General features: G+C 58.7%; 58 protein-coding genes (2 of these 58 only partly in view). 21 read left to right on the top strand and 37 right to left on the bottom strand.

Annotated elements, in window-relative coordinates; genetic code table 11:
- The 3 genes in view from PYR65_RS06750 to PYR65_RS06740 are tightly spaced (at most 4 nt apart) and all read right to left on the bottom strand, a layout consistent with a single transcriptional unit that may run on beyond the window.
- On the bottom strand, positions 1–168 hold the 5' end (the start) of the coding sequence (locus PYR65_RS06750) for an HlyC/CorC family transporter (protein WP_060639463.1). Its footprint begins 1,167 nt before the window's first position; the window shows 168 of its 1,335 coding nt (coding positions 1–168); the start codon lies at positions 166–168; the stop codon falls past the left edge of the window.
- Complete coding sequence (gene aroB, locus PYR65_RS06745; protein ID WP_276120415.1) at positions 165–1,298, bottom strand: 3-dehydroquinate synthase; 1,134 nt, start codon at positions 1,296–1,298, stop codon at positions 165–167. Before aroB ends, PYR65_RS06750 begins: the two co-directional genes overlap by 4 nt.
- 4 nt (positions 1,299–1,302) lie before the next feature.
- The gene (locus PYR65_RS06740; RefSeq protein ID WP_276120414.1) at positions 1,303–1,881 is read right to left on the bottom strand and encodes a shikimate kinase; all 579 of its coding nucleotides are present in this window, start codon (positions 1,879–1,881) and stop codon (positions 1,303–1,305) included.
- Positions 1,882–2,097: 216 nt separating this feature from the next.
- Between PYR65_RS06740 and PYR65_RS06735 the strand changes: the two genes are divergently transcribed.
- The 7 genes from PYR65_RS06735 (at position 2,098) to PYR65_RS06705 (ending at position 8,091) form a co-directional block, all read left to right on the top strand.
- Positions 2,098–2,247, top strand: coding sequence for a hypothetical protein (locus tag PYR65_RS06735; protein ID WP_156383228.1), 150 nt, complete (start codon positions 2,098–2,100; stop codon positions 2,245–2,247).
- Positions 2,244–3,200 carry a site-specific tyrosine recombinase XerD gene (gene xerD, locus PYR65_RS06730; protein ID WP_276120413.1) on the top strand — a complete coding sequence of 319 codons (957 nt, stop codon included), beginning with the start codon at positions 2,244–2,246 and terminating at the stop codon, positions 3,198–3,200. Before PYR65_RS06735 ends, xerD begins: the two co-directional genes overlap by 4 nt.
- Before the next feature lie 79 nt (positions 3,201–3,279).
- Positions 3,280–4,233, top strand: coding sequence for an acetyl-CoA carboxylase carboxyltransferase subunit alpha (locus PYR65_RS06725; RefSeq protein ID WP_060639459.1), 954 nt, complete (start codon positions 3,280–3,282; stop codon positions 4,231–4,233).
- A gap of 200 nt (positions 4,234–4,433) precedes the next feature.
- Complete coding sequence (locus PYR65_RS06720; protein ID WP_276120412.1) at positions 4,434–5,906, top strand: L,D-transpeptidase family protein; 1,473 nt, start codon at positions 4,434–4,436, stop codon at positions 5,904–5,906.
- Complete coding sequence (locus PYR65_RS06715; protein ID WP_060639458.1) at positions 5,906–6,136, top strand: sulfurtransferase TusA family protein; 231 nt, start codon at positions 5,906–5,908, stop codon at positions 6,134–6,136. The genes PYR65_RS06720 and PYR65_RS06715 overlap by 1 nt, the downstream gene beginning before the upstream one ends.
- 202 nt (positions 6,137–6,338) lie before the next feature.
- Positions 6,339–6,761 carry a YciI family protein gene (locus PYR65_RS06710; RefSeq protein WP_060639457.1) on the top strand — a complete coding sequence of 141 codons (423 nt, stop codon included), beginning with the start codon at positions 6,339–6,341 and terminating at the stop codon, positions 6,759–6,761.
- 67 nt (positions 6,762–6,828) lie between these two features.
- On the top strand, positions 6,829–8,091 hold the full coding sequence (locus tag PYR65_RS06705; protein WP_276120411.1) for an RNA polymerase sigma factor: 1,263 nt from the start codon (positions 6,829–6,831) through the stop codon (positions 8,089–8,091).
- A 29-nt stretch (positions 8,092–8,120) separates the two neighbouring features.
- Here the strand turns inward: PYR65_RS06705 and PYR65_RS06700 are convergent, their stop codons facing one another.
- The 3 genes from PYR65_RS06700 to PYR65_RS06690 are packed head-to-tail and all read right to left on the bottom strand — an operon-like array spanning position 8,121 to position 11,194.
- On the bottom strand, positions 8,121–8,888 hold the full coding sequence (locus PYR65_RS06700) for a DUF930 domain-containing protein (RefSeq protein WP_276120410.1): 768 nt from the start codon (positions 8,886–8,888) through the stop codon (positions 8,121–8,123).
- 21 nt (positions 8,889–8,909) lie between these two features.
- Positions 8,910–10,073, bottom strand: a complete 1,164-nt coding sequence (locus tag PYR65_RS06695) for a CobW family GTP-binding protein (RefSeq protein ID WP_276120409.1) — start codon at positions 10,071–10,073, stop codon at positions 8,910–8,912.
- Between the two features lie 26 nt (positions 10,074–10,099).
- Positions 10,100–11,194 carry a D-alanyl-D-alanine carboxypeptidase family protein gene (locus tag PYR65_RS06690; RefSeq protein ID WP_276120408.1) on the bottom strand — a complete coding sequence of 365 codons (1,095 nt, stop codon included), beginning with the start codon at positions 11,192–11,194 and terminating at the stop codon, positions 10,100–10,102.
- 175 nt (positions 11,195–11,369) lie between these two features.
- Between PYR65_RS06690 and PYR65_RS06685 the strand changes: the two genes are divergently transcribed.
- From PYR65_RS06685 to PYR65_RS06675, 3 genes are all read left to right on the top strand, one after another.
- Positions 11,370–12,533, top strand: coding sequence for a M20 aminoacylase family protein (locus PYR65_RS06685; protein ID WP_276120407.1), 1,164 nt, complete (start codon positions 11,370–11,372; stop codon positions 12,531–12,533).
- A 27-nt stretch (positions 12,534–12,560) separates the two neighbouring features.
- Entirely contained in the window at positions 12,561–13,025 is a 465-nt protein-coding gene (locus PYR65_RS06680; protein WP_060639451.1) for an Lrp/AsnC ligand binding domain-containing protein, read from the top strand.
- 95 nt (positions 13,026–13,120) lie between these two features.
- On the top strand, positions 13,121–13,483 hold the full coding sequence (locus PYR65_RS06675; RefSeq protein WP_276120406.1) for a hypothetical protein: 363 nt from the start codon (positions 13,121–13,123) through the stop codon (positions 13,481–13,483).
- A gap of 69 nt (positions 13,484–13,552) precedes the next feature.
- Here the strand turns inward: PYR65_RS06675 and PYR65_RS06670 are convergent, their stop codons facing one another.
- The gene (locus PYR65_RS06670) at positions 13,553–14,593 is read right to left on the bottom strand and encodes an NAD(P)-dependent alcohol dehydrogenase (protein ID WP_060639449.1); all 1,041 of its coding nucleotides are present in this window, start codon (positions 14,591–14,593) and stop codon (positions 13,553–13,555) included.
- A gap of 222 nt (positions 14,594–14,815) precedes the next feature.
- On the opposite strand from PYR65_RS06670, the gene PYR65_RS06665 reads away from it, so the two are divergent.
- Positions 14,816–15,757, top strand: a complete 942-nt coding sequence (locus PYR65_RS06665) for an AraC family transcriptional regulator (protein WP_276120405.1) — start codon at positions 14,816–14,818, stop codon at positions 15,755–15,757.
- Positions 15,758–15,806: 49 nt separating this feature from the next.
- On the opposite strand, the gene PYR65_RS06660 is transcribed toward PYR65_RS06665, so the two are convergent.
- Positions 15,807–17,048, bottom strand: coding sequence for a tetratricopeptide repeat protein (locus PYR65_RS06660; RefSeq protein ID WP_276120404.1), 1,242 nt, complete (start codon positions 17,046–17,048; stop codon positions 15,807–15,809).
- Positions 17,049–17,057: 9 nt separating this feature from the next.
- Here PYR65_RS06660 and PYR65_RS06655 point away from each other — a divergent pair, with 9 nt between their 5' ends.
- Positions 17,058–17,459, top strand: coding sequence for a hypothetical protein (locus tag PYR65_RS06655; protein ID WP_276120403.1), 402 nt, complete (start codon positions 17,058–17,060; stop codon positions 17,457–17,459).
- Between the two features lie 380 nt (positions 17,460–17,839).
- Here the strand turns inward: PYR65_RS06655 and PYR65_RS06650 are convergent, their stop codons facing one another.
- From PYR65_RS06650 to PYR65_RS06630, 5 genes are all read right to left on the bottom strand, one after another.
- Positions 17,840–18,670, bottom strand: coding sequence for a hypothetical protein (locus PYR65_RS06650; protein WP_276120402.1), 831 nt, complete (start codon positions 18,668–18,670; stop codon positions 17,840–17,842).
- On the bottom strand, positions 18,651–19,397 hold the full coding sequence (locus PYR65_RS06645) for an OmpA family protein (protein WP_276120401.1): 747 nt from the start codon (positions 19,395–19,397) through the stop codon (positions 18,651–18,653). Before PYR65_RS06645 ends, PYR65_RS06650 begins: the two co-directional genes overlap by 20 nt.
- Before the next feature lie 151 nt (positions 19,398–19,548).
- On the bottom strand, positions 19,549–20,790 hold the full coding sequence (locus PYR65_RS06640; protein ID WP_276120400.1) for a hypothetical protein: 1,242 nt from the start codon (positions 20,788–20,790) through the stop codon (positions 19,549–19,551).
- A gap of 10 nt (positions 20,791–20,800) precedes the next feature.
- Positions 20,801–22,072 (bottom strand): hypothetical protein, encoded by a 1,272-nt coding sequence (locus PYR65_RS06635; RefSeq protein WP_276120399.1) that lies wholly within the window; start codon positions 22,070–22,072, stop codon positions 20,801–20,803.
- A 19-nt stretch (positions 22,073–22,091) separates the two neighbouring features.
- Entirely contained in the window at positions 22,092–22,691 is a 600-nt protein-coding gene (locus PYR65_RS06630; RefSeq protein ID WP_276120398.1) for a hypothetical protein, read from the bottom strand.
- Between the two features lie 847 nt (positions 22,692–23,538).
- Here PYR65_RS06630 and PYR65_RS06625 point away from each other — a divergent pair.
- The 3 genes from PYR65_RS06625 (at position 23,539) to PYR65_RS06615 (ending at position 24,668) form a co-directional block, all read left to right on the top strand.
- A complete protein-coding gene (locus PYR65_RS06625; protein WP_276120397.1) occupies positions 23,539–24,018 on the top strand; it encodes a YfbU family protein in 480 nt (159 codons plus the stop codon).
- Positions 24,019–24,134: 116 nt separating this feature from the next.
- Complete coding sequence (locus PYR65_RS06620; RefSeq protein WP_276120396.1) at positions 24,135–24,470, top strand: hypothetical protein; 336 nt, start codon at positions 24,135–24,137, stop codon at positions 24,468–24,470.
- Between the two features lie 51 nt (positions 24,471–24,521).
- A complete protein-coding gene (locus tag PYR65_RS06615; protein WP_276120985.1) occupies positions 24,522–24,668 on the top strand; it encodes a hypothetical protein in 147 nt (48 codons plus the stop codon).
- A 499-nt stretch (positions 24,669–25,167) separates the two neighbouring features.
- On the opposite strand, the gene PYR65_RS06610 is transcribed toward PYR65_RS06615, so the two are convergent.
- Positions 25,168–25,314: a hypothetical protein gene (locus PYR65_RS06610; RefSeq protein WP_276120395.1), complete on the bottom strand. Its 147-nt coding sequence runs from the start codon at positions 25,312–25,314 to the stop codon at positions 25,168–25,170.
- A gap of 706 nt (positions 25,315–26,020) precedes the next feature.
- Here PYR65_RS06610 and PYR65_RS06605 point away from each other — a divergent pair.
- Both PYR65_RS06605 and PYR65_RS06600 read left to right on the top strand, forming a co-directional pair.
- Positions 26,021–26,275, top strand: a complete 255-nt coding sequence (locus PYR65_RS06605) for a hypothetical protein (protein WP_276120394.1) — start codon at positions 26,021–26,023, stop codon at positions 26,273–26,275.
- Positions 26,272–26,514 (top strand): hypothetical protein, encoded by a 243-nt coding sequence (locus PYR65_RS06600; RefSeq protein ID WP_276120393.1) that lies wholly within the window; start codon positions 26,272–26,274, stop codon positions 26,512–26,514. Before PYR65_RS06605 ends, PYR65_RS06600 begins: the two co-directional genes overlap by 4 nt.
- Before the next feature lie 9 nt (positions 26,515–26,523).
- On the opposite strand, the gene PYR65_RS06595 is transcribed toward PYR65_RS06600, so the two are convergent.
- The 3 genes from PYR65_RS06595 to PYR65_RS06585 form a co-directional block, all read right to left on the bottom strand.
- Positions 26,524–26,931: a DUF1515 domain-containing protein gene (locus PYR65_RS06595; protein ID WP_276120392.1), complete on the bottom strand. Its 408-nt coding sequence runs from the start codon at positions 26,929–26,931 to the stop codon at positions 26,524–26,526.
- A gap of 135 nt (positions 26,932–27,066) precedes the next feature.
- A complete protein-coding gene (locus tag PYR65_RS06590; RefSeq protein ID WP_276120391.1) occupies positions 27,067–27,333 on the bottom strand; it encodes a hypothetical protein in 267 nt (88 codons plus the stop codon).
- A complete protein-coding gene (locus PYR65_RS06585; RefSeq protein ID WP_276120390.1) occupies positions 27,330–28,148 on the bottom strand; it encodes a hypothetical protein in 819 nt (272 codons plus the stop codon). The genes PYR65_RS06590 and PYR65_RS06585 overlap by 4 nt, the downstream gene beginning before the upstream one ends.
- A 430-nt stretch (positions 28,149–28,578) precedes the next feature.
- On the opposite strand from PYR65_RS06585, the gene PYR65_RS06580 reads away from it, so the two are divergent.
- From PYR65_RS06580 to PYR65_RS06565, 4 genes are all read left to right on the top strand, one after another.
- The gene (locus PYR65_RS06580; protein ID WP_276120389.1) at positions 28,579–28,854 is read left to right on the top strand and encodes a hypothetical protein; all 276 of its coding nucleotides are present in this window, start codon (positions 28,579–28,581) and stop codon (positions 28,852–28,854) included.
- A gap of 147 nt (positions 28,855–29,001) precedes the next feature.
- The gene (locus PYR65_RS06575; protein ID WP_276120388.1) at positions 29,002–30,471 is read left to right on the top strand and encodes a hypothetical protein; all 1,470 of its coding nucleotides are present in this window, start codon (positions 29,002–29,004) and stop codon (positions 30,469–30,471) included.
- 63 nt (positions 30,472–30,534) lie between these two features.
- On the top strand, positions 30,535–31,212 hold the full coding sequence (locus PYR65_RS06570) for a DUF1796 family putative cysteine peptidase (RefSeq protein ID WP_276120387.1): 678 nt from the start codon (positions 30,535–30,537) through the stop codon (positions 31,210–31,212).
- A 10-nt stretch (positions 31,213–31,222) separates the two neighbouring features.
- A complete protein-coding gene (locus PYR65_RS06565; RefSeq protein ID WP_276120386.1) occupies positions 31,223–33,118 on the top strand; it encodes a hypothetical protein in 1,896 nt (631 codons plus the stop codon).
- Here the strand turns inward: PYR65_RS06565 and PYR65_RS06560 are convergent.
- From PYR65_RS06560 to PYR65_RS06465, 20 genes are all read right to left on the bottom strand, one after another.
- On the bottom strand, positions 33,115–34,620 hold the full coding sequence (locus tag PYR65_RS06560; RefSeq protein WP_276120385.1) for a hypothetical protein: 1,506 nt from the start codon (positions 34,618–34,620) through the stop codon (positions 33,115–33,117). The genes PYR65_RS06565 and PYR65_RS06560 overlap by 4 nt on opposite strands.
- On the bottom strand, positions 34,620–35,267 hold the full coding sequence (locus tag PYR65_RS06555) for a hypothetical protein (protein ID WP_276120384.1): 648 nt from the start codon (positions 35,265–35,267) through the stop codon (positions 34,620–34,622). Before PYR65_RS06555 ends, PYR65_RS06560 begins: the two co-directional genes overlap by 1 nt.
- Positions 35,267–35,434, bottom strand: a complete 168-nt coding sequence (locus PYR65_RS06550; RefSeq protein WP_276120383.1) for a hypothetical protein — start codon at positions 35,432–35,434, stop codon at positions 35,267–35,269. The genes PYR65_RS06555 and PYR65_RS06550 overlap by 1 nt, the downstream gene beginning before the upstream one ends.
- Positions 35,434–36,246 (bottom strand): hypothetical protein, encoded by an 813-nt coding sequence (locus tag PYR65_RS06545; RefSeq protein ID WP_276120382.1) that lies wholly within the window; start codon positions 36,244–36,246, stop codon positions 35,434–35,436. The genes PYR65_RS06550 and PYR65_RS06545 overlap by 1 nt, the downstream gene beginning before the upstream one ends.
- Positions 36,247–36,339: 93 nt before the next feature.
- On the bottom strand, positions 36,340–42,807 hold the full coding sequence (locus PYR65_RS06540) for a hypothetical protein (RefSeq protein ID WP_276120381.1): 6,468 nt from the start codon (positions 42,805–42,807) through the stop codon (positions 36,340–36,342).
- Between the two features lie 25 nt (positions 42,808–42,832).
- Complete coding sequence (locus tag PYR65_RS06535) at positions 42,833–45,169, bottom strand: M15 family metallopeptidase (RefSeq protein WP_276120380.1); 2,337 nt, start codon at positions 45,167–45,169, stop codon at positions 42,833–42,835.
- Positions 45,169–45,684 (bottom strand): virion core protein, T7 gp14 family, encoded by a 516-nt coding sequence (locus PYR65_RS06530; protein ID WP_276120379.1) that lies wholly within the window; start codon positions 45,682–45,684, stop codon positions 45,169–45,171. Before PYR65_RS06530 ends, PYR65_RS06535 begins: the two co-directional genes overlap by 1 nt.
- On the bottom strand, positions 45,677–46,141 hold the full coding sequence (locus PYR65_RS06525) for a hypothetical protein (RefSeq protein ID WP_276120378.1): 465 nt from the start codon (positions 46,139–46,141) through the stop codon (positions 45,677–45,679). Before PYR65_RS06525 ends, PYR65_RS06530 begins: the two co-directional genes overlap by 8 nt.
- Entirely contained in the window at positions 46,141–48,750 is a 2,610-nt protein-coding gene (locus PYR65_RS06520; RefSeq protein WP_276120377.1) for a hypothetical protein, read from the bottom strand. The genes PYR65_RS06525 and PYR65_RS06520 overlap by 1 nt, the downstream gene beginning before the upstream one ends.
- A 3-nt stretch (positions 48,751–48,753) precedes the next feature.
- Positions 48,754–49,335, bottom strand: a complete 582-nt coding sequence (locus PYR65_RS06515; RefSeq protein WP_276120376.1) for a hypothetical protein — start codon at positions 49,333–49,335, stop codon at positions 48,754–48,756.
- A 71-nt stretch (positions 49,336–49,406) separates the two neighbouring features.
- The gene (locus PYR65_RS06510; protein ID WP_276120375.1) at positions 49,407–49,883 is read right to left on the bottom strand and encodes a hypothetical protein; all 477 of its coding nucleotides are present in this window, start codon (positions 49,881–49,883) and stop codon (positions 49,407–49,409) included.
- On the bottom strand, positions 49,876–50,319 hold the full coding sequence (locus tag PYR65_RS06505; protein WP_276120374.1) for a Bbp16 family capsid cement protein: 444 nt from the start codon (positions 50,317–50,319) through the stop codon (positions 49,876–49,878). Before PYR65_RS06505 ends, PYR65_RS06510 begins: the two co-directional genes overlap by 8 nt.
- A gap of 28 nt (positions 50,320–50,347) precedes the next feature.
- A complete protein-coding gene (locus PYR65_RS06500) occupies positions 50,348–51,340 on the bottom strand; it encodes a major capsid protein (RefSeq protein WP_276120373.1) in 993 nt (330 codons plus the stop codon).
- Positions 51,341–51,344: 4 nt separating this feature from the next.
- Positions 51,345–52,151 (bottom strand): hypothetical protein, encoded by an 807-nt coding sequence (locus tag PYR65_RS06495; protein ID WP_276120372.1) that lies wholly within the window; start codon positions 52,149–52,151, stop codon positions 51,345–51,347.
- Positions 52,129–52,425 carry a hypothetical protein gene (locus PYR65_RS06490; protein ID WP_276120371.1) on the bottom strand — a complete coding sequence of 99 codons (297 nt, stop codon included), beginning with the start codon at positions 52,423–52,425 and terminating at the stop codon, positions 52,129–52,131. Before PYR65_RS06490 ends, PYR65_RS06495 begins: the two co-directional genes overlap by 23 nt.
- Positions 52,422–54,140: a portal protein gene (locus PYR65_RS06485; RefSeq protein ID WP_276120370.1), complete on the bottom strand. Its 1,719-nt coding sequence runs from the start codon at positions 54,138–54,140 to the stop codon at positions 52,422–52,424. The genes PYR65_RS06490 and PYR65_RS06485 overlap by 4 nt, the downstream gene beginning before the upstream one ends.
- Complete coding sequence (locus PYR65_RS06480) at positions 54,133–54,345, bottom strand: hypothetical protein (RefSeq protein ID WP_276120369.1); 213 nt, start codon at positions 54,343–54,345, stop codon at positions 54,133–54,135. The genes PYR65_RS06485 and PYR65_RS06480 overlap by 8 nt, the downstream gene beginning before the upstream one ends.
- 8 nt (positions 54,346–54,353) lie before the next feature.
- On the bottom strand, positions 54,354–54,614 hold the full coding sequence (locus PYR65_RS06475; RefSeq protein ID WP_276120368.1) for a hypothetical protein: 261 nt from the start codon (positions 54,612–54,614) through the stop codon (positions 54,354–54,356).
- Between the two features lie 8 nt (positions 54,615–54,622).
- On the bottom strand, positions 54,623–56,116 hold the full coding sequence (locus tag PYR65_RS06470) for a terminase (RefSeq protein WP_276120367.1): 1,494 nt from the start codon (positions 56,114–56,116) through the stop codon (positions 54,623–54,625).
- Positions 56,113–56,477: the 3' portion of a helix-turn-helix domain-containing protein gene (locus PYR65_RS06465; protein WP_276120366.1), read on the bottom strand. It continues 76 nt past the right edge of the window; the window shows 365 of its 441 coding nt (coding positions 77–441); its start codon lies beyond the right edge, outside the window; its stop codon occupies positions 56,113–56,115. Before PYR65_RS06465 ends, PYR65_RS06470 begins: the two co-directional genes overlap by 4 nt.

Genomic DNA, 56,477 nt, shown 5'->3' with positions numbered 1-56,477 from the left:
CGCCCGCTCATCGCCATTGGCCTCCAGCGTGTGCATCCTTGAGCGCGATGCCGCAGTCAGCGCCGTTTCCGAGCCGGAGAAAAAAGCCGACAGCACGATCATCACGAGAATGATCAGAATGCCCGGACCGTAGTCGGTCAGGAAGAGCGTGAAGGCTTCGTTGCTCATCCCGGATGCTTTTCCTTGAGAAACGCGGTCACTTCCGATCCCGGCACGTCATCGGCGACAAAGGACTGGCCGATGCCGCGCGTCAGGATGAAGGTGAGCTTGCCGCCGCTGACCTTCTTGTCCTGGGCAATCGCGTTCATCAGCGTCTCCACGGGCGGCAAGGTGCCGGGAATTTCATCCATACGGGTCGGCAGGCCCACCGCTCGCAGATGCGCTTCGACGCGCCTGGCGTCATCGGGGCTTGCAAGGTTCATGCGCGCGGAAAACTGATGCGCCAGCACCATGCCGATCGACACTCCCTCGCCGTGCACGAGACGCGCGCCATCATACTGCGTCGCCGCCTCCAGCGCATGGCCGAATGTGTGCCCGAGATTGAGCAGCGCCCGCTGGCCGTTCTCGCGTTCGTCGGCAGCAACCACATCGGCCTTGGCCTGGCAGCTGATGGCGATCGCCTCGATACGGGCGTCGCCGCCAGCAAAGACGGCCTGCCAGTTGTTTTCCAGCCAGGCAAAGAAGTCCGGCTTGTCGATCAGGCCATATTTGGCGACCTCGGCATAGCCTGCCTTGAACTCGCGCGGGCTGAGCGTATCCAGCACATCCGTATCGGCCAGAACCAGATCCGGCTGATGGAACACGCCGATCAGGTTCTTGCCGTGCGGCGAGTTGATGCCGGTCTTGCCGCCGACAGACGAATCCACCTGGGCCAGAAGCGACGTCGGGATCTGAATGAAGCGCGATCCGCGCCGGGCGATACCGGCGGCAAAGCCGGTGAGATCGCCGATCACGCCGCCGCCCAGCGCGATAACGGCATCGTTGCGCTCGATGCGGGCCCCAAGGATCGCCTCGCAGACCGGGATCAGATGTTCGAAGCTCTTGGTCTTTTCGCCGGCCGGCAAAACCAGCGACACGGCGGTGATGCCACTGGCCTTCAGGCTTTCCATCAACGGCTCGAGATAGAGCGGCGCGACATGTTCGTCGGTGATCACGGCCATGCGCCGGCCCTTCAGCCGCCCGGCAATCTCGTCTGCGGCCGTTGCAATAAGGCCGGGACCGATGAGGATATCATAGGACCGGTCGCCGAGATTGACGCGGACGGTTTTGCGGGCGGCAGATAAACGGGTCGTGGTCATGGCTTCACTTCTTCGGGAGACTGGCGAGAGCGGCAAGAACCTCTTCCACCATCACCTCTTTCTTGACATCGCGCGACAGCACCGTCAGGTCCGCCTCAGCATAGATTGGATAGCGGGCGTGCATGAGGTTTTCCAGCGTCTGCTTGGGGTTTTCGGTTTTGAGGAGCGGACGGCTGTCACGCTTGTTGACCCGCTCCCACAGCACCTCAAGCTCGGCATTCAGCCAGACGGAGAGGCCTTGGCGCTTGATATGCTTGCGGGTACGCTCGTTGATATAGGCGCCACCGCCGGTGGAGACGACGCGCGGGCCGGTCTTGAGCAACCGCTTGATGACGCGGGTTTCCAATGCGCGGAACTCGTCTTCGCCATAGGCTGCGAAGAGTTCAGTGATCGTCATGCGCGAAACACGTTCGATTTCATGATCGGAATCGACGAAGGGAATTCCGAGCGCCGAGGCCACGATCCGGCCGACCGCCGATTTTCCGGCCCCCATCAGACCGACGAAGACGAGGTTTCGTCGCCCGAGCGCGGCCTTCGCCCGCTCGACCAGCGCTTCGGAAACCGGTTCAATCACGTCGCTCATGCAGTTTTAATTTCCCCGTTCCGCTCCGGTATCGACAAAACAGCTGGAAGCGTCAAGACTTCACGGCATACAAGGTCACGGGAATCCCGCGCGATACAGCGGTTCTTGCACTTGCAAACAGGCATGGTCATATAGGCCCCTGACGTCAGAGCCTCGTATGATCAATGAGGCGCATGCTGTTGCCTCATTGATCATACGAGGCTCTAGGAGTTGAAAATGCCCACCCTGTTCCGGTTCCTGTTCATCTGCGCCCTGATCGGCGGCGTGATCTATGGAACGATGGTGGCGCTGGTGACATTCGTCAATCCGGTCGAGCGCGACGTCACCATCCGCATTCCCTCCGAGCGGATCAACAAGCCGCAATGATCGATCTTTCCGCCGCCCATATGGAATCCTTCCTGGAGATGATGAGCGCCGAACGGGGTGCTGCCAACAACACGTTGATCTCCTATGAGCGCGATCTCGAAGACGCCTATTCCTTCTTAAAGCAGCGCGGCGTCAAGCCGACGGATGCCGCTTCCGATGACCTGCGCGCCTATCTCTCGCATCTGGCGCAGCAGGGCTTCAAGGCCTCTTCGCAGGCCCGCAGGCTCTCGGCCTTGCGGCAGTTCTACAAGTTTCTCTATGCCGAAGGCCTGCGCACGGACGATCCGACCGGCGTTCTCGACGCGCCGAAGAAAGGCCGGTCGCTGCCCAAGGTGCTCAGCATCGACGACGTGTCCAAGCTGATCGGTCAGGCGGAAGCGGAAGCGGCAAAAAGCGGCGGCGATACGGTTGCGCGGCTGCGCATGCATGCGCTGATCGAACTGCTCTATGCCACCGGTATGCGCGTCAGCGAACTCGTATCGCTACCGGCCTCCGTGCTTGCCCAGAACGGCCGTTTTCTTGTCGTTCGCGGCAAGGGCAACAAGGAGCGCATGGTGCCGCTGTCACATTCGGCGATCCGCGCGATGCAGGCCTATGGCACGGCGATGGCCAGCGACAATGCCGCGCAGAAAACGCCGCCGCCGGAAAGCCCGTGGCTCTTTCCCTCTTCCGGCAAGGCGGGTTACCTGCCGCGCCAGGTTTTTGCCCGCGACCTCAAGGATCTTGCCGCCCGCGCCGGCATCCGCGTTGCGGCGATCTCGCCGCATGTGCTGCGCCATGCCTTTGCCAGTCATCTGCTTGCCAATGGCGCCGACCTTCGCGCCGTGCAGGAACTTCTCGGACATTCGGACATTTCAACGACACAAATCTATACCCATGTGCTGGAAGAACGGCTGCATCAGCTGGTCCAAAACCATCACCCTCTTGCCAAACAGGCGAAAAAACAGGATTAGGAGCGCCAGAACACTTGGCCGGGACGGCTGAAACGTCTTACCCGTAGCCACTGGCGCAATATGATCGGAAACGCATCACATGCACAATTATCTCGATTTCGAAAAACCAATCTCCGATCTCGAAGGCAAGATTCACGAGCTGAAGAAGATTGCCAGCGAGGACGAGAGCATCGACACGGCCGACGAGGTCGAGCGTCTGGAAGTCCGCGCCCGCGAGGCGATGGCCGAAATCTATTCCAAGCTGAACCCCTGGCAGAAGACGCAGGTCGCGCGCCATCCGCAGCGCCCGCATTTCCAGGAATATGCCGCCAACCTCTTCACCGAATTCACGCCGCTGGCCGGCGACCGCAAGTTTGCCAATGACGAGGCGATCCAGGCAGGCCTGGCGCGCTTCCGCGGCACCCCTGTCGCCGTCATCGGCCAGGAAAAGGGCAACGACACCAAGTCGCGCATCAAGCACAATTTCGGCAGCGCCCGTCCGGAAGGCTACCGCAAGGCAATCCGCGTCATGGAAATGGCCGACCGTTTCGGCCTGCCTCTGATCACCCTGATCGATACGGCCGGCGCCTATCCGGGCATCGGCGCCGAAGAACGCGGTCAGGCCGAGGCCATCGCCCGCTCGACCGAAATGTGCCTCAACATGCGGGTTCCGATCGTCTCCGTGGTCATCGGCGAAGGTGGTTCCGGCGGCGCGATCGCGATCGCGACCGGCAGCCGCGTCTACATGCTGGAGCACTCGATCTACAGCGTGATCTCGCCGGAAGGCGCCGCCTCCATCCTCTGGCGCGACAGTACGCGTGCCAAGGAAGCGGCAACCAACATGAAGATCACGGCCGAAGACCTGAAGTCGCTCGGCATCATCGACGGCATCATCACCGAACCGGTCGGCGGCGCGCATCGCGATCCCAACGCCGTCATCGAGAAGACCGGCACCGTCATCGCCGATGCGCTGAAGGAGCTTTCGGGCCGCACCGGCGACGAATTGCGCTCCGACCGCCGCCAGAAATACCTGGCGATCGGCCGCCAGCTCTAAGCAATTTTGCTGGCTTTGGGAGGATCTGCGTGGCAAATCTGTGCGCGGTCCAACCTTGGCCATATTCTGGGCGTCTGGAACGGTTGAGCAGGGCGGTTTTGTAAGGTTAATATTTTGTGAAGTAAAAAGGCATATTGATTCCCTGTGGACCGCCTGCACGGAACGCCACGTTCGACAGTTATCTTGATGGACCTTTGCCGATGCGTTTGACACATCTTGTTGCCACCGCAGCCATCGCTGCGCTCCTTTCGAGCTGCACCGCCAATGAAGCGATGGACACCGTCGATGTCGACCTCAAGAAGGTCTCCAGCAAGGTCAACTACCAGCTCTCCGGCAAGATCGTCCAGAAGATGCAGGCAATGAGCATGGCGAAGGATTCGCCGATCATGCTGCGCATCTTCAAGGAGGAAGGCGTTCTCGAAGTCTGGAAGGCCAATGCCTCCAACCGCTACGAGATGCTGCGCCAGTACAAGATCTGCGCCTGGTCGGGCAAGCTCGGCCCGAAGGTGAAGGAAGGCGACCGCCAGGCGCCGGAAGGGTTCTACCCGATCTCGCCCGGCCAGATGAACCCGAATTCCAGCTATTATCTGGCCATCAATACCGGCTTTCCCAACCGCTTCGACCAGGCGAACGGCCGTTTCGGCACCAATCTGATGATCCACGGCGCCTGCTCGTCGTCGGGTTGCTATTCGATGACCGACGAGCAGATGCAGGAAATCTTTGCGCTATCGCGCGATGCCTACAAGGGCGGCCAGCAGGCGATCCAGCTGCAGGCCCTGCCCTTCCGCATGACGGCCGAGAACATGGCGCGGCACAAAAACAGCCCGAACATCGACTTCTGGAACATGCTGAAGCCCGGCTACGACCAGTTCGAGATCACCAAACGGCCGCCGGAAGTGAATATCTGCGAGAAGAAATACGTCTTCAACCAGCAGACCGACGGCAAATTCTCGCCGACCGGCCAATGCCCGGCCATGTCGACCCCGGCCACCATGCAGGGCGCGCTCGCCAGCTACAACAAGAAATACAACGACGACTACGCCAAGGCCACCAAGAAGCTCGACGGCATGGTCTGGTATGAGCCGAGCGAAGCCGAGCGCAAGGCGATCGTCGCCAAGCAGCGCGTCGGCAAGGAACTGGCCTATGCCCCGACCGGCACCTCGCTCGACGCCGGCAAGCTGATGAAGGTCGCCGACCTCGAAAAGCAGGAAGCCCGCCGGGCCGAGCTGGAAGAGGTCAAGAAGGCGATCGAGATCCAGAAGGCCGAGCTGGACAAGTCCACCAAGAACGGCAAAAACGTGCCGGTCCCTTCGGAAAATCCGTTGCCCAAACCGGTGCAGCAGGCCGCCGTCGAACAGCCGGGCGCTGCGCGCAAAGGCTTCTGGGGCAGCCTGTTTTCCAAGAGCGGCGCCGATGCGCAACAGCTCGAGCCGGCAGCCGCAGCGCCTATCGACGCGGCTCAAGAACAGCGGCCGGCTGGCCAGAAGCAGGCCGTGCAGCAAGCCGCCGCAACGGCAACGCCCCAGCCTGTTACGACCGCAACGGTGAAGAAGCCCGCCGATGCGGCAGCCGCCCAGACAGCGGCCGCCACCGAAGCGGCACCGGTCGCCGAACAGGCTGTCGTTGAACAACAGCCGAAGAAGCGGCCATTCTGGAAACTCTGGGGCAATTGATGCCCGACGGCCTGATCTATGACCTCAAGGGGCTGAAATGCCCCTTGCCGGTCTTGCGAACACGCAAGCGCATGCTCTCCCTTGCTCCCGGCACGCTGATCACGGTCGAGACCACCGACCCGCTCGCCATCATCGACATTCCGCATTTCTGCAACGAAGACGGCCATAGCCTGGAGCAATCCGAGGCGCTGTCCGGCGGCCACCGTTTCGTCATCCGCAAGAAGGCTTGACGTCCAAGGTCAAACTTGACGGCGAGAGACCTGTTCAGTCCCGCCGGACACATTCTGCCGTAAAGACGGCCAAGCGGCCCTCTCCATCACAACTTCTCTAGATTTCTCAAAAAAATTCCGGAACGATGTCGATCGAGCCGGGCGTCGTTCGTCGTATGGTCAGGAAGGCCATTCCGGCTTCCAATAATCAAGGGAGAACACAATGCGTGTGATGGTGATCGTCAAGGCATCGAAGGATAGCGAAGCAGGCGTCATGCCGACGACCGAGCTTCTGGAAGCCATGGGCAAATATAACGAGGAGCTGGTCAATGCCGGTATCATGATGGCCGGCGAAGGGCTGCATCCCTCCGTCAAGGGCAAGCGGATCGCCTTCGACGGCCCGTCACGCACCGTCATCGATGGGCCCTTTGCCGAAACCCGCGAACTGATCGCCGGTTTCTGGCTGTGGGAAGTCAAGGACATGGCGCAGGCCGTCGAATGGGCCAAGCGCTGCCCCAACCCGATGCCCGGCCCAAGCGAGCTGGAAATCCGCCAGGTCTTCGAGGCAGCCGATTTCGGCGAGGCATTTACGCCGGAACTGGCCGAACAGGAAGAACGCCTGCGCGAAAAGGCAGCCAAGCGCTGATTTCGCCGGGCCGCGTCAGACTACCGCTGGCTTGACGCGGCCTTTCCCGCTCGTTTAATCCACACATATGGCGGCAAACGAAACGCATCAGGCAATCGAGACAGTGTTCCGGATCGAACAGGCCCGCCTGATCGGCGGCCTGGCGCGGATGGTCAGAGACGTCGGGCTGGCGGAAGAGCTGGCGCAGGACGCTCTGGTAACCGCGCTCTCGGATTGGCCAGTAAACGGCGTTCCGAAAAATCCCGGAGCCTGGCTGATGTCCGCCGCCAAGCGCCGCGCCATCGATGGTTTGCGCCGCAAGAAAATGCTCACGCGCAAACATGCCGAAATCGGCCGCGACCTCGAAGATGAGCGTGATACCAGCGTCGAGGATATCGAAGCGGCGCTGGACGACGATCTCGGCGACGAGCTGCTGGGTCTCCTCTTTGCTGCCTGCCATCCCGTGCTTTCGACAGAGGCGCGGGCAGCACTGACCCTGCGGCTGATCGGCGGTTTGACGACCGATGAAATTGCCCGCGCCTTTCTCTCGAACGAAGCCACCATCGCCCAGCGGATCGTGAGGGCCAAGAAGACGATCGGCAATGCCGGCCTCACCTTTGCGGTGCCGCGCGGCGCAGAGCGCGCAGAACGGCTCGCATCCGTTCTGGAAGTGATCTACCTGATCTTCAACGAGGGCTATGCCGCCACCGCAGGCGAAGACCTGATCCGCCCGGCGCTCTGCGCGGAGGCCCAACGTCTCGGCCGCATCCTCGCCGGCCTCATGCCGGACGAGCCGGAAGTGCTCGGCCTCTTGTCGCTGATGGAAATCCAGGCCTCCCGTCTTAATGCCCGTGTGGCCCCGGACGGATCGCCGATCCTTTTGACCGAGCAGAACCGCGCCCATTGGGACCAGCTCCTGATCCGGCGCGGGCTTGCAGCCCTGCAGCGTGTGGAAGCGCTCGGCGGCGCGCATGGTCCCTATGCCCTGCAGGCAGCTCTGGCCGCCTGTCACGCCCGCGCGCGCAAGGCGGAAGACACGGACTGGCATAAAATTGCCGGGCTTTACGACACGCTGCGCGAGGTCATGCCGTCGCCGGTGGTCGATCTCAACCGGGCCGTCGCCCATAGCATGGCATTTGGACCGGAAGCCGGGCTCGCGCGCCTCGACGAGATCGATCCGGCAGCGGGACTGCAAAACTACGTCCCCCTGCCCGCCGCAAGAGGCGATTTCCTGTTTCGGGCCGGACGCTTGGCGGACGCCAAAGCCGAATTCGAGCGCGCGGCAGGCCTCACCCGTAACAGCAGCGAAAAGGCGTTCTTTCTCGCAAGGGCCGCTGCCTGCGGCAATTAGAGCCTCTTACGATCAATGAGTACGAGGCTCTAATCCACCGGACCATCATCCGCCGTCAGGTTGTGATCGGCCCATTCGCTTTTCGCAATCTCGCTGCCAACCGCAAAGGCAAACGAGACGACCTGCTTGAGGTCCGGCGTCACTTCGCAGGTGAACCCGATCTTGTACCAGCGTCTCTTGCTGCGGAACGCCCCGCCGTCCGCCTTGAGCTTTTGCCCCGACAGCTCAGTATCTGCCATCGCATAGGCGACCAGAAAATCCGGCTTTAACGTCGGCTTCCAGAGATGCACCTGTTCCATCGCCTCGATATTGCAGAGCTGGACGATACGCTCCGAGGATGCAAGCTGACCCATCGCCTTCCGCGCCTTGGCGCTGCGCGGATCGGCCAGAACCTTGGCCGACTGCAGGTGCTTTGCCTGAACCATCGCATCCACCTGCGGGCGCAGCTGGTCCGTCGGCAGTTTCTCAAATGCCGGAACCGGAGTTTCTCTTTGTGGCGCATTGACCGCATCACTCGTGGATTGTGGTTGGGATTGGGATTGCGGCGCCGGCTGGGATTGCACCTGGGCAGCCGCCGGGCTGCTCGCGGCCTCGAACTGCTGCTGCGTCAGCACATTGACGCTGACGCTCTCTTGCGATGACGGTGCCTGCCGGCGCGGCGTCACGGCGAAAAGCAGGGCGAGCCCGATCAGGAGATGGAAGCCGAGGGAAGCGCTGACACTCCAGCCGCCGGGACGGCTGGCAGGATGGGCTGGCGCCCGCATGTTGCCGATACCGCCGCCCAGCTCCGGAAACATGCAAAGCCCCTCGCCGGTGCGTTACAGTCTGAGCCCTGGAACCGCCAGCGGATTGTCCTCGAGCGCCTGCCGGTCGGGCCGGTCGATGCGCGGCTTGCCGGTAAAGGCATCGAAGAGATCGCGCACGAAGGCTTCCGGCAGGTCCTTGGTGATCAGCACCATGCGGGTGCGCCGGTCGGACGGATCGGGCCATGCGGCCATGCGCTGCGGCGCATGGAACACGGTCTGCACGCCATGCAGGATCAGCGGCCGGTCGGGATTGTCGGTCATCGAGACGATCGCCTTCATCCGCAACAGCTTTTCGCCATGGGCGGAGCGCAGGAGATCGACGAACATTTCAAGCGCCATCGGCTCGATCGACCGGTCGTGGACAAGACTGAAAGACCGGATATCCGCCCCATGCCGGTTCTCATCATGATGATGATGGTGGTGGTCATGACCACAATTGTCGTGGCCGCAATGATCATGAGCATGGTCATGATCGTGGTCGTGGTCGTGATGGTCCGCAGCCACCTCGTCCTGCAGCCAGCGGCCGACATCGGCGATCTTGGTGGCGGGATCGTAGAGCCCGCAATGGAAGAGTTCAGCCTTGCCCGCTTCCGGCAGATCGCCATCGATCATCGGTGCGCGCGGATTGAGGGCGCGTAGCCGCGCCTTCAGCGCATTCACCACATCCGGCGTCGCCAGCGATATCTTGCTGATCACCAGCCGGTCCGCCATCGCCACCTGCTTGACCGCCTCTTCGTGATGATCAAGCGTGGAAAGGCCGTTGGCGGCATCGACGACGGTAACGACGCCATCGAGCCGGTAGCTCTGGGCGATGACAGGATTGCCCATCACCGATTGCAAGACCGGCGCCGGATCGGCAAGTCCGGTGGTTTCGATGACCACGCGCTTCAGCGGCTTGATCTTGCCGGTCTGCATCCGGTCCATCAGATCAGCCAGCGTATCGACCAGTTCGCCCCGCACCGTGCAGCAGAGGCAGCCATCCGACAGTTCGATGATCCCGTCGCTCGATGCCTCGACCAGAAGGTGATCGAGAGACACATCGCCGAACTCGTTGATGATGACGGCGGTATCGGTAAGGTCGGGATCCTTGAGGAGCCGGTTGAGAAGGGATGTCTTTCCCGCACCGAGAAAACCGGTGAGGATCGACACCGGCACGGCGTTTGAAACAAGGCTCATGGCTTATCCGATCAGCAGGCGAAACTTTAGAAAACGGGACGGGGAACCGGGACCGGCACATTGGCGACATCGCCCTGGCCTGCCTCCATCTGCCCCCTGGTCTTGACATCGTCCACCTTCTCGAGGCCCGGGATCAGCCCGGCAGCGACAAGGTTCAGCGGGCGGTTGATCTCATGAATATAGGGCGACAGCAGTTTCTGCCGTCCACCTTCGTCCCGGTTTTCCGAGCGCACCTTGGCGGCCTTCGGGTTGCAGATTTCCTTGCTGACATCGGCAACCATGTCACGCGTCTCGCCATAGGGTGCAATCTGGCCAAGGCCGGGCTTGCCGGCATTGCTTGAGGTAAGCCCCAGCTGCAGCAACCGCGCCGATTCGTCCGCCCGGCCGCCAAGGCTGTCAGCGCCGAGAACGACGGACACGACGGCACGGCCATTGCGCGTGGCGGAGGAAACCTGGTTGAAGCCCGAGGCGCAGATGAAACCGGTCTTCATGCCGTCGGCACCATCGAAACGGCCGATCAGCATATTGAAGTTGGGATAGTTTTTCTTGCCCGTGGTGAAGCCTTCATAGGCAAAGTACGGCGCATATTGCGGAAACTCGCGCTTGATCGTGATCGCCAGAACGGCGAGATCGCGGGCCGTGGTGTACTGACCGGCACCGGGCAATCCATTCGGATTGACAAAATGCGACGAGGTCATGCCGATACGCTTGGCTTCGGCATTCATCTGGTTGACGAAAGCGGGCTCGGACCCAGCAACGGTCTCGCCAATCGCAACGGCAATATCGTTGGCCGATTTGATCAGCATCATCTTCAGCGCGCTGTCGAGCGTCACGGCCTGGCCGGGCTTGTAGAACATCTTGCTCGGCGGCTCGCCGGCGGCGTTCTTGCTCATGATAACCGGTGTTTCCAGCGTCAGCTGCCCGGATTTCAGCGCCCGGAAGGTGGTATACGCCGTCATCAGCTTGGTCAGCGAGGCCGGATACCATTTCTGGTAGATTTCCCGTTGCTCGTAAACCTTCAGCGAACTGACATCGACAACCAGCTGCGGATTGGCCACGCTCGGCAGTGTGGCCGACAGCAGCGAGGCGCAGGCGCCGGTCAGGACTGCGAATAGCTTCAACGCGCCACTCTTGCGAATTCCAGTTGTCTGCACATCAAACCTCGAAATTTCGGGAATTGCCTCGTATCGTCCGGCTATTTAACCTATATGGCGAGGAGATGGCAAAGACCATTCTTTTGCGCCGATGCCAAATATCCCGTATCCCATGCCCGCAATGGACCCACAGGAAACCAAAATGCCTATTCTCAACCGCGCAGCAGAACTCCAGACCGAAGTCACGGAATGGCGCCGCCACCTCCACACGAAGCCGGAACTGCTGTTTGCCGTCGAAAATACGGCAGCTTTTGTTGAAAACAAATTGAAAGAATTCGGGGTTGACGAAATCGTGACCGGGATCGGCCGCACCGGCGTCGTCGGCCTGATCAGGGGCAATCTCGGCGAAGGCCGCACCATCGGCATGCGCGCCGACATGGATGCCCTGCCGATGACCGAAACCAGCGGCAAGCCCTGGGCTTCGACAACATCCGGCAAGATGCACGCCTGCGGCCATGACGGCCACACCGCCATGCTTCTCGGCGCGGCAAAATATCTGGCCGAAACCCGCAATTTCAAAGGCGCGGTCGCCGTGATCTTCCAGCCGGCCGAAGAAGGCGGCGCCGGCGGCCATGAAATGGTCAAGGACGGCATGATGGAGCGTTTCGCCATCGAGGAAGTCTACGGCATGCACAATATGCCGGGCATGCCGGTCGGCCAGTTCGGCAGCCGCGTCGGCCCGATCATGGCCTCCACCGATGAATTCACCATCACCATCGATGGCCGCGGCGGCCATGCCGCCCAGCCGCACCGCACGATCGACCCGATCGTCATCGGTTCGCAGATCGTCAACGCGCTGCAGACGATTGCCTCGCGCTCGGTCGATCCCCTGTCCTCCGTGGTCGTTTCGGTGACGAAGTTCAATGCCGGGTTCGCCCATAACATCATTCCCGAACAGGCCAAGCTCGGCGGCACGGTCCGCACGCTGATGCCGGAGGTGCGCGATCTCGCCGAACAGCGCATCAAGCAGATTTCCGAAAGCCTCGGCACCGCCTATGGTGCCAAGATCCAGGTCTCCTACGCCCGCAACTATCCCGTCACGGTCAACCACCGCCAGGAAACCGCCCACGCCCTTTCGGCAGCGCAAAATATTGCCGGCGAAAGCCAGGTCTTTGGCGATCTCGATCCGATGATGGGCGGCGAGGATTTTTCCTACATGCTGCTCGCCCGTCCCGGCGCCTTCATCTTCATCGGCAATGGCGACACGGCCGGCCTGCACAATCCGGGCTACGACTTCAACGACGAGGCGATCCCGCATGGCATCTCCTATTGGGTGAAACTCGCCGAAATGCGGCTGGCGGCGTAAGCCGTCACTGAAAGGGTGGGACATCCGATGCATGAGATAGACAAAATCGACCGGCGGATTCTCAACATCCTGCAGGCGGACGGCCGGATCACCAATCTGGAACTGGCCGACCGCATCGGCCTTTCGCCGACGGCCACCAGCGAGCGGCTGCGCCGCTTGCTGAAGGAAGGCTATGTCTCTGGTTTCGGTGCGCGGCTCGATCCGCACAAGCTGGGCTTTGGTCTTCTCGTTTTCATCGAGGTCATGCTCGACAAGACGACGCCCGAAGTCTTCGACAAATTTGCGGTTGCGGTCAAACAGGCGCCGTCGGTGCTCGAATGCCATATGGTGGCCGGCGGTTTCGACTATCTCGTCAAGACCCGCTTTGAGGACATGAACGCCTATCGCAACTTCCTCGGCCAGGTGCTCTGGACGCTTCCGGGCGTCAAGGAGACGCGCACCTATGCGGTCATGGAAGAGATCAAGAACGACGGGCCGCTGCCGCTCGCCTGACCCCGATCACCACAATTTTGGTTCTTTTCAAACGGTACCAATTGCGCATAGGCTAAAATGCGCTCGATCATCGAGCCATTTTTTTGAGGGGACCCATGAAAAAGATCATTTTCGCGGCAGCACTTTTGCTGGCGGCCGCTTCCACCGCGCATGCGCAAACCGTCAATGCCGGCAAATATACCGTCGAAGGCACCAATCTCGACGGATCCAGCTATTCCGGCACAGCTGAAATCACGCTGGCCAGCGAAACCACCTGCATCATCGAATGGGAGACCGCCGGCGTCAAATCGACCGGCGTGTGCATGCTGAACGGCGATGCGTTCGCGGCCGCTTACGTTCTGGACGATGCCATGGGGCTGATCGTCTACCAGGTCAAGGGCGATGGCATACTGAACGGCGCCTGGACGATTACCGGCAAAGATGGCTCCGGCACCGAAGTCCTGACCGAAGTCAAATAGCCCTTTGATTCTCAATTGATACTAAAAAGGCCGGCGGGACGAACCTGCCGGCCTTTTCTTCTCAAAGCTTTACAGCGTCGCCATGTCGATGACGAAGCGGTAGCGCACGTCGCTCTTCAGAACGCGCTCATAGGCCTCGTTGACCTGATCCATGCGGATCAGTTCGATTTCCGAGACGATATTGTGCTCGCCGCAGAAATCGAGCATTTCCTGGGTTTCCTTGATCGAACCGATCATCGAGCCGGCAATGCTGCGGCGCGACGGAACGAGCGAGAAGGCATGGACCGGCACCGGCTTTTCCGGAATCCCCAAGAGCACCAGCGTGCCATCGACCTTGAGCAGGCCAAGATAGGCATTCCAGTCGATCTCGGCCGAGACCGTGCACAGGATGAGGTCGAACGTTCCCGCCAGCGTCTCGAAGGTTTTCGCGTCGGAGGTTGCATAATAGTGGTCGGCACCCAGCTTCAGGCCGTCCTCCTGCTTTGACAAGGACTGGCTAAGAACCGTGACATCGGCCCCCATCGCATGCGCAAGCTTGACGCCCATATGGCCAAGGCCGCCCATGCCGACGACTGCGATCTTCTTGCCGGGGCCAGCACCCCAGTTGCGCAGCGGCGAATATAGCGTGATGCCGGCGCAGAGCAGCGGTGCCGTTGCCTCGAAGGGCAGATTCTCCGGAATGGAAAGGACATAGCCTTCCTTGACGACGATATGATCGGAATAGCCGCCCTGGGTTGGCGTCTTGCCGTCGGCTTCCACACCGTTATAGGTGACGACGAGACCGGGCATATACTGTTCCAGATCGAGATCGCGGCTGGCGCATGTGGTGCAGCTATCGACGAAGCAGCCGACGCCGACCCGGTCGCCGACCTTGAACTTGGAGACCTTGGAGCCGACCGCCGTGACGATACCGGCGATCTCGTGGCCGGGGACCATCGGAAATGCCGAATTGCCCCACTCGTTGCGGGCTTGGTGAATATCCGAATGGCAGATGCCGGAATATTTGATGCTGATGACGACGTCGTCCTCGCGGGGTTCGCGCCGTTCGAATGTGAAGGGCTGCAGCGGCTTCGACGCATCCGTCGCAGCATATCCTCGTGCCAGGGCCATGGGTCACTCCTTTGTCTGATGAAAGTGGGGATCGTGATCGAAGCATAGATTGCCTCTCCCCGGAAGCATAGTTGCAGATCATGCGCGACGAACGATAGAGCAATCCTGCAAGATTATTGTACGATCCTGCAAAACATGCCCCCGGGGTTTTGCGGATAATGTGAAAACCACTAACTTACGGTTTGCGAGACGAAATCTAAATAGCTGGAAAGACGTTCGATTATGACAGCTTCACCAACCCCGCGCAGTCAGGAACTGATTGATCTTATTGCCCGTTTCGCCAAGGAAGATGGCGATCATGCAACTGCCATTCCCGGCGTCAGCGTGCACCGGCGCTCAGACACCGGCACGAAAGCCTGCGGCGCCTATCGGCCCAGCCTGGCGCTGATCGCCCAGGGCGCAAAACAGGTCATGCTTGGCGACGACACCTACCGCTATAACGGCGCCGACTATCTGCTGACCTCGATCGACCTGCCGGTGACCACGCAGATCGTCGAGGCATCTCAGCAAAAACCCTATCTGAGCGTGACCTTCGGCATCGACACCACACGCATTGCCGGATTGCTGGGCCGGGCGGGCGTGCAAACCGGCGCGCCGACACCGGCAGCACGCGGCATGACCGTGAGTTCGGTAACGCCGGACCTCGAAGACGCCGCCATCCGCCTGCTGCGGCTTTTGGACCGGCCGGACGACATTCCCGTCCTTTTGCCGCTGATCGAACAGGAGATTATCTACCGCCTCCTGACCGGTCCGCACAGCGCCAGACTGCGCCAGATGGCCGTCACCGAAAGCCAGTCTCACCAGATCGGCCGCGCCTGCGTCTGGCTGAAGGAACATTATGCGCTGCCGCTGAAGATCGAAGACCTGGCCAGCCGCGTCAGCATGAGCGTCTCTTCCCTGCACCACCATTTCAAGGCGATCACGGCCATGAGCCCGATGCAATATCAAAAACAGCTGCGGCTGCAGGAAGCCCGCCGGCTGATGCTGGAGGATATGCTGGACGCTGGCTCCGCCGGCCATCAGGTCGGCTACGAGAGCCAGTCGCAGTTCAGCCGCGAATACGCCCGCCAGTTCGGCGAACCGCCGCTCCGCGACGTCGGCCGCGTCCGCCGCAGTCTGATGGACCGCCTGACCGGCGGCATGGAGGTCATGAGCGAGGGGTGAGGTCCCCGCGCATGATTGTCGTTTGAGGGGAGGCTGGCTCAGGCGAGCGCTAGAACGTCGATACCAAGGTATCGAGAATGGCAATCGGCTCCGAACTCATGAAAAATCTTGGGATTCTGATCGCGTAATCCTGCCATCTGATGAGATTATCCCGGCCTGCGAGTGTGACCTGCTGATGCATCTGCCTGACCCGCAACCACCGCAACACAGCAACGTCATTGGAACTGTGCGCCGCGATCTTGACTACGGCGATCGCGGCGTCCACCGCTTCCGTTAGCCGGTTGGCAGCCATGAGATAGTCCCGTTTCACCCGGTGAAGTTCGAGGCTCTTGGGAAGCAAGGCAATGCCATCGTCTAAAGCCGCAATCGCTCCAGGTATATTGCGAACCCGCTTGTTGAGATGTACGAGATGAAGGATATCGGCAATGTTGCGGCGTGCAAGCAAGACCACGCGGCCGGCAGCCTCGACCGCATCGTAATGGCGCGACAGAGCATCCAGGCAGTCCCGGCGGCGCCGCAGCGCAAGTAGGCTAGCATTTTCATCGATCGCGGCATCGAGATGATCAAGGGCCCCGGCATAGTTCCGCATCGATATCAGGTGACCGGAAACATGCAGATGGTCGGATGGAGAGCCGAAACCCGAGTTCAGAATGAACAGGCCATCAGCATAGGCCTGTTCGAAGCGCTCCATTTTCTCCAGTGCATTGCGCCGCGTGCGCAAGAGACCGATGCTCTGCGGAGATAGCTCTAGTCCGGCATCGGCCGCCGCAACCGCCTCTTCCAGCCTGCCAAGCCGCACCAGGAGGCTGGCCATCCGATGAAACAGGGATGCCGACCCGCCCCGGGTACCGATCATCGTTTCGGTCAGCTTGACAGCACCGTCCAGATTGCCGGAGGCAATCATCAGGGCGCCCTTGTGATAGAGAAAATCCGACTGCTCTCCCCCGATCTGCAGCGCAGCCTCCGACAGGCGCAAGGCCCGGTCCAGCCGTTTGCGCGTCAGGTTCCATTTCGACATCTCGTTCAGAATGGTCGCGGAGCGGCGCTTGACGGCCCGCGATACCAACCGGGCCGGACTGGCATTGCCCTGGAGCGCGCCCGCAACAAAGGATTTGAGATGCCCGGCTTCCGCCATGGCCCGTGCGGAGGGATGGCCGGAAAAGGCAAATTCCGTATAGAGGCCGTCCGGGAAGGCCGGACGCACCTCCTTGTCGATATAGGTGAGATCAGCCTTCACCCGTGGATCGAAAACCACGTAAGGGCGGATGCCGGGGTTCGAGACAGCCGACAAAGCCAGGTCATGGTTGGGCCAGGAATTTCTAAAGCGTGCGTATTCGGGCAGAAAAAACCGCGGATCGATGGAATTGCGCGGCGAAATGGCGATTGGTTGCGCATGGATGATGGAGGCAAAATACAACGCCGCATACCCCCCCATACTGGCGCCATATGTAAAGCAATGTTCCGCCCTGCCGCAAAACGGCATGACGACATCGGCAAAATCCTGAAGGCTCAGATCACGATACCAATTGTCGGCGCGTTTCTTGACGGCGATAACAAAACAGCCGTTCTTTTCCAGAAATGCCTGGCCAAAACCAGGCAGAGATGGATCATTGTCACCGAAAGAGGAAAATGTAACGACCAATTTCTGAGCAGAATGAAGAACATGACCCGCTTCAATAACGGTGATCTCATTATCGAATAAAATAGTCCCCATTTCAAACCTGCCACGATCTTCATCTATAAATCGGCATGAACTACAAAATTTGAGGCGTTACCTTCGCGACACCCACCCCGATGCTACGCCAAGAAATTTTAATGGTGTCTATTTTGAACTGCCCCAGCATTTCTGCGAAAAGAGAACCCGCTAGTCAACTTAATATTGCAGCATCTGCGCAGCCGTCCCCATAGGCTGCGACATCGTGCAAGCGGCGCATGCCTGTTTTCGCACGGGTGGTGGAAAGGAGACTATGTGTAAGCCTGGCAGAATATGCGTCTGCAAAATGATCCACACGTGCCTTCAGCCAAGGTGATTGCATTGAAGTCATTGCGTTTTCGATTGGATGCAGCGAGGCGGAGTCCCGATCACGGTTTTGGATCGCAACCAAACCTGTTGCCGTTACTAGAAAAAGGGCTCTCGAGAACAAGGAGACGTTCACTCCGCTTCTGTCCCAACTGGAAGACCTCATCGTCCCCACCGGCATGCCACATTGAACTGAGATTGTTGAAACCAAAGCATCGTTCAAGACGGCGTGGCGACAATGCATATCCGGATATAGGACCCGTCTTTATCCTGTGAGTGCGCCGTAAATCTGCAATTTTCTTGGGCGCCGGATTTGCCGCCGTGTAAGCAAGCAGCCGGATATCCACGCCCAACCTCTCGTACAGGTCTTTCGTCCGGGCAGCGAGTTCATCATATCGTATGGCATCGGCCACCCCGGCCCCGTCAAGTGGTTCAGAGGTTATGGGATTGGGACCACCATGCCAGACGACGAGGGAATTGGTTCCGGCCACAACGGTCCTGGCAATCGGCACAAGGTAATTGGCGCAACTTGAAAAACAGGCCTCATCCACATAAAGCCGTTCAACCTTGCCGGCCAAATGCTCGGCGATCAAAAGCCAACGCTCAACAGGACCGCCGGTTGAACGGACCACAATGTCGAGTCTCGGCGTTATGGCGAGAACGGAGAGAAGGCTGGTCAGGTCTATATCCTGAAGGCTCCCAGCAATACAAAGTAGCGGATATGTTTCCCATTCGGAGATTATCCAGCCGCCCGAACCATTGGGAGTGCCGCCGTTGCCAAGTTTCTCCCTGCACGTCTGGATTCGTCCGTCCGCCTCCGCAGCGCTGCCGGCTCCGTGAGAGACAAACAGCAGCGTCAGAGCAATGAAAACGCTACCGGTCCAATTCCACATAAATCTTCTGCCGACTGATCGTAACCGGAATCTGCTCGCGTTTGATCTCCACCTCCTGACGGGCCTTCTGAATCTCAACGGCGCTCTTGTTTCTGATCGTCTCGACAGCCGTGGCGGCTTTGTTGACTTCCACCACCTTGTCCGAGAACTCCGGTGAGACTGAAACCTTCTCGATCTCGATCAGTACGTTCTTCCGGCATTCATCCTGCAGCGAAGCATCGCCGCACAGCCGCACGTTCTGCCGCTTGATTTCGACCACGAGGGCCTCTGGCCTTGCACCAAATAGAAACTCGACGCGCCGGTTCCTGGCCTTGTTCCGCCCACTGTTATTGGGAGCGATCGGCATGAATTCCCCGAACGAGACGCGATAGATCGAGGCCTGATAGATCCCGCGCAGAACCAAAGCCGAGGCGACAGCATGCGCCCGGGCCAATCCGAGTTTCACGTTGGATTCGTCGTCTCCATCCGAATCCGTATGCCCCGAAACGAAGAGAGCCACATCCGGAGGTTCAAGCTTCAAACTGCCGGCGATGACGTCCAGCAATCGATAGGCTTCCGGACGGATCGTATCGCTGCCACTGTCGAAGAACACATTTTGCTGCGCAACAACCCGAAGAACGGGAATATCGGCCGGAAAATCGGCAAGGCCGTGTTCGCTGGACGAGACGATATCCTCGTGAAACGAGAACCCCCGTTCACCCCTCGAGAGCCGTTTCAGCCTGTCCATGCGGTCGGTATGCTCGACACCCACCGTTTGCCAAGCCTCGATGGGGCACGGAACCCCTTCTGGCAGTTCAACAGCGCAAGTTCCGGACGCAGCAACGGACGGACCGCTTTGAAAGAGTGCGGCCAGTGTGATTGCAAGAATGGCGCAATACCTAGAACACCGCATTCGGAACCCGCTGCAACTGGAAGCTTATGCCATCCTGCTGACCATTGATGACACAGGTCGCGTCCGCGATCTTCCCCGTCAATTGATCGCCTTGCGTGGAGAAAGACAGATCGCGCAGGCCGCCAAAAGGCATCCAGCCTTCGCATGTCGGGGTGGGGCCAGGCTTGTCGCTCCAGATCTGCGCGAACACCCGGTCGCCGACGAAGGTGCACGTATCCTCGCCGGTACAGTTGAGAATACCGGAAAAGGGCGAAAACCGGAGCCGGTCGGACTGCTCCTCGATCCAGGACATGATCACCGAGCCGTTCTGATCGCGTGCGACGCGCATCCGGATGGGATATTGGTCGGCGCCATAGGAGATGCCTCCCTGGTAGACTGTAATTTTCACAGGCGCGCCATTGCTGGCAAGGACACCGCCTTCGCCCGCAATCGTCTCGACTTTCCCCTTGGCCGCCAGGAAGAAAGACTTCAGATATTCGGTGGCCGCCTCGCTGGTGGCCTTGCCGGGCGTAAAGAGATCAACCTCGACGCGCTGGAGATCGATGGCGATCGTTTCCGCGTCGGAACGGCCCTTTGCCCTGGCCGTGGCCGTATCTGCAACGGGCAGGCCGTATGCGGCGAGATGCGAATAGATGATCAAGCGCGGCAGACCGTTTGACAAGGAATATGCTTTTGCCCGGTTGAGCGATTGTATCAATCCGCCATGGGCGAATTCCGCCGCCGGTTCCGTGGCGCCGATCTTGGCCTTGGTCAGCCCCTGCACCAGCGAGATGGTGGCGGCTCTTGAAAAATCTTCCGCAGCCTTCTCGTTCGAAGATCGCCAATCATTGCCTAGAAAACGCTGCATGCCGGTCGTTTCCTGGTCCAGTTTGGCCGCCTCATCCTTGCCGACGGTCGGAAGGCATCCGGTAAACAGCGGCGTCAGTCCAGATCCGTCCGAATTGGCCACAGCGATGGTAATGCGCTCGCGCGGCGCCATCACCTGGTCGATGGTGGGATTGCGGGCATCGAAGAACTGGGCGGCAAACCGCCGCCATCCCGTGTTGTCGGGCGATGGCCCGTCGGCAAGGTCCTGTGTGATGACGTTTCCATCGATCACCACGAAGGTCTGGCGAAGCGCAGGTGCGCCAACGCCGCTGGTGCAAAACGCATCGGCAGTCTTGACCTGGGCTACTGCGGAAAAGGCGATGCCATAGAATAATATGCCGGAAAGGAGATATGTTTTCATCGCCATGCTCCTAGAGATACTTGAGCTGAAGGGGACGCGCCGCATACTGAGTGGCATCCAGCGTCTCCTCGTCTGTGGTTTCAAGTTCCGGCTGGACCTCGAACTGGATGCGTTTGCCCTTAAGGGCCGAGATCAGTTGCATCCTGTACAGCTCAAACGCCGCGATCACCCGCGTATCCTGCTCGCTGACCTTAGCGAGAAGAGCGCGGCCATCGGCAAACTCCCGGTCGGAAGACATCGATGCATGCTTGTTGCGAGCCTGCTCGATCGCCTTGTCGCAAGTCGCATCGATCTTCACAAATTCCTTCTTCAACGGCTGATTGATACGCTCATAGAGCGCATACATCTTCTTCTCCGCCCTCATCTTGTTTTTCAGCGCATCCGGATAGTTGTGATCTTCGTCATGCGCGAAAAAAGCGATGGCGACACCGAGCAGCCAGACGATCATCGATCCTCCAATCATCAGGAAGGCACTTGGTGCATCGCCACCAATGACTGAAGTCTCCAGCAGCTGATCTGCGAGCAGACTATTGCGCGCATACCAGACGAGAGCGATCACTGAAAAGAGGAGGAAGAACCCGATACCCAGCATCCAGACCGAGCTTGCCCGATCGCCGTCCTTTCGATGCGCTCCGAACCGCGACTCAAGCTGCCGGATAACGGTTCCATGCAGGTGAGAGGCCGTCGCAAGCGCTATGGCAACGATGACGGTAACCCCAAGCGCGATGGCGGGGGTGAACATCTTGATGGCATTGAAGCTGTCGAAGTTGATCAACCCTTCGAATATGCCAATCAAACCCATCGCCGGTAAGTACCATATCGGTGTCAGCTTGGCTTCACGCCCGTGGCGGGAGCGGAGTTCGTCATAGTCTTCTTTAGACTTGAAATATTCGAGCTTGGCTTCATCGTAGCGGTCGTATTCGGCCCCGCGCTTTTCCCGGCTGCTCTTTTGCGACTGGCGCTTTTTCTCGATGCGGCGGTCCTGCTCGACCGACATTTCGCGCTCAAGAAAGATCCCGCGGGTTCTTTTTTCGTCGCTATTCGCTCCAAGCACCGTCGCAACGGCATCGAGAGCCTGTCCCCGTGGCCCCGCCACGTAGCTGCGGTACCACGAAGCCATCAACGGCGTCAGGTTACCGGGGAGTTCACCGACATGGTCCGTGAGCCGGATGAGCGAGCCGTCTGCCTCGGCCGGCACCCCCGCCAGCAGTCCCTTCACGATGTCGCCGCTTGGAGAAAGGTCAAGACGCCGATAGCTATCGACCTGCACATTGTCTGTCATGATAGTCATCTCCATGGCCTCACGAGGCTATCGGCTTCCAATCGCCGGTATCCAGGCGGCACCATAGCTGCCGTCCGCCCCCTGCTGATTGACCTTCAACGCTGACGGTCTGTTGCGCGTAACGGCATGCGGTGAACTGCGGCTTGGTCTCCACGGCAACCTTGGCAGCCGTCGCGCTGGACGTTGTTGTCTTTCGCGGTGCCGGAATCGGCGCATTCGAGACGCTGGTCGTCACCGCCACGTCCTTTCCGCTCTTGTTGGAGAAGCGCGTGGTTCCGCTGGCGTTTTGCGCGATTGCATCCCGTTCCGCATTGCGGACACGGGCGCGATCCTCCGCTGCAGCGACCTGAATGAGCACGGCACATGCCCCCACCCCGGCAACACCGCCGATGATCGCTCCCCGCCCTGCGCCGTTCCCGCCATCTATGGCGGCGCCAACCAGCGCTCCAATACCGGCCGATATCACCACACTGGCCACACATTGCCCGATCGCCTTGTCTGTCGCCGTTTGCGACGCATAGGACGCGCCACCCGCAACCGTGGTGCAACCACTCAACGCGCTCGCGAAAATCGGAAAAATCAGTGCAGCGCCAATGATGCGCTTAAAATTATTGCTCATACCTGCCCCCATATCTACAGCTCTAAACTGTTATCGGGTCGCTCCGGTTTCGTGCAATGGAAAAACATGATCGCTTCATAATTGTATTTTTGTGTTGTAAATTACGCACATTTAAGTTGCTGTAGATTTTTAAGCCACTTTTAGCTGAAATTGTCTTCTCTCTCGTGGAAGGTCCTGGCCAGAAGCTTCAGGGTCCAACGCCCCGAGATGGACGGCCGCGCCTCAATCGGGAAGCTTGAAGAGAACCAAAACTGATGTTTTACAACGCGCGAAACTCCTCAGAGCAGTTGACGTCGCGGACGTTGATCTGCTCTGCTCGGTTTCAGTCCACACGGCGCAACGTCTCCTGAGTGGATTGTTTAAAAAATGCACGACAGACGAACGTCACGAAAGCAATGACTGCCGGTGGGGTAGTGTCGTGTGTTGCTGCGACGGCAGGTGTTACGCGGGCGGCCGAGTGTGGCTCTGTCGCAGGTTTGTTGAATGGTGAGATCGGAGAAAATGGTAGCGGGAGACCGTTGTGGTCACGACAGCCGACACCAAGAACCGAACGTGATCAGTTTGGGAACATGGCAAGTTTCCATGGTCCGAGCGGTTCGCGACTACTCTGGAAAGCTGCGGCTACCCTCTCCTGCAAATGCATCCGACTCGGCGTGTTTGATTTCACTACCCCGATAAAATCGGGGTACCTCCTTAATCCCTAAAGAAGTTCGGGATGGCAGAATAGGTGTGGGTACCCTCACCCATCTTGACCTCCGACCAATTGGCAGGACGTTCCGGCGCCTATGGCGCTTGAAACCTGTGCACGGCTTGGGTTAACTCATAGCGTTTTCATTGGAGACTTTTTATGAACCGCGCAGATCGCCTTATACTTTGGAACCAGCTTGAAATATTGAAGGCCCAAAATCCAAACCAAGCCGCCGATTATGATCTGCAGCAGGACATTGTGGCACATGGGTACACCACGCTCTACTCTGATGTCTTCCACTGCGTGACCGAAGACGAAGCCTCTCTGCTTATGCAGCGCGAAGTTTGGGAAACTCTCGACATGTTCCGCGCATTGGCTAACGCCAAGCAAGGTGGTTGGGTTCCAAGTGTTCCTGGCCGTGAGGTGTTCGAGGGCTTCGATGCGAATAATGATGAACATTACTGGTTCGCTGATTACCTCTTAAGCAAGGCGAACCTATATCAAGAGTCAGCTCCCAACAAAAACTCTCACAATGTAGCGACAGTTTCCCGATACCGCCGAATGCTGACGGCCTGGGAAGCCGCAGTGGAAAAACATAAACTGACAGCGGCAGAAGCCGAAGCGGTGCTGCTTGCATGAGCATTAATGGGCGAAGGATCATTGCGTGCATCGTTTCATGGATTACGAACCAGAGTGGGTGGGGCGGATCTCGTCGCATCGAATGACGACCGCAGAAAACAGTGGTGAGGAATAAAATGGCGACGCCTGATGAACGCCGAGCCAGGTGGGAAAAGTCACTGGAGCAGAAGATCGCGCTAGGTTTCAATGTGGAGACCGATCCGGCATTCCTTGGCTGGATCGAGGAGTGGATCGCTGGAAAGATCACCATTCATGAAGTGCAGCGCCGTTACGCCGGTTTCAATCGTTTGCGATACCAAAGCAGCCCCATACAGCCCGACGTTAACCTGACAGGGCTTTTGGAGAAGTTGCGCGAGGGAATCCCCGAGCTTGGTGACCTTCCGCTTCAAGAGACAGGAGAGCGGACCCAGACCTCACGCACGATCGACGCTGCGTGGGACATTGATGAATAGGCGGGAAAGAGTTTGAGCGACGATAGAACCGACACCCACCCGAACTCCCCAGTGCATTTCGAGCACTGGTGCCGGCATGAGGGCTGCACGAAATGGGGATCGTTTGGGAAAGAGCGAGGCCGCGAAACCGACTGGCGCTGCATGGAGCACATGGCGGCAGACTACTGGGACGGTCGGCCAGTGGCACCGATCCATTGAACAAGCCAACTTTGGCTAGTTTCTTTCCGCAACCGTACCGTAATCCACGAATCCGGCCTTCCCTATTTGATTAACGAGACTATTGTCGTCGGCGGCCGGTCTCTCTGGGCGGCCACTTCCCCGCATCCGCATGAGCCAAGTGTTAGATGCGTCTTTGCCCCGCCCTTGCCGGCGGGGTTTTTTATGAGTGCGTTTGTGTTGCTGGCGGACGGGCAATTCTGTGGGAAAAGACGAAAGGCCTCCCGCGCTAATCTAAACGGGAGGCCTTTCCTGCCCGCAGCGTTCGAGTTCCACGGGCACCGCAATCAAGCACACCCGTCCTTGAAAGGTCAACAGCCCAGACCGAGTACGGCGTCAAATGCGGCACTGAAGCAAAACAGCCCCCGCCATTCCCTGCGAGGGCCTAAATGCTTTGCTGCTCAAATGCACCGAGCGCTCCACTCGACAAAGGCAGCGTCTCATATTTGTTCTGGCTAATGTAATATACCAGGCGTTAAGGTTATTTGATAAGGTGAATGGCCAAGATCGAAGCCATCATTGCCTTATCAATACCGCTGGCCTTGGTCGTACGACCTTCTTTGTTCGCGGTTATTCCGTGACTGGCCGCGCCGTTCGCAGTCGCGATCACGAAAATGATCGATGTCATCGATGCGTCCCCGACTTCCGTGCAATGCGATACATGTGCGACCGTCGTACATCAGGGCCCACGTCGCCCCGCGTTTCGTCACATGGCCGGCGTCTCGGAAGCCGTCGTTTCTCAGCGACTGTTTGACACTCTCGATATTGCCATCGAGATATTGATCCAAAAATTGTTGAGCGGTGACCGCAGGCGCGACCCCAAACAGGGTTGCACAACATATGACCGCGCCAGCTAGATACTTATTCAAACTCTCTCTCCCTGCGTCCAATGCGACATCAGTGTCGTCACACGGACATGGCGCCGCCAGGGAGGGTTTCAAGCATAATTTCCAAAACACGGTTAGGACTGGATTTCGGAACAATCCTGCCGCGCCTTGGTTACAGCCGCTGACCTATCAGCCGGAGGTAGCCCTGCAATCCAGAAGGTCTGATCACTGCACTCACACAGGCCAAAGCAAAGGTGGCCGAATAAGCATCGGAGGCACGAAATGGACGTTCATAAAAAGAGGCGCAAGCGCGGGCCATCCGCGCTAGGCAACTTTGACCAGTCTAAAGCTATAGCCGAGGAGACGATCAAAGAGCATCGCGAAGCGGAGAGACAAAAGACCGAGCGTCTTCGCGAACTCAGGCTCGCTGAAAAGCACAACTTTCCGCCTAAATAGAACCCGGAACATTTCAACGATACTCGGGTTTGCGAGGATGGAGGATCGACCATGATCAACACGCCGAAATTCCCAGTGTCCCACGAGGATCGCCATCTTCTCTGCCAAGAGGAAGTGGACGGTCCGCTTCAGGGTATACTCGAGCAAGCAACGATGCATGGGTGGGGGACGCTTGAGACAATAACTGCCATGGAGGAGGTGCTGCGAAATCTCAGGCTCGCGTACATGCATGTGGATGACGATCCAAAAGACAGTAACGAGGGCCATGCCTTCATTCACGGGCGTGGGGGCAAGGAGAACCCATGAACTTCTACGCATGGACAATCTCAAAGCGAGGCTGCCCGGATATCAAAGAGGTGACGACGGTTAATGAAATCCGTGACGTCCTTCGAGTTTTGGACCTCCCCGGCGTTGCTCCCCCAGAATTCACGACACTTGAGGCCGAAGTCGCAGACCACGGATCTTATCACCACGACGTCGGTAGCATGGACCAGTGGTCACTGACCTGGACGAAGGTTTCCGGCGATAGTCTGGTTGTCGATTAACTACATGGCTTAGGGAATTCTCAGCCAATGCCTTACGGCGGCAACAGCCGTCTCGCTCATATAGGCAACGATTCCGCCAATCGTCAGACCCGCAAACGCGATAAGTCCACTGATACCGACACCCAGCGTTTTCATCCGCTTCCACTCATCGATGGCGGGAGTAACAATGCCTTGGTTCTTTTCCACCGTCTCTTTCAGTGCTTGGATTTCTCCCCTCACCTGAGCGTCTATCTGCCCGCTGACGGCGATCGTCGTTTCCATGTGGGCGATCTGTAGCGCCTGATTGTCTAGCCGCTGGTGAATAACAGCCCGGCTCTCATGGGCCATGCCTTTCTCGTCTTGGAAATCGACGCGGAGGCGATCTACCCCCTCCTGAAGTTTCCCAAGCGCGAGCATGATGTCATCATTTGAAGCCATATCTATTTCCGACACCCAGGCTGCGCATTGCAGGTTCGGTTATGGCCCGCCACTTGCCGCCCAAAGGGCTGATCGTTGGCAACGATGAAGGCTCGCGTCTCGGGCGATGGGGTCAGCAGCTCGAAACCGCTACCGTCACTCACAGACGTTGTCCGCTGGCACCCAGTGGCCACCCAGCTCACGGCACAGAGCACCAGTATCAAGAACACGTATTTCCGCATTGGTCTTTCCCCGCTGTTCGATGTTTTTCATGGCTTGCCTGAGGATGGCGCCCCGCTCGATCTCACGGCCCTCGTTCACCGCCACAGGGCGCCACACGGCGATGTTGATGAGGTGGTAAAGCAAAAGGCCGATGATCAGGCCAAGGATGCCTCCTGCGGCCAGCGAGACGCGGGAGATCATACCGCCTTGCTCCGGTTGATCTGCCAGCGACCGGACAGGAACATGAAGGCCGCGAGGCATGAGACGGCAAGCAGCGCGATGGCAAAGATCAGCGCATAAACGTTGTTGATCCCAGTGACGATCGGCACGGCCAGGCCGGTTGCGGCAGGAACAAGGACGGTGGTGATCGCGGTTCCACTCTGGCCAGCTGGCTTGTCATCCGCCTTGGCATCGGCTTTCGCCACGTCAGGCGGCGGGAGGACTTCCCTTGCCGCCTCGATGGCATCCATGAAGTTCTTGTGGTAGCCGGCGATCAACGCCTTCTTGTCCGTCCCATTGACGATCTTGCGGGCGCCCTCGGCATCGTTGGCTGTGCCGTTGAAGTAGTCGGACAGCTTGCGGCCGGTGAACATTCCCTTGATCATGCCATCGAACAGAGCCTTGATAGCGATCGGCATCGTCAAGAGTTGGCCGGGGCGAGTTGCCCCGAATTTCCGGTGGTTTACTTCCCAAGTGACCTGCACAAGGCCCTCCCCCACCCAAGGATAGTATTTCTTGCTTTTGAGGTAGCTTTCTCCTCCGGCCTCCCGGATCGGTTGCATCTTGCCGCCTGTCTCATGGAACGCCGTTGCAAGCATATAGGCTAGCCAACGGTTATCCAGCAGTTTTCGGCGATCCCATTCCGCAAGGATGGAATTCATCCCGTCGATCTGGGCTTGTGTCAGGCGGCCGCCGAAAGGTGCGCGCCTCACATATGCGAAGAACGTGGTGAGGTTCATGATGATGTCCTTTGATTTAACACGGACAAGCCCTTGAGCCGAGTTAGTCTCGTTCATGGGGTATCCGTGGATTGTGGGGGTTGACGTTCTGATGTGCCGCGCCAATTCTGTGCAAAACTGAAGGGGCAGCGATGACTTACGACTGGGATGGAAAGCGAAATCGGCTGATGAGAGCGGCGCGTCTAACGACCGGCGCCGCGCTTACGTTGGCGATTCTCAGCCTTCCAATTCTTCTTCTCGTTTGATATGGCGTCGCCGCCTCGCGCTGTGATACGCGATGGCAATCAACCCGGTCGCTTTTGGTCAGGCAGCGACCGGGTTCGAACCCCCAGCATTGAGCACGGAACAATTGGGTTGCGGTGCCAGTTAGGGCGCATCTGGCTCGAAGCAGATTAAGCCGGAAGTCAGCCAGAGGCTCGGCGGCGATCCCCTCCCCGCTGGGCCTCGATCTTTTTCTGCCGAGTGACAACGTCAAGGAGAAATCACCGTGAAGACGCTTCTCATTCTCGCTCTGGGCTTGCTCGTCGCCTCATGTACAACATCGCAGCAATCGCTCGAGCCTATCCCAGGGAGCATCACCTATGGCGGCCAACCAAGAACGAAGCTTATGAAGTCGCCGATCGGCAGCACATTTGACCACCGGTTTCTTGGCGCCAACGGCACCCGCTGGATTGAGACCTATCGTATCCAGCCCGACCGAACAGTCGAGATCGTGGACCGTAGACGGGAAGTTGAAATCGAGTTCTTCAATCACGACCGCTAAAGCTCGGCATTACTGATCGAATACGGGTGAGCCATGGCCGAGATGATCTCGCCCATGGGTCCTTCGTGATGTTGGGTTGGAAAAAGGACCCGCGAGAGTGCCCGACACTAAAGTTTAATCAGGCGGGTGCGTCCCGCTTGATCAAGGTTGCCAAGAGATGAGGGCGGTCAAAGCATTTTTCCTGTTGCACCGATCGTTCAGCAATGCTTTCTCGCCAAGGAACGTCCTGCATCGAAACAAGATGACGCTATGAACCGACGAAGTTTTCTCGCCGCTGCCGCTTACACCGCGTTGGCATCCAAGGGCCTTGCTAAGGGACCGTTGCCACAGGTGACTGAACCGGATGTGAAGACGCCTGGTAGGTCACTTGAAGAATTTCGTCGGACGCGGATGTCTGACACTGATCTCCTCCATGAAGCAACATCAAGCGGAGAAAAGAACCTCTTCATTCCATCCCGCTTATATCGTCTAGAAAGCACTATAGAGCTACTTTCCGGAGTGACGCTTTCCGGCAATGGCGACACAAGCTGTCTCCGCCTTGAGTTAAGCTCTGGCGAGCCTGCCATTCCGTTGATCGTAGCCAAGCAAGGCGAAAGCCAAATTTCACTCTTGAATTTCTTGATAGATGGCAACGGTGCTCAGCTATCAAATCCTCGCGGCGACCAGTTCGCGGTTGTGAGCGGCTCCGCAGTCATTGTGTCGGCCAGTGACAGTCTCGTTCAAAATCTGGCGGTGAAAGACGCTTGGGACAATGGAATTGTTATCCTCCACTCCAAAAATGGGAGGGGACAACCGGGCCAGCCGAGCGATGTCCGACTCTTGTTCAATCGCACGGAAAACTGCGGGGTAGGTTTTCACGATCCAGGCGGACCAGGCCAGATCGGTTCGGGGGCGAACAATGGTTCGGGTGCCCGATGCATGATAGTCGGACACCACGATCGTGGAAGTAGAGGGGCAGTGACGGTTGACGACGGCGGAGGCGCATCCGGGTTCGCATTAGGATGCATCAGTATCGAAAACGCCGGAGACGCACGGGTAGGTGCAGGTAACCCGACCCCGGCAAGTCAGGGAACCGGCACTGCTTTTTATAGCGGCAACCCCGACTGGTCATTTGATACCTGCAAGGCATACTTCCCTCGCAAACACGGTTTTTGGCTCGCGGCGGCCGGCGGAATGCAGGCGCGTGGGTGCGAAGTGATTGGCGCTCAAGAACACGGTTTCTACCTTTCAGGACCCAACCATAATCTTTCGAATTGCCGCGCCAAAAACGTTAGTCAGAAGCGAGACAACACCTATTCGAGCTACTTCGTCGAAGCGCCGTTCGGCAACGCTGAGGGCATTGTCCTGAATAATTGTGTTTCTGAGTTCGATCCCGCAGTCGAGAAAAAGCCCAAATTCGGTTATGAGGAGCTTTCGTTTAAAGGTTTTCACCCTTCGGCAACCCTCACGGGAGGCAGCTTCAACGGAAAAACCGCAGGCATTTCCCCTTTGCAAGGTTCGACGTCTCTCAATATGGTGGCAGCAAATGACGAGATGATTTTTGACATGCCGAAAACAACGGGCAAAGCCAGAGGCTCACTTTTTCGGGATGACAATGGTTTTCTTCGAGTGAGGTAGCGTGCATTACGTTACGGCTTACCTCCATACATCAGCGCGACCTAAAGCAGAAAGAGAATGCCAATGTACGATGCCGTGTTCAGCCTTGGCTCGAACTGTGAACCAGCCCATCAACTGAGGCGCAATGGTATTTGGCATAACAGGGGGCCATTCGATTGGATGGTCACACCGTTTTCATCTATCTTGAAGGTGATCCAAGACGATGGCCGTGCTTTGGGCAACTCGTTCACATCTGCCTACAACGGCACGAAAGCCGCATCGCAGGAGTATGGCTGCGTCTACTTCCACGAATTTCCGCCGACTGAAGACGGACGTGGGTTCATTTTCAATGCAGAGATCGAGCGCGCCTGCAAAAGCAAAATGCAACACAAGTGGAGCACCTTGAAAACGGCATGCGAAGCACCGGGAAAAGTTTTGTTCATCAGGTTTCGTTCTGTAACTGACGTACCCGGCGACGAAATTGCCGCTGGAAAAAAATTTGGCTTCCGCGATTTGAACGCACTTTGCGACGTTATTGCCACACGGTTTCCTGCTTTAGAGTTCGATCTCCTTTATATTCACGGTGACAACCCAATATTCGACATCGTGCAAACAGACGATACGCTCGATCCTCGCGTAACGATACGATCGTTGGAGTTGGCTGGGGGTGACAGTGGCAACGGTGCAGATGAAGCGTGGGATGACATTTATCGTGAATTTGGGCTGATCCCCGCCGCCACCCCTGCAAGCATTGCTATTTAAAGGCACTCGAATGAGCACGTTAAACTTCGAAACCGCCCTATCCCAAGTTGGCGACATCAGCAGCAAGTCAGACGATTTCTGGGGCTTACTTGCGTTGCGTGATGAATGGAAGATTGCAGCTGGCGTCTCATTCGCCGCGGATGTTTTCGCCGAGTTGTACAAAACCAGCCCTGCACCTGCCTTGGCGATAAATTACGGCATCGCGCTATTCGAGCGTAATCACTTCGAAAAGGCGGAAAAAATCCTTGGAAAAGTGCTGGCAGATTATCCTGCAGCGCCAAACCACCCCGACTATGGACACACGCTTTCCCTTTACTACAGCTGGTCCTTGGGCAAAGCAGACCAAGGCAAGGCAGCCGAGTTCATTCTGAGCCGGGTGGGCAAAGGCGACAGTTCAAGCGCCCAACTTCTCGACGTGTTTTTTCGTGACTTTCTGAACGCCGGCACTCGCCAACATCTTGCGCAACTGCGTTCGTCTGGTGAGAGAGTAAGCATCAGCCCGTCCAGCTTCCGCATGCTTTATAGCAAGCTTTCTGCCTCAAACTCTCTTGGTTTGCTCGATGAAATCCTGCCACTTATTGGAGGCAGCGATGAAATCGCGAGGGAACGCGTTATCGCTGACGTCGTATATGGGTTGGCGGATCAGACGTCATGGGCTGCCAGCGTTGAGCGTCTGTTGCAGCAAGGCACGCTAACCCCTTCTGACAGCTATTTCATTGCGCTTCAGTCCATTGATCGACTACCGAAGGAAGAGGCTGAAAGCCTGATAAACCGGTTGTCCGAGAAAGGCGATCAGTATTGGGCGTGCGATCGGGTCGCAGCGGCTTTCCTTGAGATGACAGGAAGAAGGGTGGATGCAATCCATAGGCATTACACCGCTTCAACCAAGGAATACCGTCTTAACAAAAAGGAAGTGTCATTTTCCGAAGTATCGAGATCTGACGTCCAGATCAGTTGCATCGCAATCTCATTTAACGACAAACCCTTGGTTGCTCACTTTTGTGATGCAATCATGCCTCACTGCAATGAAATCATTGTCAATGATGGTGGCAGTACCGATGGTACGATCGAAGAATTCGAACGCATTGGCGCAGAATCCAACTTCCCAATAAGAGTGATCCGTGATGTTCAACACGGAAACCGCGACCGCACCATATTTAACAAGGAAGGCTATCGGGACAAAGGTCTTGGAGGGGTTCTCGGATTTGATGCCGATCGTCGGCGCTCAATGACGTTGGCGGCTGCAAAGCATGATTACATATTGATGGCCGATCTTGACGACTTCTTCCCAGCTTATCCCAATCTTCGAACGCTGGTTGCAGGCTCCTACGGAGTGGAACATTTCACAGGAGCAAGACTGGAAACACTTAGCCAAAATGCTTTCACCGTCCTTCAACTCGGCAACATACAGGGCGCTCCGACGTTATTCAAACGGCACGTCGAACACGTTTATGCCGGGGTGAGCGGTGATGACGAATATTTGGCACGGCTGGATAAGCCCTTGGGCGATTGGGCATGTAAGTACATGCATGAGTCTTTGACCTTCTGCTTCAATTATTGGCATCTGAAATTCTATTTGGACAACCGGCACCTGTCCTCCCTCGAGCATCTTTTAGGTCCAAAGCATTCCATGAAGAACCGGTTTGACCGGCCAGACTTCAGCCGCATCCCGAGAAAACAGGCCCAAACCGCACCGGCCAGCATTGTGAGAGATCAGGAGAGTCCCGTGCAAAAACTTACACCGCGTGAAGAATACGAGATAACAAAAGCTCACCTTCAGGCAGAGCTGCCGAAGGTTAAAGCTGCGGCGGCAAAGCTTGCGGCTACAGACCCAAGCCTTGCCTCCGGAATGCTACAAACGGCATGGCTGCGGGCGAATAAGCCCTACATGTTTCCAGACGACTAAGTCTGCGTTCCGACAGCCGCCCCATCGCCTTCAGAGGTTGGTTGTCCGAATTTAATTCGCAAGCGTCCACCGCTGTCAACCCACAGGCGGTGTTCGCCCAATTGCATGGGCGCTTGCCACGTTCCACCTGACACATAAGTATTTCCGCCGGACAACTGCATCTGCATGGCACCAGCTGAGTTGCGCAGCCAGATCAACTCCTTGCCATTGCGGTTCACTTCACCGGAAATGCCTGCCAGCGATCCACCGATAACTTCCACACCAGCATTGCCTGAGCCGACAAGGTTCATGCCGTAGCGGGTCTGGGCTGTGTAGAGAATTCGCGGAGCGATGAACGACAAACCGTAAACATTTCTTGCCCCTCCCTCTCCGCCGGTACCTCCAGTGTCTACGATGATCGCATCATTGGGGCCCCCACCGCGCCAGGCATTGGAAATGTGAAGGCCAATCCACGTGCTGTCCCCGGCCTTTGTCCGCAGGCCTTCCCGGCCCGAGCCGTTGGAAAAGCAATTCGTGTACTGGTTATTCGTTGCAGGGCTGTCGATGTCCCACCCCGCCCAATCCGGCAGTGTGCAGCCGCAATTGACGAACTGACTATCACCGGTGCCCACGTACCAAGCTGTTCCACCGGTACCGTTCACGGTGTCGCGTTTCGTGCCCCAGGCATGGCAGTTGGTCCACATGGCGGACCCACCAGCACCGACGTCATGAACAAAGCCCTGAGAGCTTTCCTTATCGAAGCAATTGTTGATGAGCACGCCCTTGCCCGATGCGACGGATACGCCGCCACCGAGCCTGCCTGAGAACCCGCTTACAGCTGTGCCATGAATACCCATGCCGCAGCTGTAGGTCTGGATATCCTCGACAATCGCACCGAGAGGCTTGCCGGGGATGCCGGCCCATGTCGTCTCATTGTAGGCGCCGACCGTAATGCCATTGTCGAAGCTATTGGTAACGGTCCAACCGCGAAGGATAGACCGATCTCCTGCCACGATGATGCAGTTGCCATGCGGTTTGACAAAGCCGCCAGGGTTAGGCTCTGGCTCGACATAATTACCAGCCAGGGCGTTGTGGTCAGCGAAGAAATCGCCGCAAGCAAACGCATAGTCCTTGAACCAAAGCTGCACCTTTACCAACGATCCAGCCGTGGCCGCGTATTTGAACTGGACGCGGCCCAGCGCGATCCAGCGCTGTGGCGTAGTCATCTCGATGCTGTCAGTCGTTTTGTAGACGCCTTCGTGCCAGACAAGCGTTTTACCGGAAGCGGTTGCTGCTCGAATTGCCAAGGTATCATCGGCTACGCCGTCTCCAATAACTCCGAAGCGGGTAACCGGGGTTCCCATCCAGCCCAGAGGCACAACACGGCCGGCATTGTTTTTAAAAAGGAGCTTTTCATCCACAGTGTTGACCGCAAGTTCGCCAGATTGAAGCTGCGCCGGCGTTGGAATAGCCCCCGCAGTTGTGGACTTCTTGAGAAGAAGGGTCGCGTTTTTCGTCACCATTAGTAGGTGCCTCCATTGATGCCATCAAACTCGGCTGATTTTGCCGCAATCGCCGCCGCCATCGTCGTGGCAAAATTGGGATCATTCCCCAATGCGGCGGCCAGTTCGTTCAATGTGTCCAGTGTGCCGGGTGCAGCCGCAACGAGGGCGTCCAACGCCGCCTTAACGAATGCTGTTGTGGCAAACTGGGTCGTATTGGTGCCAGCCGCCGGCGTCGGCCCGGCCGGCGTTCCGGTGAAGGTTGGAGAGGCCAGCGGAGCCCGTGTCGTATCTGTCGGGTGGACGTGATCCGCCCTGGCAAACTTTTTGGATGTGCCGATGGCCACGGCCCCGTTGGCCGCCGGGCTCGTAGTCGAGGCCTGCCCGACTACATAGGCCGTGGTAGCAAGCTGAGTGCTGGTGTCATCCGCCGCAGCAGTCGGGCCAGCAGGTGTTCCGGTGAAAGTCGGAGACGCCGAGTTTGCCTTGGTGTTGTGCTCCGTCATGCTTGGAGCAAGCTGCTTCACCGCCCCACCACTGTCTTTAATGAACAGCTTTCCATCGGGGAGATTGACTGCCGGCTCGGCCGTGAGAAGGCCAGCCGCAGCCGGTACCGCACCGGGCGTCGCGCTGTTCTTCAGCTTGATAGTTACTGCCTTGTCGGCCATTAGAATGATCCTCCATCAAGGACGTCAGTGGGTTGCAGGGATTTTTCGATTTTTTCTCGCTCGGCCTCGGTGAGGAACTTATTGACCTCACCTTCCGTAAGTTCATCAGCGCTGTCTTCAGGCTGAAGGGCGCGATTGATCCGGCGCAGGAGTTCTCTGCCGTCCATTAGAACGCCCCTCCATCCACCGTATCGAAGGCAAATACTGAGTTGAAACCGGTCCCGATGACCATTTCAACGGAGGCAGCACCATCCGTGTCAGCAGTCGTGAGAGGGGGAAAAGTGATCGTGAGACCGTCGGGAGCGGACCATGCGTAGAACCTCAGACTGTTCAAAAAAACGTAAGCTACGACGTCATAGCCGCCTGGGATGGTCACCGAACTTTGACCCAAGAACACAGTGAAAGGTGGATGCTCTGTAATCACCGCAATAGATGCGACGATGCCGGCGATATCGTCGCGAGCAGCTTCGGCATCAGCGACGGCATCGGTAAGCAACGAAATGCTCTTGTTTTCCAGTTGTCCGGCGGTACCCCATCCGAGGAGCGAGCCATCTTCTGCAGGCGGGAAAACAGGAGGCGCGACGCCGATAGGCGTGAGAATGGCCCGGCTCAGTTTTTCGGCGAGCTGCTGGTCACGCATGGTCGCGAGATCGAAAGCGCGTTCGACTGTCTCGGCGAAATAGGCGCCTTGGTTTCCAAGAGCTGTTTCCTGTGTGAACGGAACGTCTCGGGACAGCCAGAGGACATTTCCTCCCGCGACGGGTTGAGAGGTGGTGACATTGCCACCGCTCTCCTCTCCAACGCCCGAAACAGAGAAATCGCCATCGCCAAGAAGCAACTCAGTCGTGACATCGAGCGCGTCCGTAACGAAAGCCCGCATATGAGCGGCAGAGGTAATCTTGAACTCGTAGGGGAACACGGTCGTCACACCGTTCCCGGTATAGGGGCCGCTGCAGCTGACTTCGCTTGACACTGTCATTTCAATATCCCACGGAAAATCGACCCGCGCCGTGCGGGTTCGGTAGGTTCAAAGGTCTGATGGGCTATTGCTCGGCCAGCTAATACCGCCCGACTACTTGGATTTACCCATGATGTATTCGATGGGCGAAACATCATCGCCTTCGCTCTGGCGCCAAGCCGCATCGATGAAGCGGTTGATCTGCGTCGATGGCGCATGGAGGAACAAGCCGCCGGCATCGACGACGGATCGGACAAAGGCTTTGTCCACGTCGCCCTGCGACGCCTGGTAGATCGGACGGGCCATCGTATCCATGATGGAACCGTAGGCACCGCCGCCACTGAAGCCCTGCACACCGCTCGCAAGGTCACGGATGAACGGCAGCGTGGCAGTGATGCTCAACGCCGTTTGCTTGGCGAGGTATTCCGCCCAGCCATCCTTATCGTCGTCGTCATCGTCACCCCAGGGCAATTGACCGCGAACGAGACCTGCGAGCACCGCTTCGACCGTGAACAGCATCACCATGTCCGTCGTCCATGACAGAACCTGTCGTGGATCCGCGAACTGCGTTTGCTGCGTCCGCTCGTAGGCGACATTGAACTTGGCGAACATGTAGGAGCCAAGAGCGGTAAACAGGCGGACGACATCATTCTGCCGGACATCCCGTGAAAGCGACCCCCGCTCGATCGGCGAACGGTCGGAGAAATTGCCGGAGGCCGCCGCTCGCGCGACGATCCGGTCAGCGTGGGCGATTGCATCAGCCTCGCTCTTGCCCTCGTCGGTGGCTTGCCGAAAGCCCGCAAGCCATGTCGGCATATCCACTGTGTAAAACTGCGCCTTCTGCATCAGCCAGAAGCCCCAGGGCGCGAGGATATCGCTCGTGAACTGCGATACCCGGTTTTGCGAAGGACCCGTCTTGGTATCTCCAAGAAGGTCGTAGATATCCTTGTTGAACGTCGTCTCCCGTTCCCGCATGAAAGCTGACTTGCCGATGATCTGGCTTGCCGCACTGCCGGGGCCGGAAAGCGGGCGGCGAAACACATCTGTCATGCCCAGCAGGAGGTTCTTCTCGCCCACGACCACCATGGACTGGGCGATACCCGTCGGCTGCAGGAGAACAGTCGTCAGGTTGAAAGCTAGCTTCGAGACCGTGAAGCCGGATTTCATCTTCCGAGCCCACCGGTTCATGAAGTCCGAGCCGCGGATTTCACCAGCCGCGACGTCCTGCACCCAGACTTCAAGTGAATCGAAATCCGATTTCAGCCCGCGATCGAGAAAGGCGCTCTTCACCTCATCGTTTTGCAGGATGCGCCACGAGTTTGCGACGGTCTCCGAAAGCGCAAGATCATGAACGACCTGGTTGACGTGACCATGAAGGACACCAATGTCGATCAGCACAGGCCGCCCCGACGACTGCGCACGTTCCTTTGTGTGGCCATTGCGGGTCTGGGCCTTGCCATACCGACCGCCAGCCATCGCCGTTGCCAAGTCCTTGAGGTCATCATCACGTGACAGCGACGAAATCTCAGCATCATACTTCAGCGGGAAATAGCCGCCCTTGAACTTGCCGAACTTCGTCTGCACTTCGCGCGGTGCAATCTTCTCCGGAGCGACACCGGTGACCCGCTTTTCCCGAGCTTCGATCTCCGGCCAATAGCCGCCGATCAAGTCCCAAGCAGACTGCACAAACTCCCAATCGCGCTGTTCCAACTGCAACAGGGCCAGCTCAATCTGTGCGGTGGTGAAGTGACCTTTGACCCGCTCGTCAGTCAGGCGCTGGTAGTTGCCCTCATTGCCGACGTTGAATGCCAGCGAGATCAGGTCCCACTTCGAGAACTGGCCGTTCAGTTCCGGCACGGACATCAATGTCGTCATGGCCCTGCGCTCGGCCGCCGTGTAGACCGAATAAAGCTGCTCGAACTGCTCACCCGCCTCACGGCGCTTGATGGTCAGGTCGTTCATAGCCTCATCGATCGGCGCCTTGATATGCCGGTACGCTGCGCCGTCCTTGAACCCGTCAATTTCCCGCAGGATCGTGTCGGCCGTCTTGACGATGTTCAGATAGCTGCGGAAACCCGGCTTGACCCCGCCCCGCCCGGACTTGGCGCGCGACGGTGCATCGCCTTTCACGTTCGCCTCGAACTCGGCCAGGATATCGCCGACGACAGCGTCGAGATCGCGTTCGCGCTTGGCGTCCTTCAGCTTCTGCTTGAGCCGTGCCGTGTGTTCGATGTTCTTCAGCGTATCGACCACGCCGCGCAGCTCATCGACGCTCAGGCGCCTGTATGGCCGGCGCTTGGCATCGTTCAGTACCGCGTCAGGGATCGACAGTTCGTTTTCGCGGCCTTCCGCTGTCATGCGAGCCACATAGTTCAAAAGCGAGCCCTTGCGCTGCTCTGCCTTCACAGAGAGCTTGCGGAAATCATACCGCTCAAGCAGTTCGTCTATCGCTTCGAGATAGTCGCCCGCCAGGTTGTCCCGAGTGGACTTCTTTCCGAGCCGGGACACGAAGCGTTCAGCCTTCTCGATCTCTTCGGCGACGGCCACGCTTTCGGAATAGAGCATGTGGTTCAGCAACTGCCGGCGCTTCTGCTCTACCAGGCGCTCAACGGCGTCATTGTAGCGATCCGTGGAAACGTTCGCCCGCACCGTTGCGGCGTTGGTGCTGTCCAGCGAGCCGGAGCGGACCGCAGACTGGACATCGCGGCGCTTCTGCCGGGACCACAGGTTTTCGCGTTCGACCAGCCGGGCAAGCTTGACCGCCTCGTTTGCGGCCTTGCGCTCGGCAGTCAGGAAGCGATTGCTCGAAACCGCATCGCGCACCTGCATCTTGTTGATGGTCTGGCGTGCGGCCTCCCTCGCCTGCGACATGGTCATGTCTGGCGAGGTGTCCCCGGCGCGCGCCTTGAGAATTTTCAATTCAGCCGCAAGGAACTGCCCCCGCTTGTCGTTGTGGACCGCTTCGATGGCGCGCTCTTCGATCTGACCGTCCTTCAGGACATCACCATGCCGTTCGAGCATGACCCGTTCCGTCTCGGCAGCGATGGCATCTTTCCGAGGCGTTGCCTGTTCGAGCGCCTTGACCAGATCGTCGCCGGACTTAAAGCCAAACCAGCCTGCAACCTCGTCCGGGTCCATTCCGCCTTCGTTCGCATAGAGCGTGAACTTGCCACGCGGCAGCGTTTTTAAGACGCCTTCGCCATAGCGATCAACCAGCATGCCGCGATCAAACCGCATGTCCGGCATATCCGTCGGGTCTGCATCGCCGAACCAGCGGCGGTTACCCATCCATTCCCAAGCGCGATACACCGGCATGCCATTGATCTGGCCTTCGACTTCATCACGGACCTTGGCTTTCTCGACCTTGTAGGCCTTCTCGGTCTCACGCTGGATGGGTCCCATCACTTCCTTGCGGAGCTTCTGGGTCGCAGCCTCTATCGACTGTTCATGCAGCTTGACCAGCTGGCGATAATCGTCCGGCGAGACACCGGCCGCCTCGGCAGCAGCGAACAGCATCTCGTCCGACACATCGCTGCGGGCCGCTTCGATCTCGGCATCAGTCGCGACCAGACGGTCAAACACGCTCTGGATTTCGGGCGTGATGTTGACGTCCAGCGCCTTGATGCTGCGATAAAGGCGAACCAGCCACTGTGCGAACCGCTCGAAAGCCGATCGCAGTTCGATCGAGGGAGCCTTGCCCTCCATCAGATACGCTTCGAAGCCACGCGCGAACTGCTCGTGAAGGCCGGTATCAATTGCCTGATCGACGACAGTGTCACCCGAGGTGCCGTTATCCAGCATGGCGACGACATCGGCAGCACTCACTTCAACGCCGGTCACCTGTTTCGCGTCACGCGCCACATCGGCAGCATTGTCGCGCCACCAGCCCTTTACCGAACCGTACATATCGACGATTTCCTGGCTGACGCCGGGAGGCGTTGCCATGTCCTGCAGGATGTTCAGGAAGTAGTGGCCCGCTTCGTGGTTGAACGTCGAGAGATCGGCGCTTTCGAACAGGCTTATGATAACCGGGCTGTTCGCCGCGCCGTTTGTCGGCAGCTGGATCGAGCCGCGGTTTGCCTGCTCATATGTTCGATTGAAACTGAAGCGCCCGGTCTGCGCCGGCTGGCCATACTTCTGACCTTCGGCATCTTGTCCCTTGGCGATAGCCGCACGGATAACGTAGTCGCTATCGTCAAGAGAAACGCCGAGGCTGTCCAAATACGACACCGTGTCGTCGGCCCACGAGGCTTTCGGATCAATCTCGCGGTTGCCGGAATACTGAACATTGCCGCGCAGCTCTTCATCAATCGCCTCCAACAGGCCCCGGCCGATGTCCGGCAACTCGCCGCCGGTCTCGATCGCATGCCGGTAAGCGATGGCAGCGGGATTGTCCTGCAGATACCCAGCTTCAATCATGGCCTGCGCCACGTCGTCTATGCCGTGCTTCTTGCCCCCGCTGGCACCGAACATGTCCTTGACGCCGTCGATCAGTCCGCCCCGCGCCAGCTTCAGGTTCTTCTTGCCACGGCCGCGCTTGATGACAGCGGCGTCACGCGCCTTCAGTTCTCCACCGACGTCGTTGATTCCGCCGTAGTCGGAGATGGCTTCCAGCAGCGACGGACCGTTCTTTTCCGGCTTGGCGACATAGGACCGCAGTTCGGCCAGTTGGCGCGTCAACTCGTCGACGTTCTTGGTCTTCATGCCCTCAGGTACCGCGCCACGGATTTCCGGAAGCGGGTACTTGGCCGCAAACTCTTCCTGCGAGAGACCAGAGCGCTCTGCCATCGTCCGGCGCATTGCCACGAGCGGCATGGCTTCAAACTTCGCGACGTCAGTTGCCCGGCCGGCGGTGCGCAGGCGGCTGACGACATCGTCGTATTCCTGCTGATCGACTTGGCGCGAAGCCTCATCTGCCACTCGGGCGGCTTCCGATTGTTCGAAAGCCTCCATCTGGATTTCTTCGGCTCGATCGTTGAAGTCACGCGCTTCTGAAAACGTCATGCCGTCCGGGTCGAACTTCATGTTCTCGCGCAGGACTGCGTCCATCTCCCCGCCTGCCAGCTTGGCGGCGTAGACAGCCGTCGGGATTTTCAGATCACCGCCGGTGGCGAGCGCCGTTTCCCACTCGGCAAAATCCACGCCTGGCAACTCGGTAAGGAACTCTTCCGGATTGTACCGGAAGGACTGAAACAGCTCATTCAGTTTTTCGGCAGGCACATAGACATCCTGAACCGGCGTACCTTCCGTCGCCTTATCGACGAAATCGAGAAATGATCCGTCCATCCGTTGGCGCAACTTGGAGTTCACCGCCATATCGCCGAGCTGATCAACCGCCGCCTTCGTCTGCTCTGCCTGTTGCGCCTTAACCGACAGACCCCGGACGCGACCCGGCAGCGCGGCCTGGAAAGCGATCCGGCCAGCTTCAACGATGGCACCAACAGCGCCGCCGGTCGCAAAGCTCGACATCACGTCGTCGAGCATATCCTTGTCGGGCGCATAGAGGCTGGATGCGATAGCGTTCTGCATCAGCTGCTGGACAGCTTCCTGTCCGCCTTCCAATGCGGTTTGCTTGCCGACCGATCGAAGGAAGCTTGCGAAAGCGCCTTTGACAACAGGATTGCCAAGCAAGCGCTCGATCGGGATCGCATCAGTCATGCCGGGCGCGATACCATACAACGCGGCAATCGTCTGGGTGTCTTCGTCCTGACCAGCCTTGCGCGCATTCCCAGCGGCCTCACCAGCGCCCATTGCTCCGCCAACTGTTGCGGCGCCTGCCGGGCCGGTGACAACGCCCACGCCGAGCAGCGCCAGCATAGAGCCCAAGCCCGATCCGATCTCGCGTCCGAAACTCTCTTCCATGCCGGGCGCAGCCGGGAGGATGGTCGCGCCGTAATCCTGCGTCTTCTCGCCACCCCTCTGCAAGGCTTGGCTGGCAGCCTTGAGCGCCGGTTCGAACAGAGGTTCAAGCGACTGATACGCCTCGTCAGCCGACATATTGCCGGACAGCACGTCCGACAGAACAGACTGTGCCACCTGCGGATTAATCTCGCCCTGCTTGAATATCTCTTTGCGGAGGGCTGCAATCTCTTCAGGCGACCGCTGATTGGCCATCACGATGCGGGTAGCCATAGGCATGCGCACGGCGGGATCGACGGGCGTAAGCAACTGGCCAGCACCTTCCAAGGCTGTGCCTGTGGCCGAGACTGCGCCGCCGGGAATCCCCTTGCCCGCCTCGATGACCTGTCCACTCAGCGCGCCTTTGGCGAACTGCTCCCACCCGGACAGCGCCGTCAGATCGTCCGAAGCAAGCTTCGCATTGTCCTTGTCCTGCATCCATGTCGCGAGGCGCGGGTTCGCCGACAGGATCGTTTCGTTACGCTTCGCCATCATCTTTTGGGCGAACGTGTCACGGAACTGCGATGTCAGCGACGTGGGCAGGGCAAGCGACTGGGCAAGCTTCATGTCGGACGCATGTTGATCCGGCGTCGTACCTGCATCCTGCGTCACCGCAAACGCCGTCTGCTTGACTGAAGCCGCGTGCTGCTCGCGGCTCTGCGTCAGATACTCATCAGGGTTCATTGCACGTGCTTTCGATGGGTGAACATCAATTCTGCCCCAGGATTTCCATGACGACAGAGGCGTATTCCGCCTCAATCTCCTGCTTTGTCGGCGCTTTGCCGGTTCGTTCGGTCAGCGCCGTCTTGATAGAGGCCTGCCATTCAGGCGGGATCTGCTGGTATTCGACCGCCGGCTTAACCGTTGCACCGTCCGGCGCATTGCCGCGCTCGAACATGAAGCCTCCGTCGGTTTGCGAAGTGCCGTCATCGAACAGGCGCATCGGAGAATAGGAACCGCGAGGCTCGCTGTAGATCGACTTCATCAGCAGAGCGTTGATGAGGCTTTGGGTCTCGTCGTAGTTCGGCGTGGTGCCCTTCTGCGTCCGAAACTGATCAATCTCCATCTTCAGCGAGTTTTGGAATGTGGCGATCCGGGCTTGCATCTCTTGCACCTTGGCGGTGTTCGAGCTGGTTATGCCAGTCGTCGTCAGACCCACAGAGCTAAGCGCCTGTTCAGCCTGCTTGTAGGCCGCGTTGTAGGTGGCGCCGGTCTGCTGAGCCTGCACGTCGCCGCTCAGAAGCTTGTTCTGATCATCGGTCACCGCCTTCCGATCGGCACGGGACAGGTCGGAGTAGTAATCCGTGAGGTCCATCGTCTTGAACACCTCAGGGCTTTCTGCCGCCATCCGATTCAATGAGAATAGGACGTTCTGGTCAGTGACCGCCCGCCCCTCCTGTTCCTTCTGGATGCTTTCCTGGATGCTATCAACGGCGGTGTTACCAGCCGCGATCCGAAGATCGACCGGCGCTTGATCCGGCGTCGTACCGTCGCGCTGCCACATCTCCCACAGCTGTTCGCGGGCGCCCTTCTGGTTCAACTGACGGATTTTGTCCTGCTGATCCAACGACTGAAAAATCTTCGCTTCTGTTTTGCTCCGGACGACGGGATCGTCGATGGTGCCAAGGAAGGTCTGTATCTGATCAAAGGACGGCGCCGACGAGCGGCTAACAGGTCCGTCCACCTTCGACGCCACAGTTGTCCCTTTTGTCCCGCGCGTGCCGTTCGGCTCGACATGCCAGGGCTCATAGCCCATCGGGAAATACATTCCGTACCTACCGGCGTTGGCGTGCACGTAGTCGATGACGTTCTGCGGAACCTTCCCAGGCTTTAATGTCTGGCCGTTCCACGCGAGATCGACAGCCTTGGCTGTGCCGTCGGCGCGAGGCTCGTGATTTGAGTGACCAGGGCGCGCCACAGTGCGGCCGGTGCGATCCGATGCGGCAAACAACTGCTTTTGCCGCTCGTGGGTGCGCTCCCCGCTCATAATCTGAAGGCCATCACGAATAGCCGGTGGCGCGTCCTCGATCAGGGCGGCGAGGTTTGTGGCAAAGCCCTCATCGAGACCGTCCACTGCCGCAGCGCCCTTGCCCGGCGCCTTGCTGATCAAAAGGGCGCGAGTGCGTGACGGTCCTGCTGCTTCAAGCCGGCGGCCGGTCTGGGATGGTCGAGGACCAGTGCCGCCGCCTTCAGCCGCGTCCACCACCTCTTGCACCACATCAACCTGCGCGCGCCCGAGCTTCAAGGCTTCAGCAGCCTTCGCGTCAGATTCCGCCTCCTGGACAATGGGCTTGAGCTTCACGTCCAGTTCGAACTTATCGTTAGCCGAAAGCCGCTTGGCATTCTTGGTGATATAGTCCTGCGCAGCCAGAGGGCTTTTCGTGGCAATCTGCAACGCCATCCGCTGGGTGGCGTCGGAGGTATACTGGCGCTCCTTTTCGTCCAGCATATCGGCCGTCCAGCCCTGCTTCTGGCCGAGATTGCGAATTTCGAGCAGGCCAGCCGCGATGTACTTGTCGGCTTTCGCCGGATCCTCAGAATTGACCAGGGCCTCGTTCATGAAGTTGTTGGCCGACGCCTGCGCATCGTTGACGATCTGATCCTTCAGCGCACCGCCCGCATGGCGAACGATTGAATCGAGCCCATCGTTCTCGATCGGATCGATCGTCCGGTCAAAGAGCTGTTGCTGGCTGGGAGACAGGCCCTCGGCGTATTTGGTGCGAAGGCCTTTCAACTTGCCTTCGAAGTCGGCGCGCTGATCGAGTGCGTTTTGACCTGCCTGATTGAGATATCCCGTCGAGGGATCATTCATTAGGGCCCGCTTCTCCTCCATCAGGGCATTGCGCCGCTGACGGACAAGAGATTCATCCTTGAGAGCGTTGACCTGGGCAAAGGCCGTGCCGGCATTATCCAGCCCCTGTGCAACAGCGCCCATGCCCCGGCCGACAGCCGCGCCGAAGTCGTCCGCTGTTGCTTGCGTCGTGATGCCTTGCTGATTGTTTGGACGAAGCCGCTCAGTGCGCTGATAGATCGGGACAGTCGCCATTACCGACCACCATACGACAAGCTGCCGCCCTGCCCATAGGCTTTGCCAGCACCCGACAGCAGCGTTCCGAAGGCTGCAAGGTTGCCGCCCTTCTTCGCCGCACTGCCGTTCATGCGGCTCAACGTGGCATCGGCGCGACCGTTCTCAGCCTGAACACGATAGTCATACGCTTCACGTGCGGTATTCGACCGGATTGTGAGGGCGTCAAGCTCGCCCATCGTCGCAGTATCGACCAGGACGTCGAGAGGCGAACCGAACGATAAATCGACGCCATTGGCCGACATCGCTGCCTTTTGGCGGCCGGCAACCTGGGCGGCCTCATTCCGCTTTTGCTGCTCTTCAAGCTTCCCGCGCTCCAGAGCGTCCCGCGCGCGCCGTTCGGAGAGTGTGGCGTTCATATCCTGAACTTTGGCATTGTAGCTGGATGCTGCGGCACTGGCATCCGCCTGTTGCTTCTGCCCGGCCGCGCCTACGAGCGTCGAGGCTGCCGTCAAGACGAGACCAAAATCACACATCGAGCACCTTCAATTCAAAAATCCGGAACGGACGCTGTTCGTACCCCATGGGCCGGGGCTGGCTTAGGCTAAAGCCCATCCATTCAAGCCAGCGTTTGGACACCGTGTTGCGATCATCGACAATGTTGCGCAGCATCGAGTACCGGCGGGCCATTTCTGCCGACCAATACCGCGAGCCGCGCAGAAAGTGGCGGTAATGCCGCTCAAGGGCATTGGTCCCCAGCAGCCAGGGAGCGCCGACGCGGCTGATCACATCAATCGTCCCGCAGCCGAACATGGTCTCCGGCACCCCATCGAATTCGACCGTGTAGGCGAAGTCCGACCGCTCAAGCGAGTAGAGCAAGGCGCCCACCGGTGTCCGCCCTGAAGTTGCCCTCACCTCTTCGACATCGGCGTCACGCATCCGAGGCGCGATGATAAGAGCATGCTCCTCAGTCGATGGCACGATCCGGAACATCAGCTTCCTACCCGCACGTCGGGAAGGATGGCAAGGATCGTCATCGGCAGTGGGTCGAACTGCTTGATGTAGATCGTGGCGCCTCTTGTCCAATCTGGTGTCGGAGTGATCTCGACATCGTCGGTCGCCAGGCGGATTGCCTCGTTCCAGTTTTCATACTGGCGCTGCTTCAACTCGTTCAGCTTGTTTTCCTTCGGCCCAACCCAGATGCCGCGTGTCTTTTCCACCCGCAACGTGACATTTGCTACCGACTTGAGGCGGCTTTGGGTAGTGCCGAGCCCTTGAACGACGCCGAGGTCGAGATCGAGGGTCTTTATGAGCGCCTCATAGGACTTGCCGGCGTGCACCACGGATGCTGCGTTCGGCAACGTGACCTGTCCGTTCGTCACGGTCAGGCCGCGCACCACGTTGCCATCGGCGAGTGCGACGATCTGCTGACCCTCAAGGTGGAAAAGCCCCTGTATCGTCTTTAGCGGGGCGCCCTCGTAGGACAGCCCGCTATCGACGAAGAAGCAGTCCTTCGAATCCTCGAAACGCCGGGAGTGCATCCGCTCTATGTATCGCTGCGTGGTGCCGTTGACGGATCGGCGAACAACGAAATACACGGCGTCCTCATCGTCTTCCGGCACCACGTTGACGGCCTCGAACACTCCATCGGTCTCATGCCGGGTCCAAGCCCAGACATCGTGCTCACGCATGTAGGTAAGCGAGACGCAAAGCCCGCTATCGAGGATGGCCCAGATGATGGAATGCGGGGACTGCGAATAGGCCCACGAGATAATCTTGCGCCCCTCGAAGAGGTGCCGAGCCATGACGGTGAGATCACGGCCGACAAAAGCGTCGTTAGCAAACTCATAGGAGAAGTCCTGCACGACACCGCCGCGCGCCCTCGCGAACAGCATCACATCGCCGACCGAGATCGGCTGCAGCGCACTGGAGCCACGGTTGCCCTGCTTCTTCACGTTGACGTTAGCCGGGGTGAGGAAGTCTTCGCCCCCGCCCGATACGGTGAATTCGCCTGCCGAAGAAAAGACACCGAGGCCGCGCGTCTCGATCAGCGCCCGGACCGCATTCTTCTCGCGCGACCGAATTCGAAATGTGATTGCGTCACTGGCGCGAACCGGCGATGCTGACCCGAAGTTCTCGTAGTTAGACGACTGCCCCAACCAGACGCCAGACGGCACCTTTTCGGTCCCGCCCATTGCCAGGCGCTGTTCAAAGAAGTTGACGCAGGCGGGATAGTTGCCCGTGCCCGCAAAGGGGTTATCAGCCTGTTGCGGCCCGCTCGCCAGATCGGGCGTGATATTTTCATCGGTGAACGTCGTTTCTTCCGTCGTTCCGATGTACCCGTAGCGGCCGTTGTCGAGGCGGTAGACCGCATAGCTGCCGGCGCCGCTCACAGCGTTCCAAACGAGCACGTTCCGGTTTCCCGCGAAGCTCATGTCATTGCGCAGCACAAATGCTGCTGACGGTAGGCTTTCCTCCCCGCTTTCATCCGAGATGGCCGACACCTTGTAACGAAAGGGCTTCCCGAAAACGATCAGACCGTTTACGCCCGTTGGCACCGGTGGAGCGCCAGGAGCGGACGAGGTCGGCACAGCAGTGCCATCGCCGACATACTGCGTCTGTTCCAGCTCAATCGAGGTGTTCGGCGTATCGGCAAGCAAGCCGATTGCATCGTCCGATCGATAGATGCGATAGGTCACGGCCCCTGTCACCGCTGGCCAGCCCAACCGAACCCGGCGGCCATCCTCGTTTTCGGTCTGCACTGTGACTGAGACGGTCGAAGAGGCTGCACTTTCAGCCCCTGACGCCGAAACCGCGGTCACCCGGTACGAGATCGCCGAGCTGTTGCCGCTGCGCCGCTTGTAAAAGGCGGTTCCATCAAGCCCGGTCGGGATGGAGACCAGCGGCGCAAAGGTCGGGACTGTGATTGTCCAATCATCATCAGCCAATCGCGAAAGCTTACGTGGCGCATATTTCTGATGAGTGATGTACATGACATCGTTTTCCTGCGCGAATACCAGCTTGGTCAGGACTGCTTCTGGATAAGGCGACGCGACCTCGTAGAGCCTGCGGGTCACCGCACCGCCGGCATAGGCGGGAAGGCCCGCCGTGCTGACCGCAACGCCATACAAATCCTCAAGCGTGAAAGTGTTAGTGGTGACGTTGCGAACGACGAAGTTGCGGGCGTTGAGGAGCGTGGGGCCGATGGCGCCGTTGAAGAACACCTCATCGCCGTTGGCATAGCCATGGGCGGCTGAGGTGAGCACACCAGCGCCCGAGATCGCGGTGACTGCCTTTGCGGCTTGAAGGATCGGTGCGCCGGCGCGATAAATTCGCAAGCGCAGGTTGGTGAATTCCAAGTTGTAGGTCTGGTTCGTCTCAGCATCGTAGACGAAAGGAATAAGGACGGCCGTAGCAGCGTTCTTCGTCCGCCCGATGAACTCCAGCCCCGCACGGTTCGATATGCCGCCATGGGGATGCACGAACACGTTCTTGGCGGTCTTGAGGCCCGACTGATATTTTGCGAGGTCAACGCGCGCCCATAAGGCAGGGCTAAGCTCTCCTGCCGTGAAGGCAGGCTGCATCGTGCGGAGAATGGCCATTGATCAGCCTCGCGAGCTTATGAAGGCGGATGGATAGTCGTAGGACGATGCCTCCTCGTTCGCGTCAGCAGTCTTGGCGGTTTCCATCGTTTGGCCTGCAATCTGGAAAGCATCCTTCCGGACGGACTGGTCGCCAGTGAGGGGCATGGCGACTTTTGCGGCGATCGACCAGGACAATGCGTCCTGAAACAAAGGGGGGAACTTGTTCGGGTCGATGATCTTGCGCGTATACTCAAGGGTGGCCGGTGATACGCCACAGTAGATTGCGCCCTCACTGACGCCCATCGGGACCGTCGCAGTATCGTCGGGGTTGTCGATATCGAGGACGATCCGGCGAGCCTTGAGGCAATCCGAGGGTCGCTGATAGGCATACTGCCACCGCTGCTGCCAAGTGTTCGTGATCTCAGCGAGGACGATCATCGTCTTGGCGAATTCCCAAGGGTAGACCTGAAGCATCGTATCGCGGGTCAGCTCATATTGAAGCTTGCACTGGCGAGCTTCTTCGGACGCTTCGTCCAGGTCGGTAATCGTGGGTTTGCCGATATGGGACAGCGCGATATTGCAGATGCCTACGACCGATGCCATGCAAACCTCCTAGGAATGAAAAAGCCCGGCAGTTTCCCGCCGGGCTCAAGCTTGATTTCAGCGGCTGCTGATCAAGGCTTCGTCGCGAGGTCTTCGAGCGCGGCGATGATCTCTGCCTTGTTGGCAGGGGTGCCCTCACCGAGCAGCTTTGTCGCGGCCGATTTGAACGACATAAACTGAACGTTCGGGTCGGTGGCCATCGCGAGGACTTCAGCGGCGGACTTCGGCTGTTCGTTGGCCGAAGTGTCAGTGCCTTCAGGCTTGGGCTTCTTCGAACGCTTCAGACGCTCGTTTTCAGCCTGGCTTTCGGCCAGCTGGACGCGAAGCGCTTCAAGCTCTGCATTGTCAACGACAGAGGTATCTACGACGTGCCGTTCGGCCTCGGGCTCAAGTTGTGCAGCCGCCTGAAGCTTCTTTGCCTGTGCGCTGGTGATTTCCACCATCCAGTTCTTCGAGAAGTGCTTCTCGGTGTCGATCTGGAAGACGGCGCCTTCTTCGCGGTAGTGGCCGTAGGTACCGGCCCGCGTTGCCATGACAGTCTTAGTCATAGTTGTTGTCCTCCCCTGCAGCCACGACGCCGGCGGTGACCTTGCCAGCCGTCAGAGGGCCTGTTGCGACGGTGTAGTTCAGACGGGCATAGCGCTCGTCGGTGCCACGCGGGAGCCATTCCAGCGGGAACACATAGCCAGCGACAAGCGCTGCCTTGCCGATCGGCCCGGAAGTCCAGACGGTCTTGGGAGACGCGAACGCCTCGTTATCGTCAGTCTGAAAATCGACGGTCAGCGTTGCGGCGCCAGCGGCGAGCGCAGCTTCGACCATCTGGACACGAAGGTTCACCTTCATGCCACGGCCCATGTCCTTGCGGATGTTGGCTGCGGCGCCGACGGGTTTGCCCGCAGCGCCGAAGTCGATGGTGTTGGTGGATACGGCAGAGGCCGTGATGGCCTGCGCATCCGAGAAGAGGTTCTGAGCATCGAAGATCATGGTTTTTTACCTTCCATCGGATCGCCGGTTAGACGATCTGGCCTTCGGTTTCGAGGATGTTGTCATCCCGGCGGATTGGCAGACCGAGGAACGAAACCTGCGGCTTGCCCTGGGCCTGATCGAGCGTCAGGTTGACGTTCGTCTTGTTCATGGCCTGCTTGTGCAGGAAGGTCTGGATCGTCTTCGGCGCGTAGATGACCGTCTTCCCGTTCGGCTGGTTCGGGTTCTGCAGGGCGTAGTAGGCGTCGATCATCAGGTTGATGAGGTCGGCACCCGTTGCAGCGTTGGCCCGCAGGTCCGACACATCGATGTTGGCGATACGCGCCACACCGCGCCAGTCACGGACCGAAAGGCCGATGTCCTGCGAGAACTTTTCGCGATAGACGTCGTAGAGCGAACCGTCGGGCAGTTCCTTGGTGGTCTTACCCTTGTCTTCGCGCTGCAGACCGGCCTTCGTGCCTTCCGGGTAGAGAAGGTGGACCGAATCCTCGCCCCAGGTGATGAAATAGATGGACGTGTTGTCCGATCCGGTACCGCCCGCGTCGATGATCTGCTTGCCGTTGGATGCCGTCTTCGAGTTGAAACGGGCATGCAGACCGGTGAAGCGCTCCGGAAACACGTCCGTGTCGCCGTAGTAAACCGTCGAGCCCAGCATGTTCGCCATGCCGGCAATGTGGCTCTTGGCTTCGTTCAGACGGAACTTTGCCGGGTTCTTGGAGATTTCGACGAGCTTGGCGTCAACTTCGGACCAATCTTCAAGCATGCCGGTAGCATCCTTGACCTGTGCCGTGGTGCCCTTGGTCGGCAGGACACCCTTGTAGAGCTTGCGCCAGGTCGGGGTCGGCAGTCCGGTGCGGACCGTCGTCAGGTGACTGGCACCCATGTTGCATTCGAGGATGGGAGCATCCTCATACATTGCGTTGAACTGGACGAGCATGTCGATGATCGTCGCGATATCGTCGCCCCATTCCTGCTTTTTCAGGTCGGAGAGCGTCGGATACATGTTGCCTACTGTGGCCATGGTTTTATCCTCGTGTCGTGGGAGTGGTCGCCCCGTACATCGCCTCTTCCGGCGATTTCTTGGACGCAGCGGGGGTTTCCGACGTGACAGGCTTGTCATCACTGTTTTCGTTGCCGACACGGACCAACAGTCGGAATAGCCCGGGATAGTTGCCTAGCCCGAGTTCGGTTAGATCGCTTCGCAGCTCGTCATCGCCATAGGTGGCAAGCGCGCGCTCGGCGGTCTTGAGGGAGACATCGAGCTTATCGCCACCGAAATCCTTGTCGGTCTTGATGCTCTTCTGCCAATCTTGAATGACTTTCTGATTGCGCTCGTTCAGCGCGTCGAACTCAGCCTTGCGGACATCGGCGATGACGCCGGCGAGCTTCGTGGCCTGCCCGTTCGTGAGGTTCAGTTCTTTCATGACCGGAGCCGCCTTTTCGAGCAGCGCCGAATCCAGTTCAACGCCGTCAGGCAGGGCAATGACGTACTTGCCGTCAGCTGGCACCTGGTTGAGCGGATCATCGTCCTTGGCCTTGTCATCGGCCGGCTTGGTCCTGTCATGCTCGGCCTTCAGGCGGGCGTTCTCTTCCGCCGTCTTGGTGGCGTCAGGCGCATATTCCTTCCACTCGGCGGCGGCATCAGGCTTCTTTTCGCCCTCCGGCGTCTTCTCGCCTTCGGTGGTCTTGCCGAATAGGATGTTTTCCGTCGCCTTCTCTTCCACCTTGGCAGGCTCGGTGACCTTCGCGGGCTCCGCGGATGTTGCAGCGGCTGCGGCGGCGACAACCTCGTCGGTGCCAAAAGCAATATTATTCCTCAACAGGTCGAACATTCTCTTCCCTCTCGCGCTTGTCCGCGCGGTTGTGAGCCTCGATCATCATTTGAGCGTAGGCAGTGGGGTCCGTGGCGTTGATCTGGTTGATGATCGTCACGCCGATGATGCGGCGACCGATGTGGATACCGGTCTCTCCGTTGACGGTATGGGGCGCGTTGTAGACGCCGCACTGGGAGAGCACCCACCACAGGAACTCCCGTGCACGCGGGTCTGCCAGCACGGACTGGGTTGCCAGTTCGAGTTCTGTTTCTTCCCGTGTTTTCTGTGTCATCCCGCGATACCGAGGTTGCTCAGCAAGTCTGCCGGGCTGCCGTTGTCATCAGTGCCTGCGAGGATCGACGCGGCCTCTGCCCCCTGCTTCATCGCAGGTGCAAGCTGGCTGGCCATCTCTGCGCTTTGCGCGGCCTGCTGCTGTTGGGCTCGGCCATCCCGCAGCGCTTTGACCTTGTCGTCAGACCTGATGATGGTCGGCTGGACGCCGAGTGCGTCGGCGTACTCATCAATCGCCTGGTCGCCATCGATCTTGTCGATGCTGTCCGGGAACGCCGCAATCATATTGCCCGCAAAGCTCATCATGCGCTCAATTGATCCAGTCGAGACGGCAAGCTGGGCCTGCGCCAGTGTGGAGATGTTCTCAATCTTCAGATCGGTGCCCTGCAGTTCTTCCGGCGGTTCCGGCAGCTGGTTGTCTTCTTCCAGCGCGTAGAACACCCAGTCGGCCAAAGGCATGATCAGTTCATGATGCTGGCGCTCAACGGTCGGGCCGAGCTGCTGAAGCTGCTCTTCCTTGCGCTGGGTCAGTTCGTAGACGTTCTTCGGCTGGATGCCTTCCATGTTCGTGATGGCCATGAACAGATCGGCATAAAAAGCGCGATCAATGCGCCGGTTTGTGTCGCTGATGTCGGCGGCCAACTCGCTGATCGACAAATCCACGTCGAAGGCCCGGCGGTAAGATGAATTGACGCCGACCTCATCGACATAAGTGATGGTGCCCGGCAGAGAGGAATTGCGTTTGTTGCGAAGCGATGTTGGGGCGACGACGGCGGGTCGCACCTTGTGCTCGATCCCGGAGCCTTTCCACTTTTGCTCCGTTTGAAGCATCTTCACGTCCGGCAGCGCGTCCATTCCGGGGCAGTACGCGGCATAGACATCCTCGCCGACAACATCCCAGCGCGGAGCAAGGATCGGGTTGCGATCAAAGCCGCTGACTTCGCTCATGACATCCTTGTCAGCACCGGCTTCCCAGTAATTCGACATGAATGCCTTGTTGGCCTTGGTCGGGCTGCTCGGATTGCGCTCCTTGCGGGGTTCGATGGCGTTATAGGTCTCAACCCAATCGTCATACGAGCCCTTATCCCACAGGTTCTTGACCGTGTTGGAGACTTTGGACCAGTCCATGCCCCTGTTCGGTCTGGCAACGAAGCGTCCGACCATCTGTTCAACCGTCATCCAGATGCGACGGTAACAGGTATCGACACGACCGGCACCGCTTTGCGCAAGCCAGTATTGCCCGGCAACCGGCATGATCGCATGCAGGCGATGCTGCTCATTCCGGGTGAGGATCATGCAGAACTGGCCGAACAGCAGCTCATCGCCATAGCCTGAGTGCAGGCAATTGTAGATGTTCGAGACTGCGAGAAAGTCGCGTGCTTTGCGGGTGGACTGATACAGGTAGTCTTTGACCGGGCCGTATTCCTTCAGATCGTCATCGAAGATGCTGTAGCGCATCCAAGGCCGTGTGGGAGACGTTAGGCCCGCCTGCATCCCGGATCGTGCCACGCGGTGCGCCAGCAAGGGCGAGTTGTCCACGATCTTGTTGCGGTCCTTCTTGCCCTTCGGGTCTTTCGCATCACCTTTGCGATATCGACCGGGCGCGATGAAGTCGTTCAACTCCTGCCACTGTGGCTCGTAGTCGTTGCGCTCGGTCTTGAGAGCAGCGAGACGCCGCTCGTGCCGGGACCTGATGGATGTATCGACCTCAGGCACCCAGAAGCACCTTCTTGCCAGCGGTATCGACAGCGCCGACGCCTTGGGAGCCGGTCAGCATGGTCGATGTGGCCGCGCGGAGCTTGTCCTTGGTGCGAGCGCCTGCCTTATCCACACTTTGATTGTCAGGCGCGCGCTGCGCCGCGTATTCCACCGGCATGCGGGGCGTCTTCGCTTCGGGAGTGCTGTTGCCAAAGATGCACATGGGATGCCTCACAGGTAAAAGATGATGAGAAAGGACGCGACCGCGCAGGCAACGCTGACGATCGACAGGACGGGCTGAAATCGAGCGCCTGGGCCATCGGCGAGATAGGCCGCACCGATTGACAGGATGGGCGCGAACGCGAGCCAGAGGGCGTCCTTGTCGTTCTGGGCCGCGACAACGATGATGAGGACGAACATCAGAACGATGAACAGCCTGCCGTTAGCGGCAGCATTCTTCATCCGCTCGATCGTGAACGGCTCGGCAAACATGGGAAACCTCATCCGTAGGGGTTGTAGTCGTCGTTCGAGGACGATCCGTATCGATCATCGGTTCGGACATTGGACCGGCCGTCGTCTTCCTTGGCGACGACGGGATAGGCAAAGGTAAGCGCAAGGGCGTCGGCGCGGTTCGGCGATGGAATGCCGCGCACCTTCATGTCTTCCTTGCTTTCCAGCTGCAGCTTTCCATCCGTCCGGGGGACAAGCTCTGGCCCTATAAGATCCTGGTAGAGCACGTCATCCTTGGGATCGATCGCACCGCCCTGTTTCAGCCAGTCGCGCATGTTCTTCCAGATTTCGACCCGCTTATTCAGGCAGCCAAGGTCTATGCTCTTTCCGCCAAACCACACCAGCTGCCATGATCGGTTCATGGTAATGCCGACCGAGTAGATGCCTGTGCCGTGCCCGCCGTCGATGAAGACCGCGTCGGCCTGCAATTCGTCCTCAAATCGCATGACGTGGTTGGCGACCAGGACGTCATTGTCGTTCTTCGGCATTTTCATCAGGAGCTTCGAGTAAAGGCCCTGCCGGAAGTAAATGACCAGTTCGTCATCGCCGGTCCACGCGGGATCGACACCGATGATCTTGGGTGCGAAGGAATACTGATCCTTGCGAAGGTGGACCTTCTGTGCGGCGTCAACGTCGTCGGTGCCAATGAACTGCTTCGCCGAGGATGATGGAAACATGCCGCGTACCCGAACCTTTACGAAATCGTGATCTTCGCCATAGTCCTCGACCCACTGGTCAAGCTTCTTCTTGTTCGTGCCCGGCACTGTCCGGCTATCGATCTGCCGTCTGATCCAGCGCTTGCGGTTCCGGCGGAAGCATTCGCGAAAGCGGCCGGTGTTCTGTGTCGGGTTGCCGAACACCAACCAGATGATGATCGTGTTTTCGTCGGTGAGCGCGCCTTCGGCCACTTCCCAGACGCTGTCGGCGATCTTGGATGCCTCGTCGAACATCAGGACGATGATCTTGTCCTTGTTGTGCAGCCCGGCGAACGCCTCCGTATTGTGGGCGGACCACGCGACGAAGTCCTGGCGCCACAGGTCGGAATGCTCATTGTCGCGGGCCTTGATGGACATGGCCTGGACGTTGAACCAGTGGGCTGTGATCGACGAACGGAACCACTTCCCGATCTCCGGCGACGTCTTGGTGCGCAGCTGGCTTTCGGTATTGGCCGTCGTGACGATCTTGCAGTCTGAAAAGCAGGACATCGCCCAGTTGGACAGCATGCCCATCTCGGCCGACTTGCCGATACCGTGGCCGCTGGATACGGCGATCTGCAACGGCGAGTATCGGTTCTCGCTGTTCAGGTGTTGGCGTATCTCTTCGTTGATGTCCGCCTGCCACTTGCGCGGCCCGTCCATGTCCTTCAGATCGCCATTGCCCCAATCCCATGCGAACAGCGCCCATCCTTGCGGATCGAACTGGTAGAGGGCTGCGGCGTCGGCGATATCATCGTCCGGATCGCGCGACTGAGCGGCCAAAGTCATTTCGGGGCGTTGACCCTGCCCTTTGCACGGGCCAGACGCTCAGCAAGGGAGCCGTTCACCTGAAGCTCCACTTCCTGTTTGTCGCGCCAGTTTTTCGGATCACGATTTTTCATCCAGAAGATGCCGGCCGTGGTGTCCGGCGGGTAATGCTTGACGATGTCGGTCTTGATGACCTTGCCGTCGATTACTCGGATATCGACGTCGGGATGAGAGAAGCCGATGGCGCGCTGATATAGCGACCGCTTAACGTTCTCGTCCGGGACTTCCTTGCCGAGCTTTAGGGACTGACAAAACTCTTCATGGTCGATCTTCCACCGTTGGATGGTTCGATCGGTGACCTCGAAGAAATCGGCAAGCTCGG

The organism is Pararhizobium qamdonense (assembly GCF_029277445.1).
In the GTDB taxonomy this organism is placed as follows: Bacteria; Pseudomonadota; Alphaproteobacteria; order Rhizobiales; family Rhizobiaceae; genus Pararhizobium; species Pararhizobium qamdonense.
This window is presented reverse-complemented; position numbering and strand designations above follow the sequence as displayed.

Coding starts and splice junctions, on each gene's coding strand:
- PYR65_RS06470 (WP_276120367.1), bottom strand. CDS start 56,116: ATGACTTTGGCCGCTCAGTCGCGCGATCCGGACGATGATATCGCCGAC.
- PYR65_RS06510 (WP_276120375.1), bottom strand. CDS start 49,883: ATGACTAAGACTGTCATGGCAACGCGGGCCGGTACCTACGGCCACTAC.
- PYR65_RS06665 (WP_276120405.1), top strand. CDS start 14,816: ATGACAGCTTCACCAACCCCGCGCAGTCAGGAACTGATTGATCTTATT.
- PYR65_RS06720 (WP_276120412.1), top strand. CDS start 4,434: ATGCGTTTGACACATCTTGTTGCCACCGCAGCCATCGCTGCGCTCCTT.
- xerD (WP_276120413.1), top strand. CDS start 2,244: ATGATCGATCTTTCCGCCGCCCATATGGAATCCTTCCTGGAGATGATG.
- PYR65_RS06700 (WP_276120410.1), bottom strand. CDS start 8,888: ATGTTTCCGGAGCTGGGCGGCGGTATCGGCAACATGCGGGCGCCAGCC.
- PYR65_RS06625 (WP_276120397.1), top strand. CDS start 23,539: ATGAACCGCGCAGATCGCCTTATACTTTGGAACCAGCTTGAAATATTG.
- PYR65_RS06735 (WP_156383228.1), top strand. CDS start 2,098: ATGCCCACCCTGTTCCGGTTCCTGTTCATCTGCGCCCTGATCGGCGGC.
- PYR65_RS06620 (WP_276120396.1), top strand. CDS start 24,135: ATGGCGACGCCTGATGAACGCCGAGCCAGGTGGGAAAAGTCACTGGAG.
- PYR65_RS06540 (WP_276120381.1), bottom strand. CDS start 42,807: ATGAACCCTGATGAGTATCTGACGCAGAGCCGCGAGCAGCACGCGGCT.
- PYR65_RS06515 (WP_276120376.1), bottom strand. CDS start 49,335: ATGGCATCGGTCGTAGGCATCTGCAATATCGCGCTGTCCCATATCGGC.
- PYR65_RS06705 (WP_276120411.1), top strand. CDS start 6,829: ATGGCGGCAAACGAAACGCATCAGGCAATCGAGACAGTGTTCCGGATC.
- PYR65_RS06500 (WP_276120373.1), bottom strand. CDS start 51,340: ATGGCCACAGTAGGCAACATGTATCCGACGCTCTCCGACCTGAAAAAG.
- PYR65_RS06570 (WP_276120387.1), top strand. CDS start 30,535: ATGTACGATGCCGTGTTCAGCCTTGGCTCGAACTGTGAACCAGCCCAT.
- PYR65_RS06495 (WP_276120372.1), bottom strand. CDS start 52,151: ATGTTCGACCTGTTGAGGAATAATATTGCTTTTGGCACCGACGAGGTT.
- PYR65_RS06670 (WP_060639449.1), bottom strand. CDS start 14,593: ATGGCCCTGGCACGAGGATATGCTGCGACGGATGCGTCGAAGCCGCTG.
- PYR65_RS06545 (WP_276120382.1), bottom strand. CDS start 36,246: ATGACAGTGTCAAGCGAAGTCAGCTGCAGCGGCCCCTATACCGGGAAC.
- PYR65_RS06600 (WP_276120393.1), top strand. CDS start 26,272: ATGAACTTCTACGCATGGACAATCTCAAAGCGAGGCTGCCCGGATATC.
- PYR65_RS06645 (WP_276120401.1), bottom strand. CDS start 19,397: ATGGACAGGCTGAAACGGCTCTCGAGGGGTGAACGGGGGTTCTCGTTT.
- PYR65_RS06590 (WP_276120391.1), bottom strand. CDS start 27,333: ATGATCTCCCGCGTCTCGCTGGCCGCAGGAGGCATCCTTGGCCTGATC.
- PYR65_RS06740 (WP_276120414.1), bottom strand. CDS start 1,881: ATGAGCGACGTGATTGAACCGGTTTCCGAAGCGCTGGTCGAGCGGGCG.
- PYR65_RS06680 (WP_060639451.1), top strand. CDS start 12,561: ATGCATGAGATAGACAAAATCGACCGGCGGATTCTCAACATCCTGCAG.
- PYR65_RS06630 (WP_276120398.1), bottom strand. CDS start 22,691: ATGAGCAATAATTTTAAGCGCATCATTGGCGCTGCACTGATTTTTCCG.
- PYR65_RS06640 (WP_276120400.1), bottom strand. CDS start 20,790: ATGAAAACATATCTCCTTTCCGGCATATTATTCTATGGCATCGCCTTT.
- PYR65_RS06695 (WP_276120409.1), bottom strand. CDS start 10,073: ATGAGCCTTGTTTCAAACGCCGTGCCGGTGTCGATCCTCACCGGTTTT.
- PYR65_RS06595 (WP_276120392.1), bottom strand. CDS start 26,931: ATGGCTTCAAATGATGACATCATGCTCGCGCTTGGGAAACTTCAGGAG.
- PYR65_RS06685 (WP_276120407.1), top strand. CDS start 11,370: ATGCCTATTCTCAACCGCGCAGCAGAACTCCAGACCGAAGTCACGGAA.
- aroB (WP_276120415.1), bottom strand. CDS start 1,298: ATGACCACGACCCGTTTATCTGCCGCCCGCAAAACCGTCCGCGTCAAT.
- PYR65_RS06565 (WP_276120386.1), top strand. CDS start 31,223: ATGAGCACGTTAAACTTCGAAACCGCCCTATCCCAAGTTGGCGACATC.
- PYR65_RS06650 (WP_276120402.1), bottom strand. CDS start 18,670: ATGTGGAATTGGACCGGTAGCGTTTTCATTGCTCTGACGCTGCTGTTT.
- PYR65_RS06635 (WP_276120399.1), bottom strand. CDS start 22,072: ATGACAGACAATGTGCAGGTCGATAGCTATCGGCGTCTTGACCTTTCT.
- PYR65_RS06675 (WP_276120406.1), top strand. CDS start 13,121: ATGAAAAAGATCATTTTCGCGGCAGCACTTTTGCTGGCGGCCGCTTCC.
- PYR65_RS06585 (WP_276120390.1), bottom strand. CDS start 28,148: ATGAACGAGACTAACTCGGCTCAAGGGCTTGTCCGTGTTAAATCAAAG.
- PYR65_RS06475 (WP_276120368.1), bottom strand. CDS start 54,614: ATGTTTGCCGAGCCGTTCACGATCGAGCGGATGAAGAATGCTGCCGCT.
- PYR65_RS06605 (WP_276120394.1), top strand. CDS start 26,021: ATGATCAACACGCCGAAATTCCCAGTGTCCCACGAGGATCGCCATCTT.
- PYR65_RS06560 (WP_276120385.1), bottom strand. CDS start 34,620: ATGGTGACGAAAAACGCGACCCTTCTTCTCAAGAAGTCCACAACTGCG.
- PYR65_RS06525 (WP_276120378.1), bottom strand. CDS start 46,141: ATGTTCCGGATCGTGCCATCGACTGAGGAGCATGCTCTTATCATCGCG.
- PYR65_RS06480 (WP_276120369.1), bottom strand. CDS start 54,345: ATGTGCATCTTTGGCAACAGCACTCCCGAAGCGAAGACGCCCCGCATG.
- PYR65_RS06550 (WP_276120383.1), bottom strand. CDS start 35,434: ATGGACGGCAGAGAACTCCTGCGCCGGATCAATCGCGCCCTTCAGCCT.
- PYR65_RS06530 (WP_276120379.1), bottom strand. CDS start 45,684: ATGTGTGATTTTGGTCTCGTCTTGACGGCAGCCTCGACGCTCGTAGGC.
- PYR65_RS06490 (WP_276120371.1), bottom strand. CDS start 52,425: ATGACACAGAAAACACGGGAAGAAACAGAACTCGAACTGGCAACCCAG.
- PYR65_RS06725 (WP_060639459.1), top strand. CDS start 3,280: ATGCACAATTATCTCGATTTCGAAAAACCAATCTCCGATCTCGAAGGC.
- PYR65_RS06555 (WP_276120384.1), bottom strand. CDS start 35,267: ATGGCCGACAAGGCAGTAACTATCAAGCTGAAGAACAGCGCGACGCCC.
- PYR65_RS06505 (WP_276120374.1), bottom strand. CDS start 50,319: ATGATCTTCGATGCTCAGAACCTCTTCTCGGATGCGCAGGCCATCACG.
- PYR65_RS06535 (WP_276120380.1), bottom strand. CDS start 45,169: ATGGCGACTGTCCCGATCTATCAGCGCACTGAGCGGCTTCGTCCAAAC.
- PYR65_RS06610 (WP_276120395.1), bottom strand. CDS start 25,314: ATGACATCGATCATTTTCGTGATCGCGACTGCGAACGGCGCGGCCAGT.
- PYR65_RS06710 (WP_060639457.1), top strand. CDS start 6,339: ATGCGTGTGATGGTGATCGTCAAGGCATCGAAGGATAGCGAAGCAGGC.
- PYR65_RS06715 (WP_060639458.1), top strand. CDS start 5,906: ATGCCCGACGGCCTGATCTATGACCTCAAGGGGCTGAAATGCCCCTTG.
- PYR65_RS06520 (WP_276120377.1), bottom strand. CDS start 48,750: ATGGCCATTCTCCGCACGATGCAGCCTGCCTTCACGGCAGGAGAGCTT.
- PYR65_RS06655 (WP_276120403.1), top strand. CDS start 17,058: ATGGTTGGGCCAGGAATTTCTAAAGCGTGCGTATTCGGGCAGAAAAAA.